This is a genomic window from Microvirga sp. 3-52, from assembly GCF_018383585.1.
Lineage (GTDB): Bacteria > Pseudomonadota > Alphaproteobacteria > Rhizobiales > Beijerinckiaceae > Microvirga.
Genome location: NZ_JAHAMK010000012.1, coordinates 56,355 through 111,414 on the forward strand (window position 1 = coordinate 56,355; position 55,060 = coordinate 111,414).

Here is a 55,060-nt window from a genome sequence, read left to right on the forward strand (position 1 = left end):
ATGGGAGCCCGGCCCGGTTCCGGAGAACTTCCATGCCGTTCGCAATCGCTGGGAAACGGGCCACATGGCGGTGGCGAGCCTCAAGCTCCTCGGCTTCATGGCAACGGCCCTGGCGGTCGCGCCGGCACGCAAGGGGACTTCGTCGTGACCGGACATGTTTCCTGCGAAGATTCTTGCCAGCGGCTTCGATCTGGCGCTAGCTGACCTGCCCACATCACTCATCCCCATGAACGCCCGCACCAAATTCAGTCTCGCCCAGGCCCGACGCATTGCGCTCGCCGCCCAAGGACTTCACGAAAACCGCCCGGCCTCGGCGACCAGGCGCCACGTGAGCCGCGTGCTGCAGCGCTCGCACCTGCTTCAGATCGATTCGGTCAACGTGCTGGTGCGGGCCCATTACATGCCGCTCTTCTCACGAATCGGCTCCTATGACCGGAATCTTCTCGAGAAGACTGCTTATCACCGCAAGAAGCGCGAAACCTTCGAGTACTGGGGCCACGAGGCCTCGCTGATCCGTCTCGACCTGCAGCCCTTCTTCCGCTGGCGCATGGATCGCGCCAAGCGGGGCGAGGGAATCTATGGCGGGCTCGCCCGGTTCGGCGACGAGCAGCGCGCCTTCATCGAGGAGGTTCGCCGCGAGATCGCCGCACGCGGCCCCCTCGGGGCGGGCGACCTGTCCATCGGCGGCAAGGGCCAGGGCTCCTGGTGGGGCTGGAGCGACGGCAAGCGGGCGCTCGAATGGCTGTTCTGGGCAGGCCTGGTCACCACCGCCACGCGGCGGGGATTCGAGCGCATCTACGACCTGCCGGAGCGGGTTCTGCCCGCCGAGATCCTGAACGCCCCGACCCCGGACGAGGACGAAGCGCAGCGCGAACTCCTGCGGCTCTCCATCCGGGCGCTGGGCATCGCCTCCGAGCGGTGCCTGCGTGACTACTTCCGCCTGGAGCCTCAGGACGCGAAGGCCCGCATTCCCGAACTGGTGGACGCGGGCGAACTCGTTCCCGTCACCGTCGAGGGCTGGAACGGGACGGTCTATCTCGATCCGCAGGCCAAAATCCCGCGCCGGGTCGAGGCCAGGGCCCTCGTGTCGCCCTTCGATCCGATCGTCTGGGAGCGCACGCGCACCGAGCGACTGTTCGATTTCCGCTACCGGATCGAGATCTACACGCCGGCCGAGAAGCGGGAGTTCGGCTATTACTGCCTGCCCTTCGTGCTCGGCGAAAGGATCGTGGCCCGCGTGGACCTCAAGGCGGACCGGAGTGCGGGCAATCTCATCGTGCATTCGATCCACCCGGAAGCCGGGATGCCTCCGGAGGAGATCGCGCCCGCTCTCGGGGATGAGCTTCGCCTGATGGCCGAATGGCTCAACCTCGGCAGCATCACGGCACCGAAAGAGTGGCGGACGCGGATGGGGGTGTAAGAGCGCGGTGGTTCCCAGAGATGACTCTCTCCTCGTCACCGGCCTTGTGCCGGTGATCCCGGTCACCCGGGCACGACGCCATTCGAATCAGGATAGCCGGGACAAGCCCGGCCATGACGTGGCGGGTGGCGGTCATGGTCTTGAATGACCTGGCACACCGCACGTTGCATCCTTCGCCTCTCGCCAGATGCCCCGGACTCGCCTATCTCAGGAGGCCATGAATGCGCTTCTCACCCCGGCCACGCGCCTGTGGCTTCGCCTGCGGCTGAATGAGATCGGCCCGCTTTTGTCGTTGTCCGGCTGCGGCTTCTTCGCCTGGGCGTTCATCGCCCTGGCCGACGAGGTGCGCGAGGGCGAGACCCATGCCCTCGACAGCCGGCTCCTGCTGGCCCTGCGCGATCCGCAGAATCCGGCCAACCCCCTCGGGCCCTCCTGGCTCGAGGAATCGGCCAGGGACATCACAGGCCTCGGCGGCTATGCGATCCTGACGCTTCTCACTCTGGCCATATGGGCCTATCTGCTCATGACCCGCAGGCAGGGCGCGGCGCTTCTGGTGCTCGTCGCCGTCGTCGGCGGCATGCTGATCTCCACCGGACTCAAAATGGGGTTCGAACGGCCCCGCCCGGATCTCGTGCCTCATGCGGCGAGGGTTTACACGGCGAGCTTCCCGAGCGGCCATGCCATGCTGTCAGCCATCACCTACCTGACCCTGGGCGCTCTGCTCGCCCGCGTGGAGAAGAGCCGGCGCGTCAGCGCCTTCATCATGGGTCTCGCCATCGTGACGACCCTGCTCATCGGGTTGAGCCGCGTCTATCTCGGCGTACACTGGCCGAGCGACGTGGTCGCCGGCTGGTCGGTCGGCGCCGCCTGGGCGTCCCTGTGCTGGTTCGTGGCGCTCCAATTGCAAAAGCGCGGCCAGATGGAGAAGCCGGGTGAGGCCTCGCCCCCAGCCGATGCCAAGTCCGAATGACGGACGAAACGGAAAAGCCCCTTCGCAAGCCGCCACGCAAGGTGACGCCCGCCTACCTGCAGCGGGCGGCGCTCGCCTATCTCGAGCGCTATGCCTCCTCGGCCGAGAACCTGCGCCGGGTGCTGCGGCGCAAGGTGGACAAGCGCTGCCGCCTGCGCGGCGAGGATCCGGCCGAGTTTCACGAGATGATCGACGAGGTGGTGGCGAAAAGCCTGAGGAGTGGCCTCATCGACGACAGCTGCTATGCCGAGGCGCGCGTCGCCACCCTGCGCCGCCGCGGCGGCTCGGCCCGTGCGATCCAGGCCAAGCTCTCCGCCAAGGGCGTCGACCGCTCGACCATTGCGGCCGCCCTGGAGGGCGAGGACGGCGATGAGGAACAGGCGGCCCGGGCCTTTGCCCGCCGCCGCAAGCTCGGGCCGTTCCGGCCCGGCGAGCGGGCGCCCTATCGCGACAAGGATCTCGCGGCCATGGCGCGGGCCGGTTTCCGGTTCGACGTGGCCCGTGATGTCATCGATTCCGAACGCGACGACGAGCAGGGCGGGTCGTAGTGGATATTTTTACCCGGATTTTATTGACACGATAATTTGACCCGGATAAAACCCTGCCGAAACCGACGAAGACGGCAGGGGACGATCATGTCTGAAGACCACAAGACCTATACGGCTTTCGCGGGAATCCGCCGGATCGCCTCGGGCGATCTCGCGTCGGTGGCGGCGGAAACCAAGGCGGCGCTCGATCAAGGCGAGAGCGCGTCCGTCCTGATCCTCGACGATGAGACCTGCCGGGTCGTCGAGGTCGATTTCCGGGGCACGGTCGAGGACGTGGTGGCACGGCTGAGGGAACCCGCCGACAAGCCGGAACCGCGCGGCCCCGGCCGGCCCAAGCTCGGCGTCGTCGCGCGGGAGGTGACCCTGCTGCCACGGCATTGGGAATGGCTCAATGCCCAGCCGGGCGGCGCTTCCGTGGCGTTGCGCAGGCTGGTCGAGGAGGCACGGCGCAGCAACGAGTCCAAGGACCGGGTGCGGCAGGCCCGGGAAACACTCTACCGGTTCATGTCGATGCTGGCCGGCGATGAAGCGGGATTCGAGGAAGCCTCGCGGGCGCTCTTTGCCGGGGACCGGACGCTGTTCATGGCTTTGATCCGGCTGTGGCCGAAGGATCTTCGCGTGCATGCCGAAAAGCTCGCCGGCGCGGCATTCGCCGACGACCCGTCCGGGGCGTAAGGCGGAACACGCTCTCTTCCTACGATGAGCGCACGAACATGATCGTCGGATTGCCCTTGTAGGTCGTGCGCTGCCATTCCCGATAGCCGCATTTCTCCGCCACCCGGATCGACGGCCCGTTCTCGGGCGCGATGATGCAGGCCGTGCGGACGGGTCCGAAATGCCCGTCACCCCAGGCAACGACGGCGCGCGCAGCCTCCGTCGCATAGCCCTTGCCGTGGCCGTGGGGCGCAATCACCCAGCCGATTTCCGGAACGCCGTCCAGGGATGGTTCGATCACGCGCCTGAAATCGGCAAAGCCGATCTCACCCATGAAGCGGCCGCTCTCCTTCTCGGTCACCACCCAGTAGCCGAAGCCCAGCAGCGCCCAATGTCCGACATAGCGCACCAGCCGGGACCAGACCTCCTCCTGCGTGGAGGGCTTGCCGCCGATGAACCGCGTCACCTCCGGATTGGTCCAGAGCGCGAGGCAATCGCCGAAATCCCCGACGCGATGGCCGCGCAGGACGAGACGATCGGTTTCGAGAACGGGGACCCTTTCGGACGAGACGCGGGAGCTGGACATGGAGAAGCCTGGAGGGGAATCGATCTAGAGCAATCCTGCGCCGACATTCACCGCCAGCGCAAGAATCGTGGTGTTGAAGAGGAAGGACAGGATCGTGTGGGCGAGCGCCAGACGGCGCATGCGTTTGGAGACGATGACCACGTCGGAGGTCTGGGCCGCCGCACCGAGATTGAACGAGAAGTAGAGGAAGTCCCAGTAATCGGGCGTTCCCTCATGCGGAAAGGCAAGGCCGCGCCGTTCGCCGCGGTCGCCGTAATACTCGTGCGCGTAATGGATGGCATAGATCGTGTGCACGAAGAACCACGAGCAGAGAATGGTGAGGCCCGCGATGGTCAGGTGGAAGCCCTGCCGATCGGCCTGGCCGTCGTGGATATTGGTCAGCTCCACCGCGATGGCCGCAAGGCTCGCGACGGATGCCGCAAGCGTCAGCGCGAGAACGACGCCCGCGCTCTCGTCCTCCTGCGCCGCACGCTTCTGCATCTGGGCCGTGGAGGAGCGCAGGGCCATGATCCAGGCGAGGAGAAGATAGCACGCCACGCCGATGTCCCAGGCCACGAGCATCCGCGAATTCACCGGCCAGGGCGACGGGAGAACGGCAAAGACCAGGAACGTGACGACCGCGGAGCCGAGAAGCCGCGGTCGCAGCCGGGCCTGGAGAGGGATCGTCATCGCAAACTCGCAACCCGAAGGAAACATGGCCTCTGGAGGCTGGGATCTCCTGTCCTAGATCACCCCGGGCCTATTCGCAAAAGGAGAGATCAGGATGAACCGCAAGGCAAGAGCCGTTTGGCAGGGCACGGGCAAGGAGGGCACCGGCCAACTCACCTCGGATTCCGGCGTCCTGTCGTCGACGCCCTATTCCTTCAAGACCCGGTTCGAGAACGAGAAGGGCACCAATCCGGAGGAACTGATCGCCGCGGCCCATGCCGGCTGCTTCACCATGGCCCTTGCGTTCCAGCTCCAGGGCGCAGGCTTCACCCCGACGGAGCTTGCCACGGAGGCGGTCGTCTCTCTCGAGCAGGAGGGCAGCGGCTTCACGATCAAGAAATCGGCCCTGACGCTCAATGCCAACGTGCCGGGCATCGACCGCGCCAAGTTCGAGGAGCTTGCCCGCGCGGCGGAGAAGAACTGCCCGGTCTCCAAGGTGCTCAACGCTGAAATCACGATGGATTTCACGCTGGCTTGAGCCTCCGCCCGTCATCACCGGCCTTGTGCCGGTGATGACGGGCGGAAAGCATAGCGCCTCACCGGACCGGGATGGCCGGGACAAGCCCGGCCATGACGTCTGAGAGCAACAATGCCCTACATCGCGGCCTTCTTGTAGCTGTCGATGATGGCCTGCCCGTCGGGGCCGGCCTTCTTCAGCCAATCCTGCGTCAGCTGCTCGCCGACCTTCTGCAGACCTGCCTTGAGCTCGGCGCTCGGCGGCTGAATCTTCATGCCCTTCGCGGTCATTTGGTCGACGTACCACTTGGTCTTTTCCTGGGCCGTCTTCCAGCCGCGCTCCTCCGCCGTCCTGGCGGCTTTCAGCACCGCTTCCTGGGTCGGCTTGTCGAGGGCGTCGAACGCTGCCTTGTTGACGAAGGTCAGGTTCTTCGGGATCCAGGCCTGGGTGTCGTAGAAGTGGGTGAGCGATTCCCACACCTTCGCGTCGTAGCCGGTGGCGCCCGAGGTCATGAAGGTGTTGACCACCCCGGTGGCGAGCGCCTGCGGCAGGTCCGCCGCCTGGACGGTGACCGGCTGCGCGCCGACGAGTTCGGCGATCCGGGCGGTGCCGGGATTGTAGGAGCGCCACTTCACCCCTTTGAGATCCTCGACGGTGTTGATGTCCTTCTTGGCGAAGATGCCCTGCGGCGGCCACGGCACCGCAAAGAGCAGCATCAGGCCCTGACTCGCGAACTTCTTCTCAATGGCCGGCTTCTGCACGTCCCAGAGCTTCTTCGACTGGTCGAAGGAGGTGGCGAGGAAGGGCACCACGTCGAGGCCGTAGACCGGATCCTCGTTCTCGTGCAGGGACATCAGCACCTCGCCGACCTGGGCTTGGCCCGTCTGCACCGCGCGCTTGATCTCCGGAGCCTTGAAGAGCGAGGCATTGGCATGGACCGTGACCTGCAGCTTGCCGCCGGTGGCGTCCGCCACATCCTTGGCGAAGGCGTTCAGGTTCTCGGTGTGGAAGTTGTCCGGCGGATAGGCGGCCGGCAGGTTCCACTTGGTCTGCGCCAGCGCAGGCGCCGCCAGGAGCAACGCCCCTGCGAGGCTCAATCCGAAGCGTGTCATGTGTTTCATCGTTCTTACTCCCTCTGGTTCTTGTGAACGAACTTAATCCGGAAAGGCCATCTGCGGCAGGACCATGACGATCTGCGGGAACACGGTGATGATCGCGACCGCCGCGACGAGCAGGAAGAAGAACGGCAGCGAGGCGAGCGCCACCGTGTTCGAATCCTTGCCCGACATGGTCTGCAGCACGAAGAGGTTGAAGCCGACCGGCGGCGAGACCTCGGCCATCTCCACCACCAGGATCAGGAAGATGCCGAACCAGATCAGGTCGAAGCCCGCGGTCTTCACCATCGGGATCACCACCGCGGTGGTGAGCACGATCATGGAGATGCCGTCGAGCGCCGTGCCGAGCAGGATGTACATGACCGTGAGCGCGGCGATGAGCGCATAAGGCGAGAGGTGCAGGCCCTCGACCCAGGAGGCGAGTGCCTGGGGAATGCCCGTATAGGCCATGGACGTCGACATGAAGGAGGCGCCGGCCAGGATCAGCATGATCATGCAGGTGATGCGCGTCGTGCCCATGACGCTCTTCCAGAACGAGTCCCACGACAGCGACCCCGACCACCAGGCGATGGCGAGCGAGCCGAGCACGCCCCAGGCGGCGCATTCGGTCGCCGTCGCCCAGCCGAGCAGGAGGGTGAGAAACACCAGCGTGATCAGGAGCGCCACGGGAATGAGATTGGTCGATTCCCTCAGCTTCTCGCGAAAGCTCATGGCCGGCTCGGGCGGCGGCGACTTCTTCGGATTGAGCAGCGACCATACGGCGATGTAGCCGGAATAGAGCGCCATCACGAGCAGCCCCGGCAGGAAGCCCGCGAGGAAGATCTGGATGATCGACACGTTGGCGGCGACCGCATAGACCACCATGGTGATCGAGGGCGGGATGAGGATGCCGAGCGTTCCGGCGCCCGCGAGGGAGCCGAGGCTCACCATGTCGTCGTAGCCGCGCTTCTTCAGCTCCGGCAAGGCGATCTTGGCCACCGTCGCGCAGGTGGCGGCGGACGAGCCGGACACGGACCCGAAGATGCCGCAGGCGAGCACGTTCACGTGCATCAGCCGTCCCGGCAGCCAGTTGAGCCAGGGCGCGAGGCCGCGGAACATCTCCTCCGACAGGCGCGTCCGGAACAGGATCTCGCCCATCCAGATGAAGAGCGGAAGCGCCGCCAGCGTCCAGGAGGCGGAATTGCCCCAGATCGTGGTGGCGAGCACCGAGCCCGCCGGAATGCCGCCGCCCACGAACTGCATGCCGACCCAGCCGCAGGCCATGAGCGCGATGGCGATCCACACGCCGCCGGCGAGAAGCACCGCGAGCAGCAGGAGCAGCAGGCCCGAAATCTCGATGAGTTCCATCGGCCCTACACTCCGCTCTGGATCGCGCGCTCCACCACCTCTTCGGCCGTGGTGGCGGGCGGCTTCTCGTAGCGCGGATCGCCGCCGCGCAGCACATGGACGAACTCGTCGACGAAGGCGATGAACAGGATCACGAGGCCGCTTGCATAGCCGATCTGCGGAATCCAGAGCGGAATCGCCAGCACGCCCTGGGCCATGTCGTTGAAGCGCCAGCTGTCATAGGTGAGCACAACCGCATGCCAGGCGAAAAAGCCCACGAAACATAAGCCGATCACGAGGGAGAACATCTCCAGGCACCACCGGGTCCGCCCCCGCACCCGGTCCGTGAGCAGGCCGACCCGGATCATCTCGCCGGAGCGGAAGGTGTGGGCGAGGCCCAGGAACGCCATCGCGGCCATGGACCAGGAGGCGAGATCGTCGCCGGCCGGAATGTTGATGCCGATGCCCCGTCCGAGGGACAGGCCCATCATCAACAGGAAGATCACCAGGAGGAACAGGCCTGCGAGATAGCCTGCAAGGAGATAGAGGCCGTCGAGAATGGTGCGGATCATGCAGTCCGTTTCGGGCGTTCGGCGAGAGAGCTTGGCCAAGTCTAGGGGCATTCACGACGGGCGCAAGCGCTTCCTCCACCCTGACTGCACAGCCCTTGGGCATATCGTCATGGCAATGCCCAGCTTCGTGACAGAACCGTCGCCCTGGCGTCGCCGTTGAGATGTCAGACGTGACGGTGCGTCGCGATTGCAGGAGGAATCCATGATCTCCAAGCACTTGTTCGTAGCTCTGGCCAGCACGGCTTTGATCGCCATGCCGGCCATGGCCCAAACCAACCAGCCCGCAGGCTCGATGCCGAGACCGTCGGCAGGAGACCCTGGCTTCGGCGCGAACGAACCAGCGCGCATGGGCCCCGGCAGCTGGCTGACGCAGGAGCAGCCCGGGCAGTGGCGGGCCTCCAAGCTCGAAGGCCTGGACGTCTACAACCAGGAGAACGAGAAGATCGGCGATGTCAGCGAGCTGCTCGTGGACAGCAGCGGCAGGATCCAGGCCGTGGTCGTGAGCGTCGGCGGCTTCCTGGGCATCGGCGAGCGCGATGTGGCCATTCCCATGGACCAGATCAAATTCGTGAACGAGCCGCGCGCCGTGGCGACCAATTCCACCACGGATGGCACGGCCGCCACCACGCCGAATGCCCCGGCCACTCCGCAAGGATCTGCCACCGCAACGGCTCCCGGGACCAATCCGACTGCGCCGACCGCCACAGGCACGGTCGCTCCAGGTCAACCCGCTGACGCTGCCCGCTCGGGTCCCGATCATGCGGTGCTGGCAGGGAACATCACCAAGGATCAACTGAAGTCGGCGCCGGAGTTCAAGTTCGCGCGCTAGAGCGATTCGCCTGAAAGGACGGGGGCTCGCGCTGGTCCCTCCCCGATGCGGCCAGTGATCTAGGGCGCGACGTGAGCGTGCCTGATCACCACTGCGGGCACCGCCCCGGCTCGGGGCCCGACGGATTCTGGGCCGAGAGGGCGGGATGCGACCTCCCGCCCTCTCCTCTTCCCTCGCCACGGCCCCATCTTCATGCTAGAACAAAAAGAGAACAATTCTGCGGAAGACCCATGGACGAAAAGCTTTCCAAGAAGCTGCGCATCCTGGCGGACGCGGCGAAATACGACGCCTCCTGCTCCTCCTCCGGGGCACCTAGGCGCAAGGCGGACGTGGGCGGCCTGGGCTCGACGGAAGGCAGCGGCATCTGCCACGCCTATACGCCGGACGGGCGCTGCGTCTCGCTCTTGAAGATCCTGCTCACCAATTACTGCCTGTTCGATTGCGCCTATTGCGTGAACCGGCGCTCGTCCAACGTGAAGCGGGCGAAATTCTCCGTCGACGAGGTGGTGACGCTCACGATCGAGTTCTACAAGCGGAACTACATCGAGGGTCTGTTCCTGTCGTCGGGCATCATCCGGTCGCCGGACTACACCATGGAGCAGATGCTGCTGGTGGCCAAGAAGCTGCGGCGCGACCACGGCTTTCGCGGCTACATCCACCTGAAGACCATCCCGGAGGCGAGCCCCTGGCTCATCGAGGAGGCGGGCCTGTGGGCCGACCGCCTGTCGATCAACCTGGAACTGCCGACGGAAAAGAGCCTGGAGCGCCTTGCGCCCGAGAAGGACGGCGCTTCCATCGAGACCGCCATGGCGCAGATGTTCGAGCGCATCGAGGAGGCCCGCGAGGAGCGCCGCCACTTCTCGCCGGCCGGCCAGACCACGCAGATGATCGTCGGCGCGGATGAAACCACGGACGCCGATGTGCTGCGCACCTCGGCCAAGCTCTACGGCCATTACGACATGAAGCGGGTCTATTACTCCGCCTTCAGCCCAATCCCGGATTCGAGCGCCATCCTGCCCCTGAAACCGCCGCCCCTGATGCGCGAGAGCAGGCTTTATCAGGCCGATTGGCTGCTGCGCTATTATGGCTTCGACGTGGACGAGATCGCCTCCGGCGGAGAGAAGGGCATGCTCGACCTCGACGTCGATCCCAAGCTCGCCTGGGCGCTGAAGAACCGCCACCGCTTCCCCGTCGACGTGAACCGGGCCGAGCGCGAGATGCTGCTGCGCGTGCCGGGCCTCGGGGCGCGTGCGGTCGACAAGATCGTGGTGGCGCGCAGGCACACGACGCTTCGCCTGGAAGACGTCGCGCGCCTCACCTCGGGGCTCAAGCGCGCCAGGCCGTTCCTCATCACGGCCGACCATCATCCGAAAGCCAAGCTCGACACGCTCGACCTGCGCGAGCGGCTGATCGAGAAACCGGAACAGCTGAGCTTGTTCGGATGAGCCGACTTGTGACCTTCCCCTGCCGGATAGACACCCGATGTCATGGCCGGGCTTGTCCCGGCCATCCCGATCCGGTGGAACGTGGCGCCTCTCGGATCGGGATTACCGGCACAAGGCCGGTGATGACGGCAAGGGGAACATTCCATCCTGCACACGATCCCGGATCGGCTGACACCGTCCGGAATGACCAATGAGAACACCCATGAGCCTCCACCGCATCACCCTCAAAACCGGCGCCGATCTCGACGGATACCGCCGGGCCGTGCGGCGGCTGATCGCCGAGGAGCTGGCGCCGCAGCACGTGGTCTTCGCCATCGACGATGCACCCGGCCTCTTCGGCCGGGAGACGGCCGGCGATGCGCCGGCGGTGTCGATCCCGAAAGGCGTGGCGCGGCTCATCGAGCACGTGGTCTGCCATCATGATCCTGAGCGCTATGCACTGCTCTATCAGCTCGTCTGGCGCGTGCAGAACGGCGAGCGCGACCTGCTCGAGATTGCGAGCGACCCTCTCGTGCATCGCATCGACCTGATGGCGCGTTCCGTCCGGCGCGACCTGCACAAGATGCACGCCTTCGTGCGCTTCCGCCGGATGCCGGGTGAGCATCTCGAGAGGTTCGCCGCCTGGTTCGAACCCGAGCATTTCATCCTGGAGGCGGCCGCGCCCTTCTTCATCGACCGGTTCCGCTCCATGGACTGGACGATCCTCACGCCCATCGGATCCCTGCGCTGGAACCGTGAGAAGCTGGCCTTCGGGCCGCCGGCGCAGCGGGAGGATGCCCCCGCCGAGGACAGCTTCGAGGAGGGCTGGCGCGGCTATTACGAGAGCGTGTTCAACCCGGCCCGGGTGAACCCGACCGCGATGCGCGCCGAGATGCCGAAGAAGTACTGGCGCAACATGCCCGAAACCGCCGCGATCCCCGGGCTGATCCAAACCGCCTCCCAGCGCGTTGAACGGATGATCGAACAGGAGGCGACGATGCCCACCAAACGCACCCCGGAGCGCGCTCTCGAAGCCATGTGGGATCAGGAGCCGAAGAGCCTCAAGGAGCTCAACGCCGTCATCGCGAAGGCAGGACCGCTCGTGCCGGGGGCGACCCAGGCCGTGTTCGGCGAGGGCCCGGCGCATGCGGAGATCGTCTTCGTCGGCGAGCAGCCGGGCGATCAGGAGGATCTGCAGGGAAGGCCCTTCGTGGGACCTGCCGGCAAGCTCTTCACCAAGGCGATGACGGAGGCCGGAATCGACCGCAAGGATGTCTATCTCACCAATGCGGTCAAGCACTTCAAATTCGAGCAGCGCGGCCACCGGCGCATCCATTCCAAGCCCACGGCCGGAGAGGTGAAGCATTACCGGCCCTGGCTCATGAAGGAGCTGGAACTGGTGAAGCCGAAGCTCGTCGTGGCGCTCGGCGGCACGGCCCTTCTGGCGCTCACCGGCAAGTCCACACCGATCACCCGCTCGCGCGGACGCGCCCGGTTCGGGTCTTACGAAGGCTATGTCACCGTGCACCCCTCCTATCTGCTGCGCCTGCCCGACGAGGCGACGAAGCGGGAGGCCTACGAGGCGTTCCTCAACGACCTGCGCCGCGTTCACGATCTCGCGCAGGCCGATCTGGAAACGGGCGAGCTGCCGCTGGCGGCGGAATAGGCGATCGCCGCGGCCGGGCCTCGTCTAAGCTCTCGCCGCTTTCCGCTCGACGAGCTTCCGGCGCAGATCGAGCCGCCGCATCGTGGGCGTGACGGTGATGCCATGGAGCACGATGGAGACCAGGATGATGAATCCCGTCGTGCTCCAGAGAAGAGGCACATTGCCGAATGTCCCATGTTGCAGGGCATAGGCGAGATAGTAGATCGAGCCGATGCCGCGGATGCCGAAAAAGCTGATCGCCGCCTTCTCGCCCGGGGGAGGATCGGTTCCGATCAGGCCGATCCAGCCGGCGAGCGGTCGCACCACGAACAGCGCCAGAAGGCCGAAGGCGGCGGCCTGCCATGTGAGCGCGGCGAGGAGCCCTCCCCCCGTCATGGCGCCGCCGAGCAGGACGAGCAGCACCATCATCATGAGCCGCTCGAGTTCCTCCGCGAAATCGTGCAGCTTCTGGTGATAGTCATGCCCCGGCTCCGTGGCGCGCAGGGCCAGAGCCGCGACGAAGACCGCAAGAAAGCCGTAGCCCCTCACCATCTCGGTCAGACCATAGGCCACGCAGGTGATGCCGAGCGCCACGAAGCCGGCGCCGGTGCGCGACAGCTTGGCGCGATTCGGCAGGTGGAAGGTGAGCCAGCCGAGCGCCCGACCGACCAGGTAGCCCATGCCGATGCCGGCAACGATCTTCCACACGATCGCATAGGCAATCCACGCCGCGACGCTGGTCTCGCTCGTCTCGTCTGCGATGGCAATGGCCAGCAGCACGAAGGGAAAGGCTAGGCCGTCGTTGAGACCCGCTTCCGACGTGAGGGTGAAGCGGACCTCGTCCTCCTCCCGGTCCATCGGCGGTCCGACCTGCACGTCGCTCGCCAGCACCGGGTCGGTGGGCGCCAGCGCCCCCGCCAACAGAACGGCGGCCGCGAGGCTCAGGCCCAACAGGTTCTCGCCCAGCCAGACGAGGCCGAGGATCGTCAGGGGCATGGCAATGCCCAGAAGCCGCCAGGTCAGCCGCCAGCGCTTCCAGCCGAAGGGCCGGTCGATCTTCAGGCCCGCGCCCATGAGCGAAATGATCACGACGAACTCGCTCAAGTGCTCGACGACGGCGAGTTCCTCGTTGGGATGCGGCATGATGCCCGGAAGGTCGGGAAAGGCGAAGATCAGCGCGCCCAGGGCTACGCAGAAGATCGGCAGGGACAGGGGCAATTGCCTGAGAACCATCGGAAGCCAGGCGGTCAGCAGCACCACCACCCCGAATCCCGCCAGAACGACCACATATGCGCTCATCAGGCAGCGAACGCCGCTCAAGACTCCGCAGTTCCGGCAGGCGGCGGGTTAATCGGTGTTAACTGCCCCTTAAACCGCCACAATTAGGGTGCTCCAGAGCATGAAAGGCCGGACGATATACCGGCCATGTCGATGCGGGGTTTTAGAGGTGGCGAACGGACGTGACCGGCGAGAGCCGGTCTTCGATGCGCCCGCTGGGGAAGCGGGGGAGCTGGACTTTCGCCTCTCGCCCGAGGACCGGGCTGGGGGGACCATGGCGCGCAGGCGAGCTTCTTCGAACGGCGGCGGGCCGCGCCGCGCCGCCAAGCCCAGGAAGCCCAAGCGCAAGGGTGGCCGGTCTCTCCTCAGCAAGCTCGTCTATGCAGGCCTCGTGCTCTGCCTCTGGGGCGTCATCGGCGTCGGCGGCGTCGTCGCCTATTACGCCTCGCAGCTGCCGCCGATCGACCAGCTCACGGTGCCCAAGCGCCCGCCGAACATCGCCATCATGGCGAGCGACGGTTCGCTTCTCGCCAATCGCGGCGAGACCGGCGGACGGACCGTCACGCTCAAGGAGCTTCCGCCCTACCTGCCCAAGGCCTTCGTGGCCATCGAGGACCGGCGCTTCTACGACCATTTCGGCATCGATCCCGTCGGCATCAGCCGCGCGGTCTACCGCAATCTCGCGCATCGCGGCGGCCTGCAGGGCGGCTCGACCCTCACGCAGCAGCTCGCCAAGAACCTCTTCCTGACCCAGGAGCGCACCGCCTCGCGCAAGATCCAGGAGGCGATCCTGGCGCTCTGGCTCGAGCGCAACTACTCGAAGGATCAGATTCTCGAGCTCTACCTCAACCGGGTCTATTTCGGCGCCGGCGCCTATGGCGTCGAGGCCGCGGCCCAGCGCTATTACGGCAAGTCCGCCCGCAACGTGTCGCTTGCGGAAGCGGCCGTGCTGGCGGGCCTCGTGCAATCGCCCTCGCGCCTTGCCCCCAACCGCAATCCCGACCGTGCGCAGGCCCGTGCGGAACTGGTGATCGCGGCCATGAACGAGCTCGGCTTCATCACGCCGGGCATGACCAAGACGGCGCTCGGCACCCCGGCCGAGTCCGTGCGCCCGAACGGCGCGGGATCCGCCAATTACGCCGCCGACTACGTGATGGACGTGCTCGACGATTTCGTCGGCAACGTCGAATCCGACATCGTGGTCTCCACCACCATCGAACCCTCCATGCAGGCGGCGGCCGAGCGCGTTCTCGTGGACGAGCTCGACGCCAAGGGCCAGAAGTTCAACGTGAGCCAGGGCGCATTCGTGGCCATGCAGCCGGACGGCGCCGTCAAGGCCCTGGTGGGCGGCCGCAATTACGAGACGAGCCAGTTCAACCGCGCCACCGCGGCGCGGCGCCAGCCGGGCTCGTCCTTCAAGCCCTTCGTCTATCTCGCCGCCGTGGAGCGCGGCTACACGCCCGACATGGTTCTGGAGGACGGCCCGGTCAATTACGGCGGCTGGGCGCCGAAAAACTACGACCGCAAGTATCGCGGGCCCATCGCCATGCGCGACGCCCTGGCGCTCTCGCTCAACACCATCGCGGTGAAGCTCAACATGGAGGTCGGGCCGAAGGCCGTGGTGCAGGCGGCGCAGCGGCTCGGCATCTCCTCGCCGCTGCAGGCCAACGGCTCGCTCGCGCTCGGAACGTCGGAGGTGACGCCGCTCGAGCTGGTGAGCGCCTATGCGGCCTTCGCCAACGGCGGCACCGGGGTCGTTCCCTACGTGATCACCCAGGTGAAGACCACGGACGGCAAGCTGGTCTACAAGCGCCCGGGCTCGGGCGGCCTCGGCCGCGTCATCGACCGCAGTGTCGTCGCGATGATGAACGAGATGATGCACAACACCTTCGTGGTCGGCACCGCACGGAAGGCGCAGATCCCCGGCTGGTCGCTCGCCGGCAAGACCGGAACGACCGACGATTACAAGGATGCCTGGTTCGTGGGCTTTTCCGGCAGCCTCGTGGCCGGCGTCTGGCTCGGCAACGACGACGGCGCGCTCACCAAGCGCGTCACCGGCGGCAACCTGCCGACGGAGGTCTGGCACAACTTCATGAAGATCGCCCTCAAGGACCAGCAGCCTGTGGCGCTTCCGGGCAGCGAGCGCTTCCGGGACGATGTGCCCGTGGCCGGTGCCGGACAGGATCCCCGCTACGCCAATGCGGGCAACGGCGACAATGCCTGGATCCCGCCTCAGCCCGCTCCCCAGCGGCGCGCCAGCCGCGAGAAGAATTTCTTCGAGAAGCTGTTCGGGCTTTAAACGTCTGGGTTCCGGTTCCCACACTGTCGTTTCGGGCTCCGCTGACACGGCCCGGAATGACCGTGGGTTGCGCTCGGAAAACGTTCAAATCATTACCTGTCACGTAATCGCCAACGCTCGCTCGCGGGGGCATGCTCGCTTCATCACTCAAGAAGGAGCACGCCATGCCTGCCTATGCGATCGGTCACCTGCACGATGTGAATGTCGGTCCGGACGTCGTCGAGTACCTCAAGCGCATCGATGAAACCCTCGCGCCGTTCGGTGGGCGGTTCATCATTCACGGAGGACCTGTGTCGGTGGTGGAGGGCTCCTGGTCGGGCGATCTGATCGTGATCGAGTTCCCGGACAAGGAACGCATCCGCGCCTGGTACGACTCGCCGGCCTATCGGCGGATCCTGCCCCTGCGCACGAAGAACTCCCGGGGCGCCATCTTCTTCATGGACGGCGTTTCGGAGGATCACAAGGCCACCGATGTCCTGGCCGGGATCCCGATGATGGATCAGCCCCTGGGCTGATGTCCCCGCGCCCGTCCCGTCGCCAGGAACAGGGCGAGCGCCAGAACGCCCGTGGTGGCGATGGTGGCGGGCAAGGGGATCGCGGAGGCGTCGAGATTGCGCCCCAGAAGAATGCCCACGATGGCCGCGAAGGTCATCTGGCAGATCCCGAGCAGGGACGAGGCCGCGCCGGCGCGATCGGGAAACGGCATCAGGGCCGAGGCCATGGATTGCGGCATGGTGAGGCCGACGCCGACGCCATAGATCGCCATGGGGGCGCTGATGCTCAAGGACGACGGGACGCCCGCTAGCACCAGAGCCAGCATGGTGATGCCGCCGAGCGCCAGGCACGTCACCCCGAGCCTGATGGTGCCGTCGAGGCCGTAGCGCCCGACGAGATGCTGCGCGGCCGTGGTGCCGGTCATGAAGCCCGCCACCACGAAGGTGAACGAAAAGGCGAAGGACAATTCGTCCAGGTGATAGATCTTCTGCAGCACGAAGGACGAGCCTGAGATGAAGGCGAACAGGCCTCCATAGGTGAGCATGGAGAGACCCACATAGGTCCGGTAGCCGGCGTGCCCCAGCAGAAGCCTGAATCCGCGCAGGATTCCCGGAAACGAAATCGGCACATCCGATTTCCGGCGGATGCTTTCCGGCATGCGCAGCACGATGACGGCCGCCAGGCTCAAGCCGAACAGGATCATCACCCCGAAGGTCACGCGCCAGCCGGTGAAGCGCTCGATCACGCCGCCGAGGATCGGAGCGGCCGCCGGTACCACGCCCATGATCGTGCCCATGCGCGACAGCTCGCGACCGGCGCGCGGGCCCTCGTAGAAATCGCGCACGATGGCGCGCCCGAGCACGATGGGGCCGGAGGCGCCGAGGGCCTGCAGGAAGCGGGCGCCGATCAGCGTTTCGATGTTGGGCGAGAGCGCGCAAATCAGGCTCGCGAGCGTGAAGAGCAGAAGCCCGAAGAGCAGCACGGGCTTGCGCCCGATCCGGTCGGAGATCGGCCCGTAGAAGAACTGCCCTGCGGCAAAGCCGAGAAGGAAGGCCGAGAGAGTGAGCTGCGTCTGTCCCGTGGTCGCCTCAAGTCCCGCCGCGATCGCAGGCAGCGAAGGCAGATACATATCCGTCGAGAGGGGCCCGAGCGCGGTGAGAAGCGCCAGGACGACGGTGAGGGCCAGCGTATCGGGTTTGAGCATGAAATGGGTTCAACAATGACAGGCACGCCGGGTTAGGCCGAAACGGCGTGCCTGTCATCTGTTTTAGCGGGCCTTGAGCGCATCGGATGGATCCCAAAAGTGCCTTCCGCTTTTGGGTCCGACGCTCAAGCGGCGCGGACGGTCGCCAGGAAGTTGTTGACCTGGTTGCGCAGATGCTCCGCCTGGCCCACGAGCGCCGAGGACGATGTCAGCACCTGATGGGCGGCCGTCTCCGTCTGCTCGGCCACCTGGGCCACCCTGTTGATGTTGGCCGTCACTTCGCCCGTGCCCGCGGAGGCCTGGTTGACGGAGGAGACGATCTCCTGCGTGGCGGCGCCCTGCTGGTCCACCGCCATGGCGATGCTGCTCGACACGTCGCTCATCGCCTGGATGCGCTGGGTGATGCCGTTGATCGCCTCTACGGCCTGCGAGGTCGAGGTCTGGATCGCGGCAATCTGGCTCGAGATGTCGGCCGTGGCCTTCGAGGTCTGGTCGGCGAGCGACTTCACTTCGGTCGCCACCACGGCGAAGCCGCGGCCGGCCTCCCCGGCGCGGGCGGCCTCGATGGTGGCGTTCAGCGCCAGGAGGTTCGTCTGGCCGGCGATGGCCGAGATCATGTCGATGACCGCACCGACCCGGTCGGCGGCGGCGCTCAGCTGCGAGACGATCTCGGTCGTCAGGGTCGCGGCCTGCACGGCCTCGCGGGACATGACGGCGGATTGCTCGACTTGGCGGCTGATCTCGCTCACGGAGGCGCCGAGCTCTTCGGTGGCGCTCGACATGGCGAGCACGTTGGCCGAGGTCTGTTCGGCTGCCGCCGCAACGGCCGTGGAGCGCGAAGACGTGGCCTGGGCGGAATTCGTCAGCTGCTCCGCCGTCGATTGCATGCGGCCGGCTGCCGTCGACACCGACTGGATGATCTCGCCGATGGCGCTGTCGAAGGTCTCGGCCAGCTCGGTCATCATCCGCTTGCGCTGGACCTCGGAGGCCTCGCGGGCCTGAACCGCCTCGAGTTCCAGCGCCCTGTTGCGGACCATGCGATCCTTGAAGACCTGCACGGTCTCGATCATCAGGCCGATGTCGCGGCTGCGGTTGCCGGCCGGCAGGTCGACCGCGAGATCGCCGTCCGCCAGGCGGCGCATGGCCGAGGTCAGGGTGCGCAGGGGCGACACGATGCTGAACTTCGTCATCAGGAGGCTGATCAGCACGCCGAGGACCAGGCCGATGGCCGCAACGCCGATCTGGAGCTGGATCGCGACATTCGCGCCTTGTTCAGCGGCGGAGCGCATGTCGGCGAGCTTCTTCGCCGTGTAGGTGCTGTAGGCCTTGACCGTGTCGGTGACGGTACGCTGAGAGGCGAGGCCCTTCTCGACCTCGGCGTTCATGGCCGCCTGGTCGGCGCCCTTGTCGGATGCCGCTACCTTGATCATGGAGCGGATGACGTCGAAATAGACGTTCAGGGCCGCCCGCATCTCGCCGAGCAGGGTCTTCTCCTGCGAATCCGCGACGGCTTCGAGCGTCTTGAACCGGTCGAGCATTTCCTTGGTGCGGCGGTCGGCTTCGGTGCTGAAATCGGAAGCCTTGTTCGGCTGCTGCGCGACCTGATAGGTCATCCGGCTGATGGCGATGATGTCGACGCGCAGGTCCATGGCCTCGCGCGCGGCCTCCTCGCGCAGGCCCACGATCTCCATCGCGTCCTTGAGCTTGGACGTCTCGCGCCAGCCCACCACGGCGATCATGGCGGCGACCAGCCCCATGAGCGAAACGACCGCAATCACCTTCTGCGGAATCGAGAAGTTCTTCAGTGTCATTGAAATCATGCCCCTGCAGACCGACGGCACGTCCAGCTCTGGGAGAGCGGCTGGATCGACACGCGTCAGGTCTATTGCCCTAACGGCATGTCTGCGGGGCGCCGGTTAAAAAACCGATAAATTGTCCAATGGAAACAATGGGAGTGGGAACGGATGTCATTCCAGACGCTCTCAGGCGATCCGGGAATCGTGGGCCATGGTGTCGTTCCCGGCCGAAGCGGAGGGAGGGAATCCATGATGTCGAGTGGGGCGCGTTCGCCGTCCCGGCCTGCGGCTGCCGGGGATGATCCCCCTGTCATGCCGGACTGGTTCCAGCCATCCCGATCCTGTGGAACGCGGCGCCTTTCCAATCGGGATCACCGGCACAAGGCCGGTGATGACGTGGCAGGTCGGATCAAAGGCTTCCCGATTGCCGCACGTCGTGCGCCGGGGATGACACTCTCCCCGTCATGACCGGGCTCGTCCCGGCCATCCCGATCGGAAGAACGCGGCGCATCGATCCGTTGGGATCACCGGCACAGGGCCGGTGATGACCGGGCGAGGCCACCTGCGGCCCTTTCCCGGCAGACCGCCGGTAAGACGACATGGCGCAACAGCCCCTCACCCGATGCGGTGCAGGGCGCTGCCGTAGGCCTTGAGCCAGGCCTCCGCCTCGTCCGTGCGCGGGCAGAGCTGATACGTGAGCTTCCAGAACCGGTTGGAATGGTTGAGTTCGCGCAGGTGAGCCACCTCGTGAGCGGCGAGATAGTCCAGCACGAAGGGCGGGGCCATGATCAGCCGCCAGGAGAAGCTGAGTGCCCCATTGGCCGAGCAGGAGCCCCAGCGGCTCTTGGTGTCGCGCACGGTGATGCGCTTGGCCGGCTGCCCAAGCTGAGCCGTATGGCGCTTCACGGCGGCCGCGAAGTCGCGCTTGGCTTCCGCCTCGAGGAAATCACGGACGCGGCGGGCCACGTGGGCCGCCTCGCCGGCGACCGCGATGATCGGCTCGCCCGCGCTGCCCCGGGTCGCCTGGGTCACGCCCCGGACGGTGGACCAGTGGACGATCCGGTGCGGAACACCGCGAAAGGGCACGAGGGCGCCCGGCTCGAAGGGCACCCGCTCCGGCACCTTGGCGAGCCGGGTGGCGATCCATTGGCTGTGGCTGTCGGCGAATTTCTGGGCGAGGCCCACATCCGTGCGCTCGGGGATGCTGAGCACGACCTCGCCGGTCGCGTTGGAGACGCGCAGCGTGATCCGTTTGGCGGTCGGACGGCGTTTGAGGGCCACCTTGAAGGATTGGCCCTCATGGAAAACCTTGAGATGAGGCGGGTCCGCAGGGACGCGGCGGAACAGGGCGGATTTCATGTCCGCAATCTGCCCTGTCACGCTGATTCTGTCAGCGCAGCCGTTTGCCGCTCCTAGGAACGTATCAAGAACGGACTCAAGCCCTTGACGACTTCTTCCGGGCTGGTTCTCGATTGTGATTCTCAATGAATTCAACGATTCGAGGAGCGATCTGAGCCCTGAAACGAGAACCGTTGAAGACGCCATAGTGACCGACCCCGGCCTGCAGGTGATAGAGCTTCTTGTCGGACGGGAGGTTGGGGGTCAAGTCGAGGGCAGCCAGGGTCTGGCCGACGCCCGAGATGTCGTCCCGCTCGCCCTCGACCGCCATGATGGCGCAACGCCGGATGTCCATCAGGTCCACGGGCTGATCCCGGTGCATCATCTCGCCCTTGGGCAGGTCGTGGTTCACGAACACCGTCTCGACCGTCTGGAGGTAGAACTCGGCGGTCAGGTCCATGACGGCAAGGTACTCGTCGTAGAAGTCCCGGTGCTTCTCGGCCGAATCGCCGTCGCCCTCCACGAGGTGGTTGAACATCTCGTAATGGGCCGTGAGGTGCCGGTCGATGTTCATGGCCATGAAGCCGGAGAGCTGCTGGAACCCGGGATAGACGTCGCGCCAGAAGCCGGGATGGGACGGGGGCACCTTGGTGATGCAATGCTGTCGGAACCAGTCGATGCCGCGCTCCTCCGCCAGCCGGTTCACGGCGGTGGGCGAGCGGCGGGTGTCGATGGGACCGCCCATGAGGATCATGGAGCGCGGGATGAAGGGGTCGTTCTCGGCCTCGAGGCGGGCCACCGCGGCGATCACCGGAACCGCCGGCTGGCATACGGCCATCACGCTCAGGTCCGGCCCGAGATCCCGGAACATGGCCTTGAGGTAGTCGATGTAATCGTCAAGGTCGAACGGGCCCTCCGCCAGGGGGACCATGCGGGCGTCGATCCAGTCGGTGATCATCACCTGATGGGACGGCAGGAAGGTCTCGACCGTGCCGCGCAGGAGCGTGGCGTAATGGCCCGACATCGGGGCGACGATCAGGAGCTTCGGCTGGTCCTTGGCGCTCGCGTGATCCCGTTCGAAGGAGATGACCCGGCAGAAGGGACGCTCCCAGACGATTTTCTCGGTGACCGCCACCTCGTCGTTGCCGATCACGGTGGTCGGCAGGTTGAACGCGGGCTTGCCGTAGCGCCGCGTGGTGCGCTCGAACAATTCGCACGCCGCCGAGACGGTCCGGCCGTAAGGGGTGTTCGTGAGGGGATTGTCGGGATTGTCGAAGAAGTGCTTCGTGAAATCGGAGGCGGCGCGGGCCGGGCTCAAAAGCCAGTGCGCGGTATCGTACCAAACATAAGAAAAATTCATCTGTATCCCCAAAGGCCGGGCGCCCGGTTCTCGCGCATCGCGGTAGGCTTTATCCTCAACCGTAATTTTAAGATTAAAGTTCCTTGAGATTATTGCAACAGCCTAGCTCTTCCCCTGCAAAAGCGAACTACATACTTTGGTTTCAGAGCATCGCCCAAGTCGATGATAGGAAAATAGGCCGGCAGCAAATGCTTGGCGAACACAGGAGCGGCCCTATTCTGTTCGGTGATGTCCAAAATCGACCAGAAGAGCCTGACCCACCACGCCCGGCATCTGCGCCTCGACACCCTCGTTCGCCTGCGCTGGCTCGCCATCGCAGGCCAGACGGCGGCGGTCGCCGGGGTGCGCTTCGGCCTCGGCTTTCCGCTCCCCTTCGGCCTGTGCTTCCTGGCCATCGGCGCCTCGATCTGGGTCAACCTGCTCCTGCGCATCCAGTATCCGGCAAGCCACAGGCTCAGCGACAACATCGCCACGGCGCTTCTGGCCTTCGACATCCTGCAGCTGGCAGGGCTGCTCTACCTGACCGGCGGGTTGGAAAATCCCTTTGCCATGCTGTTCCTGGCGCCCGTGCTCATCTCCGCCACGGCCCTGACCCCGGAGCGGACCCTGGGGCTCGGCCTCCTGGCCATCGGCTGCGCGACTCTCCTGGTGCTCACCCACAAGCCGCTGCCATGGTATCCCGGACAGAGCTTCACCCTTCCCTTCCTCTACGTAACCGGAATCTGGGCCGCGATCGTGCTCGGCACGGCCTTTACCGGCATCTATGCCTGGCGGGTGGCGGAAGAGGCCCGGCAGCTCGCTCAGGCGCTCGCCGCCACGGAACTGGTGCTCGCCCGCGAGCAGCACCTGTCCCAGCTCGACGGCCTGGCCGCGGCGGCAGCCCACGAGCTCGGCACGCCGCTTGCCACCATCGCCCTGGTGACGAAGGAACTGAGCCATTCCATGCCCAAGGACGGCCCGGTGGGGGAGGACCTGAAGCTCCTGCAGGAGCAGGTCGAGCGCTGCCGCACCATTCTGACCAAGCTCACCTCCATGGGCCAGGAGGAGGAATCGGAGTTCCTGGAGACGATCTCCCTGAGCCACCTCGTGGAGGAGATCGTGGAGCCGCAGCGCGCCGTAGGCTTCGACGTCACGGTCGAGACGAGCGGCGAAGGGCCCGAGCCCATGGGACGCCGCAATCCGGGCGTCGTCTACGGCCTGTCCAACATTCTCGACAACGCGACGGACTTCGCCGAAAGCCGGGTCACCATCGAGGCCTGCTGGTCGCCTCACGAGGTTTTCATCGAGATCCGGGATGACGGTCCTGGTTATGCTCCCGATATTCTGCTCAGGGTCGGCGAGCCCTACGTGACCACCCGCAGCGCCGCCGAGCGGACAGAGGACAGCGAGGAGGGCGGAGGATTGGGATTGGGCCTGTTCATCGCCAAGACCCTGATCGAGCGCTCGGGAGCCGAACTGACCCTGACGAATGCCGCCCCGCCCGGCTCGGGCGCCATCGCGCGGATCGTTTGGCCCCGTCATGCGTTTGAACGAGGTGCGGCAATTTCGCCGCAGGGAGACACCAAGCTGTCTCTCAAAGGTTAGAGGATGAATTCCCATATGAGAGAGGAGCCGGAAGGCTCGCCTCACGAAGGAGTTTCAGCCTTAAAATGCAAGGAGATGTTCTGATGGCCGATGCGCCTGCCGCGTTCGAAGATCGCGCCGACAAGAGCCTCTTGATCGTCGACGACGACCGGCCGTTCTCGACCCGTCTGGCCCGCGCCATGGAAGGCCGCGGCTATCAGGTTCGCGTGGCCGAAAGCGTGACGGACGGAATCGCCGCAATCGAAACGGAGCCGCCGGCCTTCGCGGTGATCGACATGCGTCTCGGCGACGGCAACGGGCTCGACGTGATCGAGCGCCTGAAAAGCCGCCGCCCGGATGCCCGCGGCGTCATCCTCACCGGCTACGGCAACATTGCCACCGCCGTCACGGCGGTGAAGATGGGGGCCTTCGATTATCTGGCCAAACCCGCAGATGCGGACGAGATCCATGCCGCCCTGATGGCCCAGCCCGGCGAACGCGCCCTGCCGCCGGAGAACCCCATGTCGGCGGACCGGGTGCGCTGGGAGCACATCCAGCGGGTCTACGAATTGTGCGGTCGCAACGTCTCGGAGACGGCCCGCCGCCTCAACATGCACCGCCGGACCCTTCAGCGGATCCTCGCCAAGCGCGCGCCGCGCTGATCGTTCGAACGCTCTTCCGACCATTCCGCACCGGACACAGGGATCGCGGGTCAGCGAGGAAAAGCCGGCGCCTGTACGCCGATCTCCTTGGGCGTTTCCGCCTGGCGCCGCATCCACAGCAGAGCCAGCCCGAAAACCGGCAGCAGGATATCCGTGTAGAAGATCACGCCTGCATTGCCGGGAGCGTAGTTGTGCGCCTCCACCATCTGCACCACGTGACCGGCTGCGGCACCCCAGAGGAAGCAGGCCGGGCCGACGAGGGCGGCCAGACGCATGCCAGCGCCGCCTTTGAACGCCATGAATCCCACGACGGAGAATCCGAGGCTCGCGAAGCCGACTTCCTTCTGGAACGGGCTGGTCTGCCAGCCGATGAACGCGGCCGCCATCTCGGAGAAGAAGACGTGCATGACGAAATTGTAGAGGAAGCTCACTCCGAGCGAGAAGAACAGGAACCAGGACAGCAAAGCCTCGATGATTGTGGCGCGGCTCCAGGGGCGCGGGTGTCGCAGCAATGCGACGAGCGAAGCCACGAGCCCGACGCAGAAAAGGGTCAGCGTGAAATTGCTGAGCAGAAACCTGATGGCCTGTTCCATGATCGCCCCACCATCCTCCCGGCCTGAGAGGCTGCGGGAAGAGTGAAACCCGTCCTCCTGTCATGCAACCGGTCCGGGAGCGGGCATGCACAGGATTTACGCTATGACGGCGGAGATGTCAGAGACGCCCGTCCGCCACCCGGTCCGGATCGGCCAGGGCATGGAGCAGCGATGCGGCCGAATGGGCGAAGCGCAGGGTCACGGCCTTGCGGCGCGCGCCGGCGAGCGGATGGTGCGCGGCCTCCCGCAGGATCGCCGCCCCGAAGCTGTCGGCGATGATCAGGCCCCGATCCTCCGGCAGGATGTCGAAGGGCACGGTTTCCGGCACGGCGAAGTAGAACCGGTCGCAAAAATCCTCGTAATCGGGCCATTTCCGATCAGCCCGGAAATCCGCCACGCTCGACTTGATCTCGATGATCGTGAGCGCGCCGTCGGGCGCAAGGGCGATGAGATCGGCGCGCCGGCCGCTGGCGAGGGTGAATTCCGGCAGGGTCACGTGGCCGAGCTGCGCGAACAGGCGGCGCACGCCGCGCTGGATACCGGCGGCAACGGTGGATTGCCGGCCGTCGGCGGGCAGGACGATGGGACGGGACAGGATGGCAGGCGAATCGGACATGACGCTTAAGGTACCCCCTCGCGGCCGGCCCGCAATGGCTCCGTTGTCGCGCGTGCCGGGTCTCAACCTCCGCTCCATTCTTCGATAGACTGGACGCGGCAGACCCTCTCGCGAGGGCTTGCGACGAGGCCGGACATGACCCGCGAAAACCCGGATGATCTGACGATCCGCGCCATGACGCGCCAGGACCTCGATCTGGCGATCGACTGGGCGGCCGCCGAGGGCTGGAATCCCGGGCTCAACGACGCCGAATGCTTCCGGGCGGCCGATCCGGCGGGATTCCTGATGGGCTCTCGCGGCGACGAGCCGGTCGCTTCGATTGCGGTGGTCCGCTACTCCGATGCGTTCAGCTTCCTCGGCCTCTACATCGTCCGGCCGGACCGGCGCGGCCGCGGTTTCGGCCATCGCCTCTGGCAGGCCGGCATGGCTTCTCTCGCGGATCGCACCGTGGGCCTCGACGGCGTCGTGGCCCAGCAGGAGAACTACCGGAAATCCGGCTTCGTCCTGGCGCACCGCAACGTGCGCTTCGGCGGCACCCCGCAGGTCGCATGGCCCCGGGACGAGCGCCTGCAGCGGGTGAGTCCTGAAATCATGGACGCCGTTCTCGCCTACGACCGGCCGTTCTTTCCCGCCCCGCGCGAGCCCTTTCTGCGCTGCTGGCTCAAGCCCGACGCACGCGATGCCGTCGCGTTCGTGGACGACGGGGTCGTCAAGGGCTACGGCGTCATCCGGGCCTGCCGGAGCGGCTCCAAGATCGGGCCGCTCTTCGCCGACGGCGAGCGCGAGGCCGATCTCCTGTTCCGGGCGCTCGCCTCCGGGGCCAGCGGGGATGCAGTCTTCCTGGATCTGCCCGAGCCGAATCAGGCCGCCATCCGGCTGGCCGCGCGCCATGGCCTGTCACCCGTGTTCGAGACGGCCCGGATGTATCGCGGCCCGGAGCCGGACCTGCCGCTGCCCCGAACCTACGGGATCTCGACCTTCGAGCTGGGGTGAAGGATCGCGTCCGGAGAAGAACGGACCGATTCCAACTTCCTCCGTCATCACCGGCCTTGTACCGGTGATCTCGATTGGAAAAGCACCGCGCTTCACCTCACCGTCATGGCCGGCACAAGGCCGGCCATGACGGTGAGAGATTGCTGTCTTCACCGAGGCATCGTGCGGCCGATCAGCTCCGCACGAGGCGCTAATGCAGCATCAGATGATGCGGCGACAGGTTTTCCAGCATGTCGCGCAGATCGTCCATGTGCGGGTTGATGGACAAGGCGATCTGAAATGCCGCGCGGGCCTCGTTGAGATGCCCGTTGCGCAGGCAGATGTTGCCGAAGCCGGCGATGGCGCCGAAATGGCGCGGCTCGAGCCGCAGGGTCTGGGCGATGTCCAGCAGGCTGTCCGCGTCGCGGTTTTCGATGGAGGCGAGCGTCGCCCGCTTGTTCCAGGCCTCCGCCCAACCGGGGTGCCTGGCGACCAGATGATCGAGCAAGGGCCTGGCGGTCTTGAGGGATCCCGAGCCCATGGCCTCCACGGCGGCCATCATGGTCTCCTCGGCAAGGCGGTCCTCGTGGGATCCCCACAGGGCCCAGATCTGATCCTCGATGTCCTCGACCGGACGGGCCGGATCCGGCAAAGCCAGCTCCTTGAAGAGCCTCGTCAGACGGCGCGGCAGGTCAGGACTCGGCGTGCGGGTCGGGACCTCGAGGACGAGCTGGAAAACCGGGTCGAGCGGCAGAGGGGATGTCATGGACAGGCTCACCGATCCTCCGTGAAAGGCAGCAAGGGGGGTGACATAGCGTTGAGGCGTGGCGCGGCGAGGGGCGCCGAGCGCATCGTGCGAAAAAGAGGATCCGGTTTTCGCTGCCCCGGACCTCCAGTCCCTCGCCCGGCGATGCGCCGCTGAAGGGATTGAGCCTCGGACCAGCCTGTTTTGTGCCGGAACGCACATTTTAACGGCGAAGCTGATCCCATTCGTCGAAAAATGCTCTAGGCTTTACCAACGTCACTGGACCTGATCGATCGTTGGAGTTGTCCTTGGGAGTTGTCGTAGAACGCGACCCGCTGCGCCTGGCATGGAAAGCATCTCCTGTTCGCCACCTCGTCGGATTTAGCCTCCTGGCCCTGGCCGGCCTGCTGATCCTCGTCGGCTTCGACCTGGTGCGCATCGTCGTCGACCGGGCAACCGGGGGAGCGGACGGCTGGAATGCGCCGGCCTCCTTCCTGCGGGTCGCCCTCTCGCCGCCGGCCGGTCTCTGGCCGGAGCCCGTCGTCCTGTTCCCGGGCGTTCCGCTGGGCCCGGAGGCTTTCGCCCTGGCCACGGTCGTCGGCATCCTGCTCATTCCCGTGCTGCTCGGCCTGATCCTGATCGGATTCGAATGGCTCGTGGTCGGCATCGGCTTGCGGATGCTCACGAAAACCCAGTCGGCGGCCCTCGACGTGATCCTGAAGGTCCCCTCCGCCTCCCATGACGAGATCGCCGTGGTGACGGCGCTGACCGCCCGGGGCCTCTCCCGCGAGAGCGGCGTGCTGGGCTCCAGCCTTCTCATGCCGGTGAAGCTTGGCGGGATGATCGGGCTCGCCTGCGCCTATGTCTTCGTCATGGACTGGCACCTCGGAGCCGCCCTGGCGCTGGTCCTGGCTCTCGGCGCCATCGTGAGCGCCCGCCGCTCCCTGCTCCGGTTCGACGCCACCGCCGCCCGCCACCGGGAAGGCGACGAGGCCGAGGGCGTGTTCGCGGAACTGGAGCACCGCATCCCGGCCCTGCGCGCCCACGGCACCGCCCCCTACGAGCGGGACCGGGTGCGTGAGGCCCTGGTGCTGAGCCATCGGCCGGTGATGAAGCGGGAATACCGCCTAGCCCTCGCCGAGGCGGCTTCCGCAGCGGTGCTCATGATCGCACCCCTGTCGGTGCTGGCCCTGGGCGCCTGGTTCTCGCAAACCCGTCCGGTGACGGCCGGGACGGTCGCGGCCTGCGTGCTCGCGGCGGCGCTGGCCGCCTATGGCACCCGGGAGGTGGTCCAGTGGCACCGACTCGCCTTGAGGGCGCGGGCGCTGCTCATCGATCTCGGCCGGGGACTGGGTCCCTTGAAGCTGCGCGCCGCCCTAAAGGGAAAGGCCACCCTGCCCGAGAGCGGCGCCCTCGTCGCACAGGGGGTCTCGGCCTACGACCCTGCCAGCGGCGCGCGGGTCTCCTCGGTCAATCTGAACCTCGCCTTCCCGTCCCATGTGGCCCTGGTCGGCGACGGGGATGCCGGGCCGCGGCTTCTCGCGGCGCTCATGAGCGGTCAGATTCCGCCGTCGCTGGGCCGTCTGACCTTTGGCGGCATCGATCTCTCCGCCGCCGATCCGGTGGAACGAAGCCGGCGTATCGCCTTTGCCGGGAACACGGTCCTGATCGAAGGCAGCCTGAAGGACAATCTTCTCTACGGCGCCTCCGCGTCCGCGAGCGAGCTCGCCCACCGTCTCTCCGAGGCGGTCGCCGTCGCCGGTCTCGACCGTCTGACCCATGCCCGAGGCCTGTCCGGAACCATCGATCCGGAGCGGGAGCCGAAGTTCGCCGCCGCCATCGTGGAGGCGCGCCGCGCCGTGCAGGCGGCCCTGGCGGCCGAGCAGCTCGACCGCTTCGTCGATCCCTTCAGCGCGACGCGCTACAACCGCTATGCGACCATCGGCGAGAACCTGCTGTTCGGGAAGCCGATCGGGGACTCGTTCCAGGAGGATCGCCTGTCGAGCCATCCCTTCGTGCGCGCGATCCTGGAAGCCAACGAGCTGACCAAGCCGCTCGCCCGGATAGGGCTTTCGATCGCCACGAGCATGATCGAGATCTTCTCCGACATCCCGGATGGATCCCCGCTCTTCGAGCGCTTCTCGTTCTTTTCCGCGGCGGACCGCCCCTATTTCCAGGATCTCGTCGACCGGAAGAACGAGCAGCGGCGCAGCAACCAGACCTCGCGGGACCGGGAGCGCCTGATCGGTCTCGCCCTGCGCTACAACGAGAGCCGGCATCGCTTGGGCTTGCTCGAAGCCGGCATGGAGGAACAGATCCTCGTCGCCCGCGCCGATTTCGCCCGCATGCTGCCGGTGAGCCTGAAGCCCTCGATCGAGTTCTACGACGAAGGGCGCTTCTGTGCGGCGGCGAGCATCCAGGACAACCTGCTCTTCGGGCGCATCGCGGCCGATCAGGCCGGCGCTCTCGAGTCGGTGCAGGAGGTGACGCGCCGCGTCCTGACGCAAAGGGGCCTCGACGGCGAGGTCTCGCGCATCGGACTCGACACGCCCATCGATCCGCAGGGCGACGATCTCACCCTGAGCGAGGTCGCCGCCGTCGACCTGGTGCGCGGCCTTGTGCGCCGGCCGAGCATCCTGGTGGTGCAGAGAGCGCTCGACGGGCTGCCGGGTCCTGCCGCCGACAGGCTCGTCGCCCATCTGCGCCGCGCCCTCGTCGGCCGCGGGCTGATCCTCGTGACGCCGTCGATTTCACCGGCCATGGATCAACCGCCCTTCGACGCTGTTATCCACTTTGAGCGGGGCGAGCCGGTGATGGATCGCCGCACCAGAACCCGGGAGGCGCTGAGTGCGTGATATTATTTACCTTGACCTGCCATCCCGCTCGGGGGCAGCTTATCGATGTGCGCTAGCGCACATAAGCAGGGTTTTCGATTGGCCATGATCCTGAAATGATAAGGCGTGTTGCATCCTCTGACGCGTTGCAGGTCCGGTTCTGGGGCATACGCGGCTCCACCTGCGCATCCGGTCCTCAATTCGTCGAGTTCGGCTCGCACACACCGTGCATCGAGGTCCGCTGCGGCGAACGCCTTTTCATCCTCGATGCGGGAACCGGTCTTTCCGCCTTCGGCAGCGAACTCGGCCCTGCCGCCCCCGACAAGATCGACATTCTCCTGAGCCATCTTCATCTCGACCACATCAGCGGCCTTCCCTTCTTCAAACCCGCCCTTCTCGCCAGGGAGCGGGTGATCCGCACCTATTGCGGCCATCTGGACGGGGAAAGCGCCATGGAACCCTTGAGCCGCCTCTTCTCGCCGCCGCTCTTTCCCGTGCGTCTCGGCCAGCTTCCCGCCCGCTTCGAGCATCATGGCTTCAAGGCCGGCGAGCCGCTCATTCTCGACGACGGAACGCGGATCGAAACCCATCTTCTGAACCATCCCGGCGGAGCCACGGGGTTTCGCATCAGCCATCGGGGCCGCAGCGTCTGCTACATCAGCGACGTGGAGCACAGCGACCCCTGGCCCGACCCGGGCCTCGCGGATTTCGTCCGAGACGCCGACCTGATGATCTTCGACGGCATGTTCTCCGACGCCGAATATTCCTATTGCCGCGGGTGGGGGCATTCCACCTGGCAGAAGGGCGTCGAGCTTGCGCAGAGCGCCGGCGTGAAGATGCTGGCAGTCTTCCACCTCTATCCCGGCCATGACGACGCGTTCCTGAAAGCCGCGGAGGCCGAGATGCAGGCCGTCATGCCCACCGCTTTCATGGCCCGCGAGCGCCAGTCGCTCGCCTTCGAGCCGGTGGAAGAAGAGATGGTTGCAGATCGGGCCCAGCCCGCTAAGGTGCCCGCCACCTTGTAAGGCGGTTCTTCCATGTCCTCTCCCATCCTCGTCACCGGTGCAGCAGGCTTCATCGGCTATCACGTGGTGCAGCGGCTTCTGGCCGACGGCCATCATGTGGTCGGCGTCGACAGCTTCACGCCCTATTACGACGTGAGCCTGAAGGAGGCGCGGTTCGGGAACCTGTCCCCGCACAACACCTTTCTGGGCGAGCGCCTCGATCTTGCCGACGCGCAGGCGACCCGCGACCTGTTTCAGCACCACCGTTTCGAGAAGGTGATCCACCTCGCGGCCCAGCCGGGGGTGCGCTTCGTCGACCCGCAGCCCTACGCCGCCTCGAACCTGATGGGCTTCATGAACATGCTGGAAGCCTGCCGGCACGGAGAGGTCCGGCACCTCGTCTATGCCTCGTCGAGTTCGGTCTACGGCGCCAACCGCAAGCTGCCCTTCTCCGAGCACGACGGCACCGACCACCCGATCAGCCTCTATGCCGCCACCAAGAAGGCGAACGAGATGATGGCGCATTCCTACGCCTCTCTGTTCGGCCTCCCCGCCACGGGCCTGCGCTTCTTCACCGTCTACGGCCCCTGGGGCCGCCCCGACATGGCGGTCTACAAGTTCACCCATGCCATTGCCGAGGGCCGCGAGATCCAAGTGGCCAATGCGGGCCGGGTCTGGCGCGACTTCACCTACGTGGACGACATCGTGGAGGGCATCGTGAGGCTGGTCGAGCGGGTGCCCGTGCCCGATCCCGCCTGGAACGCGGAGCATCCCGATCCTGCCATCAGCCCGGCGCCGCACCGGGTCTACAACATCGGCAACGACAGCCCGGAAGAAGTGAACGACCTGATCGCCCTGATCGAAGACGCGCTCGGCAGGAGGGCGAGGCGCGTGGACGTGCCGCTGCCGCCCGGCGACGTTTTGGAGACCCGCGCCGACGTGACGGACCTGCGCCGCGACGTCGGCTTCGCGCCGTCGACGTCGCTGAACGAGGGCATCCGCCGGTTCGTCGAGTGGTACCGTGGGTATCACAGGGCCTGACCCTTGGAAATCATCATCCTCGCTATGTTCCTTGTCCTTGTTGCCGTTCTAATTGGAACGGCTCTTCTTTCCGCCTTTCTCATTGCCGTCCTCAAACCGGTTCTCGTGCGCTATGCTCTGGCCCGACCCAATGCGCGTTCGAGCCATAAGGTGCCGACGCCACAGGGAGGTGGAATCGCCGTTGTTGGCGCGGTATTGACGGCCATGGCTGTGGGTTTCGCCCTAATAGGTGTCCCGGATAAATTCCTTCAGAGTATTCTCGCCGCAGCGTGCGCTTCGCTGGTTTTGGCCATTGTCGGTGCAATTGACGATATTCGTCCCCTGCCAGCAGGTCTTCGCCTTGTTCTGCAGATTGCCGCTGTTGCGGCTGTCGTGCTGACGACCGGGATCCGGGTCTTGCCTGAGTGGGTGCCGCCGGTCGTAGAGCAGGTTGTCCTTATTCTCGGTGGTGTCTGGTTCGTAAACCTCGTGAATTTCATGGACGGTCTTGACTGGATTACCGTTGCGGAAATGGTGCCAGTTGTCGGCGCCATCGCTATTTTAGGGTTCGGGGCACGAATGCCGCTCCCGGTCATCTTTGTCGCCTCTGCCCTCTGCGGCGCCCTTCTCGGCTTTGCTCCCTTCAACAAGCCGGTCGCGCGGCTCTTCCTCGGCGATGTGGGTTCGCTTCCCATCGGCCTCCTCGTCGGCTGGATGCTGCTGCACCTTGCCGGAACCGGTGCCGTCGCGGCCGCGATCCTGCTGCCGCTCTATTACCTGATGGACGCCACGATCACCCTGCTGCGCCGCCTCGCGCGCCGCGAGAAGGTCTGGGAGGCGCATCGCAGCCATTTCTACCAGCAGGCCACGAATAACGGCTTCTCCGTGATGTCCGTGAGCGCTCATGTGTTCGGCCTCAACCTTGTCCTGGCCGGCCTCGCCGCTATGACCCTTGTCTGGCCCTCGGGCGCGGTGCAGATCGCGGCGCTTGCCCTCGGGACCGTTCTCGTCGGCCTGGTTCTCAGGCGCTTTTCTCAGCCTGGACTGGAGGTTTCCCGATGAGCGCACCCCTGATTGCCCTGACCGGCGCCACGGGTTTCATCGGGCAGCACCTCCTGAACGAGCTGCCCAAGCGCGGCTACCGGATCCGGGTGCTGCTGCGCCGCCCGTCCGAGGTGCCGGCCGGCGCGTCGAGCGCGGTGATCGGCGACATCGCCTCCCCGCACAACATGGCGGCGGCGCTTCGCGACGTGGACATGGTGATCCACTCGGCGGGCCTCGCGCACGCCATGTCGGGGCGGCCGGAGGACGATTACCGGACCATCAACACGGAGGCGACCGTCAGGCTCGCGCAGGCCGCCGAGCGGGCGGGCGTGAAGCGCTTCGTGTTCCTGTCCTCGATCCGGGCCCAGACCGGACCGACAGCCGAGGGCGTCGTGACCGAAGCCCGGGACCCGCAGCCGACGGATCCTTACGGCCGCTCCAAGCTCGAAGCCGAGCGGGGCCTGAGCGAACTCGGGCTCGACTGGACGGCGCTTCGTCCCGTCCTCGTCTACGGTCCCGGCGTGAAGGGCAACATGGCGGCGCTCCTGGCCCTGGCGCAATCGCCCTGGCCCCTGCCGCTCGGCGGGCTGTCGGCCAAGCGCTCGCTTCTCTCCCTCGACAATCTGGCCGCCGCCGTGGACACGGTGCTGAAGGCGCCCGGCCCCCTGCGGCGTCCCTTCATCGTGGCCGATCCGGAGCCGGTGACGATTCCCGACATGGTCACGGCTATGCGCCAGGGTCTCGGGCGCGCGCCGGGGCTGATCCCTGTGCCGGCCTTCGTCCTGAAGGGGGCGGCCGCCCTGGCCGGCCGGGGCGAGGCCTATGAGCGGCTGGCGGGCTCGCTGGTCGCGAGCCCCGAGGCATTGAGGAATCTGGGCTGGCAGCCGGTCAGTTCGACGCGAGACGCGCTTGCGGAACTGGCTCGGCGGGCTGGGGCGCGGGCGTCCGGCGCTTGAACTCCGGAATCGCCTCCTCGAACACCTGCTCCGCCAGGGCCCGGTCGCCATTGGCGATGGCGCGGTTGAGCACCTGCAGCCACTGATCGACCCGGTCGCGGTCGGCGAAGATGGGCTTGGCCGCCATCACGCCGTCGATGCCGATCTCCGTGCGCGGCTCCTCGCGGGCGAACAGGATCTCGTGCAGCCGCTCGCCGGGGCGCGTGCCGGTGACGGCGATCTCGATATCCTCGCCCGGCTCGTAGCCGGCAAGCCGGATCATGCGCTCGGCGAGCTCATAGATCCGCACCGGCTGGCCCATCTTGAGCACATAGACCGAGGCGCGCTCGTCCCCGTTGGTGCGCTCCGTCACGGCGCGGCTTTCCTCCGCATGGGACGCGGAGGTGAGCACCAGATCCGCCGCCTCGCGGGTGGTCATGAAGTAGCGCACCATGTCGGGATGGGTGACGGTGATCGGCCCGCCGCGGGCGATCTGCGCCTTGAACTTCGGCACCACGGAGCCGACCGAACCCAGCACGTTGCCGAAGCGCACGGCGATGATGCGCGTGGCGCCGTTGCGGCCCATGAACTCGGCATCCAGCGCCTGCCCGTACATCTCGGCCAGGCGCTTGGTGGCCCCGAGCATCGAGACCGGATCGATGGCCTTGTCGGTGGAGATCATCACGATGGTGTCGGCACCGGCTTCCACCGCCGCGTCGGACACGTTGACCGAGCCGAAGACGTTGGTCTTGATCCCTTCCGTCCAGTTCTTCTCGAGATAGGGAACGTGCTTGAGGGCCGCCGCGTGGAACACCACCTCGGGCCTGAACTCGGTCATCACCTCGCGCACCCGCTCCCGGTCGCGCACGTCGGCGATGACGCCGTCCACGTTGGTGTCGCTCGACAGGAGCGTCGGGTTCTCCAGGATGTGGTGCAGGGACGGCTCGGAGCTCTCGAGGATCAGGAGGTCGCTGGCGCCGAAGGCGACAACGCGGGTGCAGATCTCGGATCCGATGGAGCCGCCGCCGCCGGTGACGAGCACGCGCTTGCCGCGAATGAATGTTTCGAGCCGCTTCCGGTCGATCTGCACCGTGGGACGCAGGAGCAGGTCCTCGATCTCCAGCGGCGCGAGCTCGGCATCGCGCATGCCCTCGCCGAGACTCGTGACCCGCACCAGCGGCAGGCCGAGACGGCGGGCGCGGGCGAGCAGCATGTCCGGGTTCGCCTCCGGCATCAGGGCGCTCGGCGTCGCCAGAAGGCGGCGGATGGGCGTGCCGCGCTCCTGGAAATCCTGGATCACCTGATCGAGATCGGCAAAGTTGCCGAGCACCGGGACGCCGCGCATGGATTGCCCGAGATCGTCGGTGCGCCAGGACAGGATGCCCTTGGGCTGCGTCTTCTTGACCGTGCCGGCCTCGATGGCCCGCAGGATCACCTCGATGTCGCTGCCGCGCCCGAGCAGCAGGGTCGGGGTGCTGGCATCGCGCTGCAGGGTATGGCGGGAGCGGGCATATTTCATATAGCGGAAGGCCAGCCGCGGGCCTCCCAGCAGGAACATCTGGATCAGCCAGTAGAGGGCGATCGTGATCTTGCCGAAGAAGAAGGTGCCCCGGAATTGCGGCGAGACGAGAACGTAGTCGACCACCAGCAGGGTGACCGCCAGAATGGTCGCGGCCCGGAAGATGTTGAAGAGATCCGGCAGGGACGCGAAGCGCCACTTGGATCTGTAGAGCTGGGAAAACCAGTAGATCACGCCGGCAAAGGCGATGAAGGGCGGCAGAAAGAGCGGCAGATGGGCGAGGCGCTCGTCCAGGAGCGGGCCTTCGAAGCGCACGTAGAAGGTCGCGAGGACGGCCGCACCCGTCATCACGAGATCATGCGCAATGATAAGCGCCTTCTTGAGACCCTGTCGCTTCATAGTCCCGCCATACCCCAGAGCATCGGACCCAATAGTGGACATGCACTTTTGGGATCCACCCGCTGCTCGAATTCTTGAGCAGCGCATCGTTTGGCGCGACCCGGAGGGCCGCGTCAGCGAAAAACCGGATCCACGTTTCCGCACGATACGCCAGCCTCGGGGTATCGGCTGGGCTCACCTCTTTGTCAATGTAAGACCGTCACGGGCGGCATGCGCGCAAATGGCGTTACCCGGCGTCCGGAATTGGGCTTTCCGCCACCACCACCAGGCTGCCGGCCTGCCTCAGAACCCGCGCCCGGATGCCGAAGATCGCCCCGAGCCGTGCCTCGGTCAGCACCGCTTCCGGCGGACCGAAGGCTTCGATTTTCCCCTGATTCAGCAGCACGATCATATCGGCGAAGCGGGCGGCTAGGCTCAGGTCGTGCATGATGGCGACCACCGTTGCACCGGCCCGGGCACGCTGTTTCAGGACATCGAGCACGACGAGCTGATGGTGCGGATCGAGGGCGGCGACGGGCTCGTCGACCAGCAGCACCGGCGCCTGCGTCGCGAGGGCGCGGGCCAGAAGCACCCGGGCGCGTTCGCCGCCGGAAAGGGCCGTGGCGGGCCTTTGCGCGAAGCCCTGCAGCCCGACCGATTGGAGCGCGGCCGCAACCGCTTCCCGGCCGGCATCCGACAGGCGATCCGGCTTCTCCCCATGGGGCAGGCGTCCAAGCGCCACGACGCCTGCCACCGGCAGAGGCCAGGCCACGCCGCCGCCCTGGGGCAGATAGGCGATGGCGCGCGCCCGTGCGGAGGCGCGCATCCCGGCGAGGGACGCACCATTCAGGATGACGTCGCCCTGGGCAGGCTCGGCGAGCCCGGCCAGGCTTCGCAGCAGGGTCGTCTTGCCGGCGCCGTTGGGGCCGACGATCACCGTGAGGCGGCCCGGCTCCAGGGACAGGTCGATCCGGTCGAGAGCCCGGCGGGCACCGAGATCCACCGACAGGGAGCGGGCTTCGAGACGCATCATGCGGGGCTCTCCACCAGCTCCGCCTTGCGCCGGGCGATCACCCGGAGGAAGAACGGGACGCCGAGCAGGGCGGTGAGCACGCCGATCTTGACCTCCGTCTCGGAGGGAATGAGGCGCACGGCGCAGTCGGCGGCGAGCAGAAGGGCTGCACCGGCGAGGCCGGCGGGAACGAGGGTGCGGGCCGGATCGTAGCCGACCAGGGGGCGCACCAGGTGGGGCACCACGAGGCCGACGAAGCCGATGGAGCCGGCGACCGCCACCGAGGCTCCCGTGCCGATGGCGGCGCCTGCGACGATCAGGCCCCGCAGGAGCGACACGTCGATTCCGAGGCTCTGCGCCGTATCCTCGCCGAGCGCGAGCGCCCGCAGGCCCGACGCCGCCCACAGGATCAAAGCGGAGGCCAGGAGGATGAAGGGCGCGGCGAGCCACACATGGACGACGGACCGATCCTCGAAGGAGCCGAGGAGCCAGAACACGATCTCTGTCACGGCGAAGGGATTGGGCGAGAGGCTGATGGCCAGCGACGTTCCGGCCCCTGCCAGGGACCCGACGGCGAGCCCCGCGAGAACGAGCACCACGATGGTGGCCCCTCGTCCCGCGACCGCCACGACCAGGGCGATGGACAGGAGCGCTCCCGCGATCGCCGCGAAGGGCAGGGCCCAGGACAGGGTGCCGATGAGGCCCGAATAGATCACGAGCACGGCCCCGAAAGCCGCCGCCTGCGGCGCGCCGAACACCGCCGTGTCGGCGAGCGGATTGCGCAGCAGGCCCTGCAGTCCCGCCCCTGAGAGACCGAAGATCCAGCCGATCAGCACGGCGAGAACCGTGCGCGGCAGGCGGATCTCCCGCACCACGGTGCTGGCGGCTCCCTGATCGGACACGAGCGCCTTCAGGGCCAACGGTACCGTGATCGGCGCCGGGCCGATCGCCAAAGAGGCGAGACTCAGGATTCCGATGAGGGCGATCAGCCCGGGGAGGAGGGCAGGCCGGACGAGGGACATGCGACGGACATGCAAGGGACTGGTTGACGGCTTCGTTGCGTCCTCCGGATAGAGCACGAAATGCCCGGATGACAAACTTGCCTCATGGGGTCGTTCCGGAGCTGAGGAGCAAAATTCAGATCCCCTGATGCGTGTCATGCATTCTCCCTCTCCCGTGTGGAGAAGGAAACCGGCACAGGCGGCATCCTCAGGCGAGCGGGGCACGTGCGGGCTGTCACCGGTGGGGCAGGTTCCCTCCCCCTGCGCTGGGTGTGCTCAGGGGCATGACGCTGTCCTGGGTCATACTGTCCTGGGTCATACTCTCCCGGTCCCGCACCTGCCCTTGTCCGGCACCCGCCTTGTCACACCCGCCCCCGTCATGGCCGGGCTTGACCCGGCCATCCCGATGCTGTGAGGCGCGGCGCTTTTCAGATCGGGATCACCGGCACGAGGCCGGTGATGACGTGGGGGAGGTGATGACGTGGAGGGGGTGATCAGGCGAGATGTTATGTTCTCACTTTGTTCATGACACTGTGTTGCACCTGGGCTAGACCCGTGCTCATCCCGGCCCGACGGGGAGCGCGCTCGCGAGGCGTCGCAGATGTGGGGCGGGGAGCGGTCCCGCCGCAGGCCTCGCACGCCTGTGATCGCGGGAGGCCGACCCTGGGCTGACAGCGCAGGAGGTCCGCCTGAAAAGTACCGCGTGCGAAGCGCCGTCCGGCTCTTCCATCTCACCCATAGTCATCGAACCGGGCGGCCCGTCGCACCTCGCTCGATCAACCTGTAGGCCCAGGGCTCCCAAGCCCTGGGCCTACAGGTGCTGGCTCTTTTTGAAAGGATTGCCGGTTCGATCTTCGCCCGCTCCATGGTACGAAGCACCTCGACACCACGACAATCCATCGATGAGAGAACCGCATGAATCGATTGTTCGCCAACCTGCCCACCACCGTCTTCGAGGTCATGTCGAGCCTCGCNGAGAGAACCGCATGAATCGATTGTTCGCCAACCTGCCCACCACCGTCTTCGAGGTCATGTCGAGCCTCGCCCGCGAGACCGGCGCGATCAATCTCGGCCAGGGCTTCCCGGACGATCCCGGCCCCGAGGATGTGCGGCGGGCGGCGGCGGACGCGGTGCTCAACGGCTACAACCAGTATCCGTCGATGATGGGCATCCCGGAGCTGCGCTCCGCGATCGCGGCCCATTACCAGCATTGGCAGGGCGTCGATCTCGATGCGAACACCGAGGTGATGGTGACATCCGGCGCCACGGAAGCGCTCGCGGGCGCGATCCTCGGCATCGTGGAGCCGGGCGACGAGGTGGTGCTGTTCGAGCCCATGTACGACGCCTATCTCCCCCTCGTGCGGCTCGCCGGCGGCGTGCCGAAATTCGTCACCCTGCAGCCGCCGCATTTCCGATTGACGGAGGAGGCTCTCTCGAAAGCCTTCTCGCCCAAGACCAAGGCGGTGGTGTTCAACAATCCGCTCAACCCGACCGCGACCGTGTTCTCCGACGAGGATCTGGCACTGCTGAGCCGGTTCTGCCGGAAGTTCGACGCCATCGCGATCTCGGACGAGGTCTGGGAGCACCTGGTCTTCGACGGCCGTCGGCACCGGACGGTGCTGGGGCTCGAGGGCATGCGCGAGCGCTCGGTGAAGATCGGCTCGGCGGGCAAGATCTTCAGCCTCACCGGCTGGAAGGTGGGTTTCGTCTGCGCCGCGCCGCCCATCATGAAGGTGCTGGCGAAATCGCACCAGTTCCTCGCCTTCACCACGGCGCCGAACCTGCAGTCCGCGGTGGCCTACGGACTGGCCAAGGACGATGCGTATTTCGACGGCATGCGGACGAACTTCGCGCGCAGCCGCGACCGCTTCACGGCAGGGCTGAACACCCTCGGCTTCCAGGTCATCCCGAGCCAGGGCACCTACTTCCTCAACATCGACATCGCGCCCTTAGGGGAAACCGACGACATCGCCTTCTGCCACCGCCTCGTCATGGAGCACGGTGTGGCGGCCATCCCGGTCTCGGCCTTCTATGCCGAAGGCGCGGTGAAGAACGTGGTGCGCTTCTGCTTCGCCAAGAAGGATTCCACCCTCGATGCAGGCCTCGAGCGCCTGGCGAAGGCGATCAGAAAGGCAGCCTGAGCCCCGGCAGCGCTGGCGACAACTCGGACATTGTTTCTTTGCCGAGAATTTCCTAGCCTGCCCCCGTTGCCACTCTCAATCCCAGGAGTCCCACCCTGATGTTCCGTCTTCTCGCTTCGGTTGCCCTGACCTTGAGCCTCGTCACCGCCGCCACCGCCCAGGAACGCGTGGTCAACGTCTATAACTGGTCCGACTACGTGGATCCCAAGGCGCTGGACGAGTTCACGAAGCAGACCGGGATCAAGGTGGTCTACGACACCTACGACAACAACGAGATCGTCGAGACCAAGCTTCTCGCCGGCAAGTCCGGCTACGACATCGTCGTGCCCTCGGGCCCCTTCGTGCAGCGTCTGATCGGCGCCAAGGTGTTCCAGAGGCTCGACAAGGCGAAGCTGCCGAACCTCGCCAACCAATGGCCGGAGGTGACGCAGCGTCTGGCCGTGTTCGACCCGGGCAACCAATATGCCGTCAACTACATGTGGGGCACCACCGGGATCGGCATCAACGTCAAGAAGGTCAAGGAGATTCTCGGCGACGTGCCGCTCAACACCTGGGACCTGGTGATGAAGCCGGAGATGTCCTCCAAGCTGAAGGCCTGCGGCATCTACATGCTCGACTCACCCGAGGATCTCTTCCCCGGCGTGATGGCCTATCTCGGGCTCAACCCGGATTCGAAGCGCATCGAGGATCTGAACAAGGCGGGCGACGCCCTGTTCCGCATCCGCGGCAACATCCAGAAGTTCCATTCCTCCGAATACATCAACGCGCTCGCCAACGGGGACATCTGCGTGGCGGTGGGCTATTCGGGCGACATGATCCAGGCCAAGAACCGGGCCGAAGAGGCCAAGAACGGCGTCGAGGTCGGCTATGTCATTCCGCGCGAAGGGGCGCTGATGTGGTTCGACAGCTTCGCGATCCCGGCGGACGCCAAGAACGCCGCCGAGGCGCATGAATTCATCAACTTCATGCTGCGTCCTGAGATTGCCGCCATGAACACCAACTTCGTGTCCTATGCGTCCGGCAACCTCGCGGCCAAGCAGCACATCGACAAGGCGATCCTCGACAATCCCGGCATCTATCCGGACGAGGCCACCATGAAGCGCCTCTTCACCAACACGGCCTATGACGAGCGTTCGCAGCGCACCGTCACCCGGCTCTGGACCAGAGTGAAGACCGGCCGTTAATCCGCCGCTCAGGTTCGTTCGGGCATCGTCGCGAGGCCCTAAAGCTCCGCCTTGGCGCATCGTGCGGAAACGTGGATCCGGTTTTCCGCGAAGAAAGATGCGCCAGTGTAAAATGAGCATCGAATGGCTCCCAAAAGTGGTGTCCACTCTGGGGGCCCATTCGATGCTTCGGTGGGGCTTTTTATTGTGAAGAAGGACGTTTCCCCATGCGCCTTGCCGTTGCCGCCGCTCTTGCAGCCTTGAGTCTCGCCTCCCCGGCGCTCGCCCAGGCTCCCACGCCGCGCCAGCCGACGATCAGCGTGATGGGATCGGGCGAGGCCGAGCTGAAGCCGGACTTCGCCCGCATCCATGTGACCGTGGCGACGCAGGCCGACACCGTGGCGCAGGCGACCGCCGCCAACAACACGGCCACGGAGCGGGTTCTCGCCCGCATCCAGGGCCTGGGCATCAAGCGGGAGGACATTCGGACCGCCAACTTCCAGGTCTTCCAGACGCCGCAGCAGGTCGGCCCGGACGGCAAGGAAACGAAGACCCCGAAGTTCTCGGCCAACCACCAGCTCCGGATCACCACCCGCGACCTCGACGGCGTCGGGCGCCTGGCGGGCGAGATCCTGGCGAGCGGCGACATGACCTTCCAGTCGGTCACCTTCGGCCTCGACAAGCAGGAAGAGGGCGGCGACAGGGCCCGCGAGGCGGCCGTGCGCGACGCCCGCCGACAAGCGGAGATCTATGCCGCGGCGGCCGGCGTCTCCCTGGGCCGTCTTCTCGAGATCCGGGACGGCTCGGCCCAACCCTTCGAGCCGCAGCCGGACATGCGCATGTCCATGGCGATGGCCAAGGGGGCCGAGTCGGTTCCGATCGTGCCGCCGGCCACGATCCGCTACACGGCCAACGTCCAGCTCGTCTGGGAGATGGCCGGGACGCCCTGAGGCTCCCTGGCCGATTCAACTCCTAAGCCGCCCTGACGCTGGCGAGGAACTGACCGATCTCGGCGCCGAGGCGCTGGGCCTGCTGCTCCAGCGCGACCGAGAGATCCGCCACGTTCCGGGCAGCATCGAGAGACTCGGAGGCGACGCCCTGCGTCGTCTCGATGGCGGAGGTGCCGGCCCGGGCTTCCGTGGACACCTGAGCCACGGAACGGGCGATCTCGGACACGGCTGCCGTCTGCTGGCCGACGGTTCCCGCCACCGTGGACACGACCCCGGCCAGATCCTCGACGGAGGCCTGCACGGTGCCGAGCGCCACCAGCGTCTCGCGCGAGGCCGCCTGCACGGCCTCGATCTGCCGGGCGATCTCTTCGGTCGCCTTGGCGGTCTGGCCGGCGAGGTCCTTCACTTCGCTCGCCACCACGGCAAAGCCCTTGCCCGCCTCGCCGGCCCGCGCGGCCTCGATGGTGGCGTTGAGCGCCAGCAGGTTGGTCTGGGCGGCGATGGAGCGGATGAGGTTTGCCACCTCGCCGATCTGCGAGGTCGCCGTCGAGAGCGTCGACATGCTGCCGGAGGCCCCCCGTGCTTCCGCCACCGCACGCTCGGAGGCCTGTGCCGAGGCGTTGGTCTGGGCGGCCACTTCGGCCAGGGAGGCGTCGAGTTCCTCCGCGGCGCTCGCCACCGCCGACATGTTGTGCGCCGTGCGGGTGGACGCGGCACCCGCGATCTCCGCCTGGCGGGTGACGTGATTGGCCGATCCCTCCAGCTGCCCGGAGGCCTTGGCGAGATCGCCCGTGACCTGCCGGACTTCCGCAAGAATCTGCTCGACTGAGGCGTCGAAGGCCATGATCGCATTGGAAATCGCGTGGGCCCGCTCGGCGTCGACGGCCGCCATGCCCTCGCGCTCCTGCGTCAGCCGCTCGCGCTCGCGGGCGTTGTCGCGGAAGACCAGGACCGTACGGGCCATGGCGCCGATCTCGTCGGTGGCACCGGTGAAGGGGATCTCGCTCGCCGCATCGCCGTCGGCAAGCCGCCGCATGGCCTGCTGGAGGCGGGTCAGCGGCAGGGAGATCGAGCGTCCGACGATGAAATTGAGGATCAGGCCGAACAGCAGTGTGGCGCCCATCGTCCACAGGATCAGCGTGAAGGTACGATGCTGGGACGCAATGAGCTGCTCTTCAGTCTTGTGGGCCTCGGCGCGCACCTTGGCCAGGAGCTGGTCGAGAACGGGCACGAGCAGATCGAACTGTCCCATCAGCTTCTCGCCCTGGCCGGAGACCTGCTGCTCCAGCTCGCCCCAGGCATGAAAGGCCTCCTGGAACGAAACGCTCGCCGATTCGATCACCGCCTTGTCCTTCGGGTCGCCGGAGAGCTGGGCCAGAGCGCGTGCGAAGCGGCCCTGCTCGACCTCGAAGGCCCCCAGAATGCTCTCCTCGAGCAGGATGCGGGCGCGGGCCTCCTGATTGAACATGCCGAGCATGGCCGCCCAGAGGCGCCAGGCGATGGCCTCGCCGCTGCCGGTCAGGGGGCGCACGAGCTTTTCAAGATTGGCTTCTGCCCTGAGGAGGCGTCCCTGCGCGCCTTCGTCGGGCTTGCTGCCGATGGCGGCATAGAGTTTGTTGAGGGCGTTGCCCTGGCCGATCAGGGCGGCCGCGTGCTGCCTCAGAGCCGTGATCTCGGGCTCGATCAGGCCGGCACCGGTGGCTGTGCTCATGTCGTCGAGCTGCGTGGCGAGGGCCTTCTGCTGATCGATGAAGGCCTGGCCGTGATGGCTGAGGCGGCTCGCCGTCCATTCCCCGGCCTTGACCTTCAGAGCATCGGCCCGTCCGCGGAACTGATTGGCCTTCTCGGCCAGGGCGGAATAGGTCTGCTGCGCCGACAGCGCCTGGTCGACCTCATTGCGGCCCGTCTGAAACACCGCACCGATGACCGCAAAGCCGAGCACCATGACGCCACTCAAAGTAGCGACACGCACCCGCACCGACGGCCGCCTCACACGAGCAAGAGACGACATTCCCCCGAATCCCCCTTTAGGACTTTGCGGCAAGATTGGGGCGGACGTGTTAAAGAGAGATTTACGTTAGGTTAGAAATCCGCTTACCGCAGTGCGGTTTAAGCCGCCTTTGGCAGTTCGGTCATGATGGCATAGAGCGCTGTGGCGTCCCGTGTGGCGCGCACCCTTTCGATCAATCCGGGCTCTCGCAGGACGCGCGCGACCCGCGCCAGGGCCTTCAGGTGATCGGCTCCGGCCCCTTCGGGAGCGAGAAGCAGGAAGAGCACATCGACCGGCTGAGCGTCGAGGGCCTCGAAATCCACCGGTTTGTCGAGCCTTGCGATCAGGCCGAAGATGCGGGTCAGGCCCGGCAGCTTGCCGTGGGGAATGGCAATGCCCTCGCCAATTCCGGTCGAGCCGAGGCGCTCGCGCTGCAGGAGAGCCTCATAGATGGCTCCGTCGGGAAGACCCGTGAGCCGGGCCGCCTGGGAGGCCAGTTCCTGAAGGGCCTGCTTTTTGCCGTTGACGCGCAAGGCGGGCAAGACGGCCCGAGGGTCTAGAAAATCCAGCAAAGGCATCGATCACGCCACATTATGATGTGAAGCCTGGAAGGCCTCTCACCGTTCCACGCAAGAACCGGGCCAAGAAGAGGTAGCTCCCCGTCAAGGCTATGCGAGCGGCGGATCGACCCAACCGATCGCTCCGTCGCCGCGGCGGTATACGACGTTCATGCGGCCGGTGCTAGCATGGATGAACACGAGAGCGGCCGCTCCGGTGAGATCGAGCTGCATCACAGCGTCGCTGACGGAGAGCTTGTGGAGAGGCTTGGTGGTCTCGGCGATCACCATCGGATGATAGGCCTCCTCCTCGACCGCCTCGTCGCTGGGGGCCTCCAGGACGGAATAGGCCATTTCGAGGCTGTTGCCTGCGCGACCGGAGGCCGGTCCGGACCGGCCCTTCAGCCTCTGCTTGTAGCGGCGCAGGCGATTCTCGATTCGGCCGGCCGTCTGGTCGAAGCTCGCATAGGCGTCCTGGGCGGCCCCGGAGGCCTCCAGGGTCATGCCCGAAGTCAGGTGAAGCACGCAATCCGTTCGATAGCCGGTGCCATCGCGGGTGACGGTCACATGACCTGAATAGCCACCGTCGAAATACTTCGAGAGCGCACCGGCCACCCGATCCTGGACCTGAGACCTAAGGGCCTCGCCTATATCGAGATTCTTCCCCGACACCCTCAATGTCATCGTGTTCTCCTCCTCTTGCGCCGTCGCTTCGCTGCGATCCTTCAGGGTGGCGCTTGGACACGATGATGATCCGAATGGGGACCAATGCAAGCCTTGAAATGGCGTCGATCGGACAGGTCAGGCCTTCAGCCTGTGCCTTCGGCGCCGATCCGCCGAGGACGGGATACGCAGAGCCTCCCGGTATTTCGCGACCGTGCGCCGGGCGACCTGGATCCCGTCCGCTTTCAATTTCTGGGCAATTGCCTCATCCGAGAGCACATCGGTCGGGCTCTCGGAATCGATCACCTGCCTGATTCGGTGACGAACGGCCTTGGCCGAATGCTCGCCCTCCCCGGTGGCCGCGCTGAAGAAGAATTTCATCGGATGGGTGCCGTGCCCGGTCCCGATCGCCTTGTTCGCCGCCACCCGGGAGATGGTGGATTCGTGCATGCCGATGGCTTCGGCCACGCTCCTGAGGGTCATGGGGCGCAGAGAGGCGACCCCTTCCTTGAAAAACTGCTCCTGCTGGCGGACGATCTCGGCGGCGACCCTCAGAATTGTCTTGGCGCGCTGGTCCAGGCTGCGGGTCAGCCAGCTTGCGGTCTGCAGGCAGTCGGAGAGAAAGCTCTTGTCCTCGTTCTTGCGCACCACCTTCGCGACCTCGGCATAATAGGTCCGGTTCAGCAGGATTCGGGGAAGGGTTTCCGGATTGAGCTCAACGTTAAGGCTGCCGTCGGAGGCGCTCCGCACCAGCACGTCGGGCACGAGCACGTCGATGGCAGCCGGCGTGAAGGCCAGGCCAGGCTTGGGTTCCAGGCGGCGGAGCTCGGCCAGCATGTCGGCGAGATCCTCCTGGTCGACGCCACAGACCTTTCGCAGGCCGGCGAAATCCTGCCGGGCGACGAGATGGAGATGGGCGAGGAAGGTCTGCATCGCCGGATCGAGCCGGTCGCGTTCGCGCAGCTGAATGCCCAGACATTCGGCCAGGTCCCGTGCGCCGACGCCGGACGGCTCGAAACTCTGGATCAGCCGCAGGGCAGCCTCGGCCTCCTCGGGGGCAACCCGAAGCCGGGCCGAGAATTCCACCAGATCCTCGGTGAAATACCCGGCCTCATCGAGATTGTGAATCAGGTGCTCGCCGATCATGCGAAGCTTCGGATCGACGGTGGCGAGTTCGAGCTGCGCCTCCAGATGCTCGCTCAGGCTCGTTGCCCGGGCGAGCACATCCCCCATCTCGGGCTTGAGCTCGCTGTGGCCTGCGGTTGCGGCTTGTCCCGATGACGCCGGCACGGCAGCCCCCCGCGATGGCGGCGGGCCAGGGACGATCCTCGGCCCCGCGGCTTCGGCCTTCTGCTTGGCGCGCAGGAAATCGGCGAGGCTCGGCACGGATGCATCGGCCGGTGCCTCGCCCTCCTGCAGGAGGGGATTGCGCTCGAGCTCGGCTTCCACATAGGCGGCGAGCTCCGCATGGGAGAGCTGCAGCAGTTTGATGGATTGAACAAGCTGAGGAGTCATCGTCAGGGACTGGCCCTGACGCAGCTCCAGCCGCTGCATCGCGCTCATGAACGCACCCGGAAGCGTTTAGGCATGCTTCTTGCGTGCCGCCGCAGTTTTACTGCGTGCGCTCTTCCGGGTCAAAAGGGAAAGGTTCTAAAGGCGGAAGTCCTCGCCCAGATACAGGCGGCGCACCTCTTCGTTCGACACGATGGCATCCGGCGCACCCTCGGTCAGAACGCGACCGGAATGGATGATATAGGCACGGTCGATGAGGCCGAGCGTCTCGCGAACGTTGTGGTCGGTGATGAGCACGCCGATGCCGCGCCGGGTCAGGTGCCGCACGAGGTTCTGGATGTCGCCCACCGCGATGGGATCGATGCCGGCGAAGGGCTCGTCGAGGAGCATGAAGGTCGGCTCGCCCGCGAGCGCCCGGGCGATCTCGCAGCGGCGGCGCTCGCCGCCCGAGAGCGCGATGGACGGCGATTTGCGCAGACGCGTGATGTTGAACTCGTCGAGCAAGGCATCGAGCTTGCGCTCGCGCTCCTTGCGGCTCGGCTCGACGATCTCGAGCACGGCGCGGATGTTGTCTTCCACGTTGAGGCCGCGGAAGATCGAGGCTTCCTGCGGGAGATAGCCGATGCCGAGACGGGCGCGGCGATACATGGGCAGGCCCGTCACGTCGTGCCCGTCCAGGCTGATGACGCCCCGATCGGCGCCGACGAGGCCCGTGATCATGTAGAAGATGGTGGTCTTGCCCGCGCCGTTGGGTCCGAGCAGGCCGACGGCCTCGCCCGCGCGCACGTTCAGTCCTGCGTCCTGCACCACGGTTCGGCCGCGATAGCTCTTCTGCAGGCCCTTGACCGCCAGGATCCCGGGACCGCCGAACACGGCTTCGCTCCCGGCACGATGAAAGGCATGCGGGCCCGACCCGGCGGGATGGGGTTCCAGGAGGCTCACGTCGGAGGGACCGGTTTGAGAACGGTTGAAAAGCGGTTTCACAGGCTCATCGTCGATCATGAAAAGGGAAAAGCGGGAGACAGCCCCCCGCTCTAGTTCGTGGCCGGCCTCTGCTGAGGCTTCGGCTTGGCCGCACCTGCGGCCGGCGTTCCGCCGGCGCCGGTCTGGGCAGGCCCGCCCTGACCGGGCACGAACAGCGCCCTCACGCGGCCGCCGGGCGTGGTTTCGATATTCGCCACGCCGGTATTGATGTCGTAGAGCACCCGCTCACCTTTGGTGACGTTCGGACCGTCGCTCAAGGTCGCGTTGCCGGTCAGCATGATCTTGTTGGAGCCCCGGTCGAAGGTCGCGTTCTCGCCCGTCGCGACCTGGGTGCGCGACACGATGGTGACAGGCCCCTTGCAGTCGATCTTCTTGATCGCGCTGTCGTCGGCGGCCTGCGCAGCCGGCGCGGCCTGCCCGCCGTTCTGGTCCCGCTGCTCGTAGAACACGGTCATGACCGTGCATTTCATGGTGCTCTCACCCTGAACCGCCACCACATCGCCGGTGAAGACCGCGCGGCCTTCCTTGTCGAAGACGTCGAGTTTGTTGGCATCGATCTTGATCGGCTCCTTGCTGGAGCCGAAATTGCCGAAGCCGACGGCGCGCTCCTTGCTGGCCTGGGCCCAGGCGGCCTGCATCGGAACCGGGGAGAGAAGCGCGATGGCCAGGGCGGCGCGTGTAAGACTCATCATGGACGGATACTTGTCTGTTGGGGTGCAGGAGCCTGGGAAGGAGCCGTGGAGCCCGTGCCGGCAGCGTCCGGAGAGGAGGAGGGAGTGGAATCCGACGAGGGCTGAATGACCGTGCGGACACGGCCCTTGAAGCTCATGATCTTGCCGTTGTCCGTGACATCGAGCCCCTCCGCCTCGATGGTGCCGTTCCCGAAGGAAACAGTGACCGGATCCTTGGAGACCACCGAACCGGCCTTGAATCTTACGAAGGCCGTACGGAGCTTGACCTCATGGCCGGCATCCGTGGTGACCACGATGTTCTGGCGCAGCCTCATCTGCTCCCTCTTGGTGTCGAGGACACCGGAATCGGCCTGGAGCCTTGCGACGCTGCCGCGTTCGTCGGTCACGATGCGCGCCTTGAGATCCTTGAGCTGCACGAGGTCGGGCTTGCGCACGTCCTGCGTGGCGGCGCTGGCGGTCACCTCGTAGGGACGGTTGTCGTTCTTGAAGCCGGTCAGCTTCGGGCTTTCCATGGTGACGTTGGTGCCGCTCACCCCGATGGAGTCGAAGCTCAGGTTCTCGATCTGCTGAAACGGGTTGTAATAGGCCAGGACGCCGACGCCGGCCATGCCCACCAGGGCGCCGAGGGGGATGGCGATCTTGGCAAAGCGGACCCAGCGGGAATGGCGACGAGCCTTGTTGAAGGCGCGCGACCGCACGGCCGACCTCGAGGTCGGGCCATCACGCATCGTGGTGCCCTGGATTTCCGCCAATTTCGTCCAACCCCTTCCGTCTCGTCCATCGCCGTCTGACCATCGGCACGGCGCCATGCCGGAGGGACATGGCGATGTTATGACGGATATGGGTTTTATGCGGGAAAGTTTAAGTGTGCGTCAAGAATGGGCGAAAATATCCGTATCCGGCCAGCCGAGAAGGTCGAGCTGGGCGCGGGTCGGCAGGAAGCTGAAACATTGATGGGCGATGCCGAGCCTGTTCTCCCGCTCCAGCAGACGGTCGAGCTTGTCCTTCAGGGCATGAAGATGCAGCACATCGGAAGCGGCGTAATCGAGCTGGGCCGTCGTCAGGGTCTCGGCGCCCCAATCGGAGGATTGCTGCTGTTTCGACAGTTCCACCCCGAGCTGCTCGCGCGCCAGCTCCTTCAGCCCATGGCGATCGGTATAGGTGCGCACGAGCCGCGAGGCGACCTTGGTGCAGTAGATCGGGCGCGGCATGACGCCGAAGGTGTGAAAGATGACCGCGAGATCGAAGCGGGCATAGTGGAAGATCTTGAGCACGCTCTCGTCGGAGAGCACGCGGATCAGGTTCTCCGGCAAAGGCCCGTCCTTGAGGATCTGCACCACGTCCGCCGTGCCGTCCCCGGTCGAGACCTGCACCACGCACAGCCGATCCCGATGCGGATTGAGACCGAGGGTCTCGGTGTCGATGGCGATCGCGGGACCGGGCTTGTAACTAGCGGGCAGGTCGCCGCGATGGAAGCGTACTGTCATGACAAATCCAAAAATGCGCTGAACATGCCTCTAACCTGTCTCGGCGACGTCTTCAACGGACGAGAAAAGCCCCGCTATGGGCGGGGCTCTCCGGATTCTCGCCATTGAGGCAGGTTCAATAGCAGGTCCGGATCCGGCGTACGACCACGCGGCCGTAGGGATTGACGACGCGGCGGCGCTCGAAGACGCATCTCGGAGGAGCGTAATAGGCCGGCCTGTAATAACCTGGACCGTAATAGGGATTGGCCGCCGCGCTCGCGATCGCACCCAGGGCAAGGCCGCCGATCACGCCGGCCGCGATGGCGCCGCCGTAATTGGGACGCCGGTAATAGCCGTAAGGATAGCCATAACCGTAAAAGCGGCGGGGTCCATAGCCGTAGGAGCGGCGGGGTCCGTAATAAACCGATCGACCGCCTCCGTAGTAGCGCGGAGCATAGTAGCGTTGTCGCAATCCGTGTGGAGCGTAGCCATCGCCCTGATACCGACCCCACAGGGGCTGGGCTTCGGCCGGAGCAGGTTGGACCGCTACGGCACCAGTAAGAATAAGGCCCGCAGCCATCAGAGTTTTGAAGGAAACGCCCATGGCACCCTCCAGAGAGGAACTTCGATGACAACGGGATGCCAAGCCTCGATGTTCCGCATTTGTCTTTCGCGTCATGCCTGTGAGCCGATGCGGGAACGGCATCGCCTCAAGGCTTTACGGACAGTTCTGGGTTCAGGACGATGCCCTCCTTTTCGGGTCGGGCAAGGCCGCCGAGAACGCCCAGGAGGGTTTCGCGGCTGACGGGCTTTTCGAGCCAGGGCACGTTCTGCAATTCCGGCGGGCAATCCGCTTTCGATGGCAGGCCGGAATAGACGGCGAAGGGCACGCCCCGGCATTTCAGCGCACGGGCAATCTCCACGGAGGTGCCGTCTCTGATCATGATATCCAAAATGGCGACATCCGGCGCATCATCCTCGAGCCATTTCAAGGCTTGGACATTGCTCATGAAGATGCCTGCCACTTCGAAGCCGGCCTCCTCCAGGAACGCTTCCAGGGACATGCCGATCAGCGCCTGGTCCTCTACGATCATGCAGCGAGTTTGAGCCATGATGTCCATTATCCGGTGACTTGGTTCACAGCGGGCAGGTTCCGATGTGGGATCCGATTGGCGGGCGCCGTCATGAGAGACGTCTAGATCAGCCGAATGCCTGTTTCATTCATGCATGTAAGTCTTGGCTGTAAAATCAGGCGACGACTGGTCGTATCCTTGAAAAACATGGCTGTAAGAGGGATGGCCTCGCCTGCTTCTCCAGGATTCCAACGTCTTTTGCAGGATTGAACGCCGAATAGCGCCAGGCTTCGCATAGGTTAATGCGGCAAGTGTCCGGGGAGGCTCTTCTTACGGGTCCGAATCTGAGGAGTTGGAAGAGTGTCAGTCGAAAACTCCCTGAAGCAGCAGATGCTCAATGCCATCCCGCATCTGCGGGCGTTCGCCATCTCCCTCTCCGGCAGCGTCGACAAGGCGGACGATCTCGTCCAGAGCACGTTGCTCAAGGGTCTGAGCAATCTCGATAAGTTCCAGCCCGGCACCAGCATGCAGGCCTGGCTCTTCACGATCCTGCGCAACGATTTCCTCACCCAGACCCGTCGGAGGAAGCGTGAGGTCGAGGATCCGGAAGGATCGTGGGCCGAAAAGGTGGCGGTGATGCCCGAGCAGGGCGCGCGGCTCGATTTCACCGATATGCTCAAGGCCTTGAGCAAACTCCCGGTCGATCAGCGCGAGGCGCTTCTGCTCGTCGGTGCGGAAGGTTTATCCTATGAGGACGCTGCGCGGATCTGCGGCACCAATATCGGGACCATCAAGAGCCGGATCAATCGCGCCCGCAACCGCCTGTCGGAAATGCTGAACTTCCACGCCGACGACGATCTCGGCCCCGACAATCTGGTCAAAGCCGCCCTGTTCATGCATGCCTCGCCTTGAGCGCATCAAAACACCCGGACATCGATGCCTATGCGGGCGCCGCCCGGCTGTCCGGGCGCCCGCACCCGTTATTAGTGCTTGGTTTCCTCGCCGCCGCGGTTGATGGTGATGCGCCTCGCCTCCGGACGACTCTCAGCCGACTTGGGCAGGGTCAGGGTGAGAACGCCGCTCCTGAAGCTGGCATCGATCTTGTCTTCCTCGACCTCCCAAGCCAGCGGGATGCGGCGCTCGAAGCGACCGTAAGTGCGCTCGCTGAAGGCGCGCTCCTTATCCTCGATCTCGGATTTCTTCTCGCCGCGAATGGTGAGCACGCCGTCGCCCATCAGAATTTCGACATCCTTGTCCTCGAGGCCCGGCAACTCGGCCGAGATCCGAACATCCTTGTCGTTCTCGACGACTTCCATATGCGGCCAGCCGGCCATTCGGCTCATGCCGCCAAAGGGAACCATATCGAAACCGCGGAAAACATCGTCGAAGAGCCGGTTCATCTCGCGATGGAGGGTCAGGAAGGGATCGCCCTCATCGCGGTAGCGGCTCGGGGTCGTCTGCTGATTGCGACCCCAGGGAATGAGATCGCGCATGTTCATGGTGTCGTCCTCCTTTCACTCAGGCGTTCAGGCGCAGCGCCGGCGCAACACCGGCGCTGCCAAAAAGGCGGCTGATCCTAAGCAGCCTTGCCGTGCTCGATCTGCTGCGGATGCCGGCCCAAAGGCGTCGCCGCGGCGCCGGCATTGATCTCGATCCGGCGCGGTTTGAGCGCTTCGGGCACCTCGCGCTTGAGCTCGACGGTCAGCAGACCGTTCTCGAGGCCCGCAGCCACGACCTTCACATGATCGGCAAGATTGAAGGTCTGCCTGAAGGCGCGGGTGGCAATGCCGCGATGCAGATATTGCTTACCCTCTTCGGAGCCTTTCTTCTGGCCGACCACGAGGAGCTGGCTCTCTTTCTGCGTGAGCTCGATCTCATCGGGAGAGAAGCCCGCAATGGCCATCGTGATGACGTACTGGTCTTCGCCGACCTTCTCGATGTTGTAGGGCGGCCAGTTGGTCATGGGCTCGACCTGGGCGGACTGGTCGAGCATGTCGAACAGCCGGTCGAAGCCGACCGTCGAGCGGTACAAGGGAGAGAAGTCGAAAGCTGATCTCATTACCATATCCTCCATTGAGCAACATGGACGTGAGAGCGCCGGACACCCGCCGGCGCCCGCAATGCCAAGCCATTGAAAGGCCTCGGCAATATTGATTTTAGTAACGCCTTTTCCGGATTTCAAGAGGGTGATCCACACCTGATCGACATCGACAGCGATGCACGCGACCAAGCCCGGCATCCGGCTCGCTTCCCCTGGCGCGTCGTGCGGGCCCGAAGGGCCGCGTCAGCGCAAGATGGATCCGGTTTTCCCAGTCGAACGATGCCGTCAGCCAAGAAGGGAGGTCATATGAATGCCAAAAGTGGATGCCAAACTTGGTTTCCCCTTTCGGGTTCGATGCTCTGGCATCGAGACGCTTCGACCAAGGAAAGACAGTCCATGCTTCGCATCTTCTCCCTTGTCGTACTGACAGCCTTCGCCGTTCCGTCCCATGCGACGGAGATCTCTCGCGACGATCCGCTCATTGCCCAGCAGCAACAGGCTCCGCAGCAGACCCCGAAGCGTGATTGCGAAAGGAAACGGGACGAAGGCGTGAGCTCCTAAGGCTGCGATACGGACAGCTGCTCACTGTCGGCAGATTCGGGAAAGACCTTGCGGGCATCGTCGCCGGACCGGATCTGACGGCGCAGGGCAGCGTTGAGCTCAGCCCCGAAGATGAAGATTGCGGCTGAGATCTGGAGGAAGATCAGGGCCGTCAGGATGCCTGCGAGACCCGCATAGGTCGATTTCAGGTGGGTCATGTTGGCGAGGAACTCGCCATAGAGGCTCGCTCCGGCGAGCCAGAGGACTAGGGTCGCCGCGATGCCGGGCGCCACATCCCACGAGCGCGGGCGGGTATCGGGCAGCCAGAGATGGGTGGCGGACAGGCCTACCACCAGAACGATGGACGCTAGGCCGTAACGAACCACGTCATAGGTCGGGCCGAGGCCCTTGAGATCCGGCATGTAGGACAAGGCCCAGCGCCAGATCGACGGCCACAGGACGACCAGGACCGAGGAGGCGACGAGCGCCCCCGCGCCGATCAGGATAAATCCCACACCGATGAGCCTTGCCTGCCACCAGGGCCGGAACCGCTCGACACCGTAAGCCCGGCACAGGGCGACCCGGAGGCTCTCGACGCCGTTGGTGGCGACGAGCAGCGTCAGGACGATGCTGACCGTCAGCACGTTCCGCCGTGGGATCAGGACCTTGTCGGCCTCCCGCGCCAGGGGACCGGCGACCCCTTCGGGCCAGAAATCGAAGAGCAGGTGGACGATATGGGTCGAGATACGCCCGGCCCCGAGAAAGGCCGCGAGAGCGGCGACGCAGATCAGGAACGGAAACAGGGCAATGACGAGCGAGAGGGCCACATGGCTTGCCATGGCCAGGCCGTCGTTGCGCGCAAAGCTTGATCCCGCGTCGGCCATGGCGACGAAGATCGATCGGGCGCGGGGCGGGAGAGAGATTAGTCGCATGGTGGGCTTGGCAAGCGTGGATCCGCAGACCGTGCGAACGGCGTTGCGCGATCCGTTCTCTTGATGCGGTCAAGAGCGATGCATGGCAAGGCCCATGGTGTCCCGCCCATGGTGGGGTCCGGCCATCCCCTACGAGATCCGGCTCCGGGCCTCGTTCGCCAGGCGGATGAGCATCGGGCGCACCTCGTGCGGTCCCGTCAGGGTCTTCGGGAAGGATAGGCGCAGGATTTCGTCGCTCAGGGCCATCTGGACGCCTTCGGGATCGATCCCGATCAGATGCCATGCACCCTCGCGGGCACCACAGAGCTGGGTGGCATAGAGCGCGACCGCGTCGCTGTGCTCCACGTTCATGTGATCGACGGCCTCGGCTTCGAAGTCGTAGAAATCGAAAAATCCGGACATGTCGGTGAGGAGGTCCTCCGCGGTCATGCGAT

Annotated in this window: 54 protein-coding genes (2 of these 54 only partly in view); 24 read left to right on the plus strand and 30 right to left on the minus strand. The window is 65.7% G+C overall.

From position 1 onward, the window contains the following. From KHP60_RS11650 to KHP60_RS11670, 5 genes are all read left to right on the plus strand, one after another. Nucleotides 1-148, plus strand: partial view of a DUF1772 domain-containing protein gene (locus KHP60_RS11650; RefSeq protein WP_409366278.1) — the final stretch only. It extends 341 nt beyond the left edge of the window; the window shows 148 of its 489 coding nt (coding positions 342-489); the start codon falls outside the window, past its left edge; the stop codon is at nucleotides 146-148. Nucleotides 149-226: 78 nt separating this feature from the next. Then, the gene (locus tag KHP60_RS11655) at nucleotides 227-1,420 is read left to right on the plus strand and encodes a winged helix-turn-helix domain-containing protein (protein WP_213564355.1); all 1,194 of its coding nucleotides are present in this window, start codon (nucleotides 227-229) and stop codon (nucleotides 1,418-1,420) included. A gap of 217 nt (nucleotides 1,421-1,637) precedes the next feature. Next, nucleotides 1,638-2,390, plus strand: coding sequence for a phosphatase PAP2 family protein (locus tag KHP60_RS11660; RefSeq protein WP_213564153.1), 753 nt, complete (start codon nucleotides 1,638-1,640; stop codon nucleotides 2,388-2,390). Next, nucleotides 2,387-2,938: a regulatory protein RecX gene (locus tag KHP60_RS11665; protein WP_213564155.1), complete on the plus strand. Its 552-nt coding sequence runs from the start codon at nucleotides 2,387-2,389 to the stop codon at nucleotides 2,936-2,938. Before KHP60_RS11660 ends, KHP60_RS11665 begins: the two co-directional genes overlap by 4 nt. Nucleotides 2,939-3,025: 87 nt before the next feature. Further along, complete coding sequence (locus KHP60_RS11670; RefSeq protein ID WP_213564157.1) at nucleotides 3,026-3,613, plus strand: DUF2239 family protein; 588 nt, start codon at nucleotides 3,026-3,028, stop codon at nucleotides 3,611-3,613. 19 nt (nucleotides 3,614-3,632) lie between these two features. On the opposite strand, the gene KHP60_RS11675 is transcribed toward KHP60_RS11670, so the two are convergent. Continuing rightward, nucleotides 3,633-4,178, minus strand: coding sequence for a GNAT family N-acetyltransferase (locus tag KHP60_RS11675; RefSeq protein ID WP_213564159.1), 546 nt, complete (start codon nucleotides 4,176-4,178; stop codon nucleotides 3,633-3,635). Between the two features lie 24 nt (nucleotides 4,179-4,202). Further along, on the minus strand, nucleotides 4,203-4,847 hold the full coding sequence (locus KHP60_RS11680) for a DUF1345 domain-containing protein (protein WP_213564161.1): 645 nt from the start codon (nucleotides 4,845-4,847) through the stop codon (nucleotides 4,203-4,205). 94 nt (nucleotides 4,848-4,941) lie between these two features. Between KHP60_RS11680 and KHP60_RS11685 the strand changes: the two genes are divergently transcribed. Beyond that, complete coding sequence (locus KHP60_RS11685; protein ID WP_213564162.1) at nucleotides 4,942-5,364, plus strand: OsmC family protein; 423 nt, start codon at nucleotides 4,942-4,944, stop codon at nucleotides 5,362-5,364. A 116-nt stretch (nucleotides 5,365-5,480) separates the two neighbouring features. Here KHP60_RS11685 and KHP60_RS11690 read toward each other — a convergent pair whose 3' ends face one another. From KHP60_RS11690 to KHP60_RS11700, 3 genes are read right to left on the minus strand one after another with little or no spacing between them, the layout of a single operon-like run. Beyond that, nucleotides 5,481-6,464 (minus strand): TRAP transporter substrate-binding protein, encoded by a 984-nt coding sequence (locus KHP60_RS11690; RefSeq protein WP_213564164.1) that lies wholly within the window; start codon nucleotides 6,462-6,464, stop codon nucleotides 5,481-5,483. A gap of 33 nt (nucleotides 6,465-6,497) precedes the next feature. Beyond that, nucleotides 6,498-7,805: a TRAP transporter large permease gene (locus KHP60_RS11695; protein ID WP_213564166.1), complete on the minus strand. Its 1,308-nt coding sequence runs from the start codon at nucleotides 7,803-7,805 to the stop codon at nucleotides 6,498-6,500. Nucleotides 7,806-7,810: 5 nt separating this feature from the next. Beyond that, on the minus strand, nucleotides 7,811-8,356 hold the full coding sequence (locus KHP60_RS11700; protein ID WP_213564168.1) for a TRAP transporter small permease: 546 nt from the start codon (nucleotides 8,354-8,356) through the stop codon (nucleotides 7,811-7,813). A 202-nt stretch (nucleotides 8,357-8,558) separates the two neighbouring features. Here KHP60_RS11700 and KHP60_RS11705 point away from each other — a divergent pair, with 202 nt between their 5' ends. The 3 genes from KHP60_RS11705 to KHP60_RS11715 all read left to right on the plus strand — a co-directional run bounded on the left by KHP60_RS11705 (nucleotide 8,559) and on the right by KHP60_RS11715 (nucleotide 12,275). Further along, a complete protein-coding gene (locus tag KHP60_RS11705) occupies nucleotides 8,559-9,185 on the plus strand; it encodes a PRC-barrel domain-containing protein (protein ID WP_213564172.1) in 627 nt (208 codons plus the stop codon). A gap of 230 nt (nucleotides 9,186-9,415) precedes the next feature. Beyond that, the gene (locus KHP60_RS11710; RefSeq protein WP_213564174.1) at nucleotides 9,416-10,630 is read left to right on the plus strand and encodes a putative DNA modification/repair radical SAM protein; all 1,215 of its coding nucleotides are present in this window, start codon (nucleotides 9,416-9,418) and stop codon (nucleotides 10,628-10,630) included. Between the two features lie 202 nt (nucleotides 10,631-10,832). Next, entirely contained in the window at nucleotides 10,833-12,275 is a 1,443-nt protein-coding gene (locus KHP60_RS11715; protein WP_213564176.1) for a UdgX family uracil-DNA binding protein, read from the plus strand. 24 nt (nucleotides 12,276-12,299) lie between these two features. Here KHP60_RS11715 and KHP60_RS11720 read toward each other — a convergent pair whose 3' ends face one another. Next, nucleotides 12,300-13,553: a sodium:proton antiporter gene (locus KHP60_RS11720; protein ID WP_213564188.1), complete on the minus strand. Its 1,254-nt coding sequence runs from the start codon at nucleotides 13,551-13,553 to the stop codon at nucleotides 12,300-12,302. A gap of 148 nt (nucleotides 13,554-13,701) precedes the next feature. Between KHP60_RS11720 and KHP60_RS11725 the strand changes: the two genes are divergently transcribed. After that, the gene (locus KHP60_RS11725; protein WP_213564191.1) at nucleotides 13,702-15,831 is read left to right on the plus strand and encodes a transglycosylase domain-containing protein; all 2,130 of its coding nucleotides are present in this window, start codon (nucleotides 13,702-13,704) and stop codon (nucleotides 15,829-15,831) included. Between the two features lie 164 nt (nucleotides 15,832-15,995). After that, nucleotides 15,996-16,346 carry a DUF1330 domain-containing protein gene (locus tag KHP60_RS11730; RefSeq protein ID WP_213564193.1) on the plus strand — a complete coding sequence of 117 codons (351 nt, stop codon included), beginning with the start codon at nucleotides 15,996-15,998 and terminating at the stop codon, nucleotides 16,344-16,346. Here the strand turns inward: KHP60_RS11730 and KHP60_RS11735 are convergent. The 4 genes from KHP60_RS11735 to KHP60_RS11750 form a co-directional block, all read right to left on the minus strand. Further along, nucleotides 16,331-17,530, minus strand: coding sequence for a multidrug effflux MFS transporter (locus tag KHP60_RS11735; protein ID WP_213564196.1), 1,200 nt, complete (start codon nucleotides 17,528-17,530; stop codon nucleotides 16,331-16,333). The genes KHP60_RS11730 and KHP60_RS11735 overlap by 16 nt on opposite strands. A 125-nt stretch (nucleotides 17,531-17,655) precedes the next feature. Then, nucleotides 17,656-19,341, minus strand: coding sequence for a methyl-accepting chemotaxis protein (locus tag KHP60_RS11740; protein ID WP_213564198.1), 1,686 nt, complete (start codon nucleotides 19,339-19,341; stop codon nucleotides 17,656-17,658). 600 nt (nucleotides 19,342-19,941) lie between these two features. Then, nucleotides 19,942-20,685 carry a M48 family metallopeptidase gene (locus KHP60_RS11745; protein ID WP_213564200.1) on the minus strand — a complete coding sequence of 248 codons (744 nt, stop codon included), beginning with the start codon at nucleotides 20,683-20,685 and terminating at the stop codon, nucleotides 19,942-19,944. A gap of 76 nt (nucleotides 20,686-20,761) precedes the next feature. Then, a complete protein-coding gene (locus KHP60_RS11750) occupies nucleotides 20,762-22,024 on the minus strand; it encodes a polyhydroxyalkanoate depolymerase (RefSeq protein WP_213564203.1) in 1,263 nt (420 codons plus the stop codon). A 228-nt stretch (nucleotides 22,025-22,252) separates the two neighbouring features. Between KHP60_RS11750 and KHP60_RS11755 the strand changes: the two genes are divergently transcribed. Both KHP60_RS11755 and KHP60_RS11760 read left to right on the plus strand, forming a co-directional pair. After that, complete coding sequence (locus KHP60_RS11755; protein WP_213564206.1) at nucleotides 22,253-23,608, plus strand: ActS/PrrB/RegB family redox-sensitive histidine kinase; 1,356 nt, start codon at nucleotides 22,253-22,255, stop codon at nucleotides 23,606-23,608. An 83-nt stretch (nucleotides 23,609-23,691) separates the two neighbouring features. Continuing rightward, entirely contained in the window at nucleotides 23,692-24,249 is a 558-nt protein-coding gene (locus KHP60_RS11760; protein ID WP_213564210.1) for an ActR/PrrA/RegA family redox response regulator transcription factor, read from the plus strand. Between the two features lie 50 nt (nucleotides 24,250-24,299). Here the strand turns inward: KHP60_RS11760 and KHP60_RS11765 are convergent, their stop codons facing one another. Both KHP60_RS11765 and KHP60_RS11770 read right to left on the minus strand, forming a co-directional pair. Continuing rightward, nucleotides 24,300-24,842 (minus strand): DUF6790 family protein, encoded by a 543-nt coding sequence (locus KHP60_RS11765; protein WP_213564212.1) that lies wholly within the window; start codon nucleotides 24,840-24,842, stop codon nucleotides 24,300-24,302. A gap of 118 nt (nucleotides 24,843-24,960) precedes the next feature. Next, the gene (locus KHP60_RS11770; RefSeq protein ID WP_213564215.1) at nucleotides 24,961-25,458 is read right to left on the minus strand and encodes an MmcB family DNA repair protein; all 498 of its coding nucleotides are present in this window, start codon (nucleotides 25,456-25,458) and stop codon (nucleotides 24,961-24,963) included. A 135-nt stretch (nucleotides 25,459-25,593) separates the two neighbouring features. Between KHP60_RS11770 and KHP60_RS11775 the strand changes: the two genes are divergently transcribed. Continuing rightward, entirely contained in the window at nucleotides 25,594-26,451 is an 858-nt protein-coding gene (locus tag KHP60_RS11775; protein ID WP_213564218.1) for a GNAT family N-acetyltransferase, read from the plus strand. Nucleotides 26,452-26,641: 190 nt separating this feature from the next. Here the strand turns inward: KHP60_RS11775 and KHP60_RS11780 are convergent, their stop codons facing one another. Then, the gene (locus tag KHP60_RS11780; protein WP_213564220.1) at nucleotides 26,642-27,196 is read right to left on the minus strand and encodes a hypothetical protein; all 555 of its coding nucleotides are present in this window, start codon (nucleotides 27,194-27,196) and stop codon (nucleotides 26,642-26,644) included. Nucleotides 27,197-27,483: 287 nt separating this feature from the next. Between KHP60_RS11780 and KHP60_RS11785 the strand changes: the two genes are divergently transcribed. The 5 genes from KHP60_RS11785 (at nucleotide 27,484) to KHP60_RS11805 (ending at nucleotide 34,033) form a co-directional block, all read left to right on the plus strand. Beyond that, nucleotides 27,484-30,030 (plus strand): ABC transporter ATP-binding protein, encoded by a 2,547-nt coding sequence (locus tag KHP60_RS11785; RefSeq protein ID WP_213564222.1) that lies wholly within the window; start codon nucleotides 27,484-27,486, stop codon nucleotides 30,028-30,030. Nucleotides 30,031-30,125: 95 nt separating this feature from the next. Beyond that, nucleotides 30,126-31,034 (plus strand): MBL fold metallo-hydrolase, encoded by a 909-nt coding sequence (locus KHP60_RS11790; RefSeq protein WP_213564224.1) that lies wholly within the window; start codon nucleotides 30,126-30,128, stop codon nucleotides 31,032-31,034. Between the two features lie 12 nt (nucleotides 31,035-31,046). Then, nucleotides 31,047-32,054 carry an NAD-dependent epimerase/dehydratase family protein gene (locus tag KHP60_RS11795; protein WP_213564231.1) on the plus strand — a complete coding sequence of 336 codons (1,008 nt, stop codon included), beginning with the start codon at nucleotides 31,047-31,049 and terminating at the stop codon, nucleotides 32,052-32,054. Between the two features lie 24 nt (nucleotides 32,055-32,078). Further along, complete coding sequence (locus KHP60_RS11800) at nucleotides 32,079-33,095, plus strand: glycosyltransferase family 4 protein (protein WP_213564234.1); 1,017 nt, start codon at nucleotides 32,079-32,081, stop codon at nucleotides 33,093-33,095. Further along, nucleotides 33,092-34,033 (plus strand): NAD-dependent epimerase/dehydratase family protein, encoded by a 942-nt coding sequence (locus KHP60_RS11805; RefSeq protein ID WP_213564236.1) that lies wholly within the window; start codon nucleotides 33,092-33,094, stop codon nucleotides 34,031-34,033. The genes KHP60_RS11800 and KHP60_RS11805 overlap by 4 nt, the downstream gene beginning before the upstream one ends. Here KHP60_RS11805 and KHP60_RS11810 read toward each other — a convergent pair. The 3 genes from KHP60_RS11810 to KHP60_RS11820 all read right to left on the minus strand — a co-directional run bounded on the left by KHP60_RS11810 (nucleotide 33,966) and on the right by KHP60_RS11820 (nucleotide 37,943). Beyond that, nucleotides 33,966-35,930: a nucleoside-diphosphate sugar epimerase/dehydratase gene (locus KHP60_RS11810; protein WP_213564357.1), complete on the minus strand. Its 1,965-nt coding sequence runs from the start codon at nucleotides 35,928-35,930 to the stop codon at nucleotides 33,966-33,968. The genes KHP60_RS11805 and KHP60_RS11810 overlap by 68 nt on opposite strands. Before the next feature lie 226 nt (nucleotides 35,931-36,156). Beyond that, nucleotides 36,157-36,942, minus strand: coding sequence for an ABC transporter ATP-binding protein (locus KHP60_RS11815; protein ID WP_213564239.1), 786 nt, complete (start codon nucleotides 36,940-36,942; stop codon nucleotides 36,157-36,159). Further along, nucleotides 36,939-37,943, minus strand: coding sequence for an iron ABC transporter permease (locus KHP60_RS11820; protein ID WP_213564242.1), 1,005 nt, complete (start codon nucleotides 37,941-37,943; stop codon nucleotides 36,939-36,941). The genes KHP60_RS11815 and KHP60_RS11820 overlap by 4 nt, the downstream gene beginning before the upstream one ends. 965 nt (nucleotides 37,944-38,908) lie before the next feature. Here KHP60_RS11820 and KHP60_RS11825 point away from each other — a divergent pair. The 3 genes from KHP60_RS11825 to KHP60_RS11835 all read left to right on the plus strand — a co-directional run bounded on the left by KHP60_RS11825 (nucleotide 38,909) and on the right by KHP60_RS11835 (nucleotide 42,176). Beyond that, complete coding sequence (locus KHP60_RS11825) at nucleotides 38,909-40,063, plus strand: aminotransferase (RefSeq protein ID WP_213564245.1); 1,155 nt, start codon at nucleotides 38,909-38,911, stop codon at nucleotides 40,061-40,063. A 98-nt stretch (nucleotides 40,064-40,161) separates the two neighbouring features. Then, nucleotides 40,162-41,247 carry a polyamine ABC transporter substrate-binding protein gene (locus KHP60_RS11830; RefSeq protein WP_213564247.1) on the plus strand — a complete coding sequence of 362 codons (1,086 nt, stop codon included), beginning with the start codon at nucleotides 40,162-40,164 and terminating at the stop codon, nucleotides 41,245-41,247. 206 nt (nucleotides 41,248-41,453) lie between these two features. Beyond that, on the plus strand, nucleotides 41,454-42,176 hold the full coding sequence (locus KHP60_RS11835; protein WP_213564258.1) for an SIMPL domain-containing protein: 723 nt from the start codon (nucleotides 41,454-41,456) through the stop codon (nucleotides 42,174-42,176). A 22-nt stretch (nucleotides 42,177-42,198) separates the two neighbouring features. Here the strand turns inward: KHP60_RS11835 and KHP60_RS11840 are convergent, their stop codons facing one another. The 10 genes from KHP60_RS11840 to KHP60_RS11885 all read right to left on the minus strand — a co-directional run bounded on the left by KHP60_RS11840 (nucleotide 42,199) and on the right by KHP60_RS11885 (nucleotide 51,152). Then, nucleotides 42,199-44,187, minus strand: a complete 1,989-nt coding sequence (locus KHP60_RS11840; protein ID WP_213564260.1) for a methyl-accepting chemotaxis protein — start codon at nucleotides 44,185-44,187, stop codon at nucleotides 42,199-42,201. Between the two features lie 98 nt (nucleotides 44,188-44,285). After that, nucleotides 44,286-44,744 carry a PTS IIA-like nitrogen regulatory protein PtsN gene (ptsN, locus tag KHP60_RS11845; RefSeq protein WP_213564262.1) on the minus strand — a complete coding sequence of 153 codons (459 nt, stop codon included), beginning with the start codon at nucleotides 44,742-44,744 and terminating at the stop codon, nucleotides 44,286-44,288. Between the two features lie 90 nt (nucleotides 44,745-44,834). Next, a complete protein-coding gene (hpf, locus tag KHP60_RS11850; RefSeq protein ID WP_213564265.1) occupies nucleotides 44,835-45,407 on the minus strand; it encodes a ribosome hibernation-promoting factor, HPF/YfiA family in 573 nt (190 codons plus the stop codon). A gap of 117 nt (nucleotides 45,408-45,524) precedes the next feature. Beyond that, a complete protein-coding gene (gene rpoN, locus KHP60_RS11855) occupies nucleotides 45,525-46,949 on the minus strand; it encodes an RNA polymerase factor sigma-54 (protein WP_213564267.1) in 1,425 nt (474 codons plus the stop codon). A gap of 87 nt (nucleotides 46,950-47,036) precedes the next feature. Continuing rightward, on the minus strand, nucleotides 47,037-47,900 hold the full coding sequence (gene lptB / locus KHP60_RS11860; RefSeq protein ID WP_213564268.1) for an LPS export ABC transporter ATP-binding protein: 864 nt from the start codon (nucleotides 47,898-47,900) through the stop codon (nucleotides 47,037-47,039). 32 nt (nucleotides 47,901-47,932) lie between these two features. Further along, nucleotides 47,933-48,574, minus strand: a complete 642-nt coding sequence (locus KHP60_RS11865) for an LptA/OstA family protein (RefSeq protein ID WP_213564269.1) — start codon at nucleotides 48,572-48,574, stop codon at nucleotides 47,933-47,935. Beyond that, a complete protein-coding gene (gene lptC / locus KHP60_RS11870) occupies nucleotides 48,571-49,272 on the minus strand; it encodes an LPS export ABC transporter periplasmic protein LptC (RefSeq protein WP_213564270.1) in 702 nt (233 codons plus the stop codon). Before lptC ends, KHP60_RS11865 begins: the two co-directional genes overlap by 4 nt. A 174-nt stretch (nucleotides 49,273-49,446) precedes the next feature. Continuing rightward, complete coding sequence (locus tag KHP60_RS11875) at nucleotides 49,447-50,061, minus strand: ribonuclease D (protein WP_213564272.1); 615 nt, start codon at nucleotides 50,059-50,061, stop codon at nucleotides 49,447-49,449. 115 nt (nucleotides 50,062-50,176) lie between these two features. Then, nucleotides 50,177-50,644 (minus strand): hypothetical protein, encoded by a 468-nt coding sequence (locus tag KHP60_RS25475; RefSeq protein WP_213564274.1) that lies wholly within the window; start codon nucleotides 50,642-50,644, stop codon nucleotides 50,177-50,179. Nucleotides 50,645-50,750: 106 nt separating this feature from the next. After that, entirely contained in the window at nucleotides 50,751-51,152 is a 402-nt protein-coding gene (locus KHP60_RS11885; protein ID WP_213564284.1) for a response regulator, read from the minus strand. A 321-nt stretch (nucleotides 51,153-51,473) separates the two neighbouring features. Between KHP60_RS11885 and KHP60_RS11890 the strand changes: the two genes are divergently transcribed. After that, a complete protein-coding gene (locus tag KHP60_RS11890) occupies nucleotides 51,474-52,025 on the plus strand; it encodes a sigma-70 family RNA polymerase sigma factor (protein ID WP_213564287.1) in 552 nt (183 codons plus the stop codon). 71 nt (nucleotides 52,026-52,096) lie between these two features. Here the strand turns inward: KHP60_RS11890 and KHP60_RS11895 are convergent, their stop codons facing one another. Together KHP60_RS11895 and KHP60_RS11900 are read right to left on the minus strand one after the other, a co-directional pair. Next, a complete protein-coding gene (locus tag KHP60_RS11895) occupies nucleotides 52,097-52,612 on the minus strand; it encodes an Hsp20/alpha crystallin family protein (RefSeq protein ID WP_213564290.1) in 516 nt (171 codons plus the stop codon). A 77-nt stretch (nucleotides 52,613-52,689) separates the two neighbouring features. Continuing rightward, the gene (locus KHP60_RS11900; RefSeq protein WP_213564293.1) at nucleotides 52,690-53,172 is read right to left on the minus strand and encodes an Hsp20 family protein; all 483 of its coding nucleotides are present in this window, start codon (nucleotides 53,170-53,172) and stop codon (nucleotides 52,690-52,692) included. Between the two features lie 378 nt (nucleotides 53,173-53,550). Between KHP60_RS11900 and KHP60_RS11905 the strand changes: the two genes are divergently transcribed. Further along, nucleotides 53,551-53,715, plus strand: coding sequence for a hypothetical protein (locus KHP60_RS11905; protein WP_213564296.1), 165 nt, complete (start codon nucleotides 53,551-53,553; stop codon nucleotides 53,713-53,715). Here the strand turns inward: KHP60_RS11905 and KHP60_RS11910 are convergent. Both KHP60_RS11910 and KHP60_RS11915 read right to left on the minus strand, forming a co-directional pair. After that, a complete protein-coding gene (locus tag KHP60_RS11910; RefSeq protein WP_213564298.1) occupies nucleotides 53,712-54,626 on the minus strand; it encodes a YihY/virulence factor BrkB family protein in 915 nt (304 codons plus the stop codon). The genes KHP60_RS11905 and KHP60_RS11910 overlap by 4 nt on opposite strands. A gap of 129 nt (nucleotides 54,627-54,755) precedes the next feature. After that, nucleotides 54,756-55,060, minus strand: the final stretch of a protein-coding gene (locus KHP60_RS11915) for a HugZ family protein (RefSeq protein WP_213564300.1). Its footprint extends 451 nt past the window's final position; the window shows 305 of its 756 coding nt (coding positions 452-756); the start codon falls outside the window, past its right edge; it ends in the stop codon at nucleotides 54,756-54,758.

Excerpts from the sequence above, each read along its gene's own strand:
- KHP60_RS11790 (WP_213564224.1), top strand. The coding sequence starts at position 30,126 with ATGATAAGGCGTGTTGCATCCTCTGACGCGTTGCAGGTCCGGTTCTGG.
- KHP60_RS11670 (WP_213564157.1), top strand. The coding sequence starts at position 3,026 with ATGTCTGAAGACCACAAGACCTATACGGCTTTCGCGGGAATCCGCCGG.
- KHP60_RS11745 (WP_213564200.1), bottom strand. The coding sequence starts at position 20,685 with ATGAAATCCGCCCTGTTCCGCCGCGTCCCTGCGGACCCGCCTCATCTC.
- KHP60_RS11895 (WP_213564290.1), bottom strand. The coding sequence starts at position 52,612 with ATGAACATGCGCGATCTCATTCCCTGGGGTCGCAATCAGCAGACGACC.
- KHP60_RS11710 (WP_213564174.1), top strand. The coding sequence starts at position 9,416 with ATGGACGAAAAGCTTTCCAAGAAGCTGCGCATCCTGGCGGACGCGGCG.
- KHP60_RS11685 (WP_213564162.1), top strand. The coding sequence starts at position 4,942 with ATGAACCGCAAGGCAAGAGCCGTTTGGCAGGGCACGGGCAAGGAGGGC.
- KHP60_RS11660 (WP_213564153.1), top strand. The coding sequence starts at position 1,638 with ATGAATGCGCTTCTCACCCCGGCCACGCGCCTGTGGCTTCGCCTGCGG.
- KHP60_RS25475 (WP_213564274.1), bottom strand. The coding sequence starts at position 50,644 with ATGGGCGTTTCCTTCAAAACTCTGATGGCTGCGGGCCTTATTCTTACT.
- ptsN (WP_213564262.1), bottom strand. The coding sequence starts at position 44,744 with ATGCCTTTGCTGGATTTTCTAGACCCTCGGGCCGTCTTGCCCGCCTTG.
- KHP60_RS11730 (WP_213564193.1), top strand. The coding sequence starts at position 15,996 with ATGCCTGCCTATGCGATCGGTCACCTGCACGATGTGAATGTCGGTCCG.
- KHP60_RS11865 (WP_213564269.1), bottom strand. The coding sequence starts at position 48,574 with ATGATGAGTCTTACACGCGCCGCCCTGGCCATCGCGCTTCTCTCCCCG.
- rpoN (WP_213564267.1), bottom strand. The coding sequence starts at position 46,949 with ATGAGCGCGATGCAGCGGCTGGAGCTGCGTCAGGGCCAGTCCCTGACG.
- KHP60_RS11680 (WP_213564161.1), bottom strand. The coding sequence starts at position 4,847 with ATGACGATCCCTCTCCAGGCCCGGCTGCGACCGCGGCTTCTCGGCTCC.
- KHP60_RS11750 (WP_213564203.1), bottom strand. The coding sequence starts at position 22,024 with ATGAATTTTTCTTATGTTTGGTACGATACCGCGCACTGGCTTTTGAGC.
- lptB (WP_213564268.1), bottom strand. The coding sequence starts at position 47,900 with ATGATCGACGATGAGCCTGTGAAACCGCTTTTCAACCGTTCTCAAACC.
- hpf (WP_213564265.1), bottom strand. The coding sequence starts at position 45,407 with ATGACATTGAGGGTGTCGGGGAAGAATCTCGATATAGGCGAGGCCCTT.
- KHP60_RS11740 (WP_213564198.1), bottom strand. The coding sequence starts at position 19,341 with ATGACACTGAAGAACTTCTCGATTCCGCAGAAGGTGATTGCGGTCGTT.
- KHP60_RS11840 (WP_213564260.1), bottom strand. The coding sequence starts at position 44,187 with ATGTCGTCTCTTGCTCGTGTGAGGCGGCCGTCGGTGCGGGTGCGTGTC.
- KHP60_RS11805 (WP_213564236.1), top strand. The coding sequence starts at position 33,092 with ATGAGCGCACCCCTGATTGCCCTGACCGGCGCCACGGGTTTCATCGGG.
- KHP60_RS11715 (WP_213564176.1), top strand. The coding sequence starts at position 10,833 with ATGAGCCTCCACCGCATCACCCTCAAAACCGGCGCCGATCTCGACGGA.
- KHP60_RS11780 (WP_213564220.1), bottom strand. The coding sequence starts at position 27,196 with ATGACATCCCCTCTGCCGCTCGACCCGGTTTTCCAGCTCGTCCTCGAG.
- KHP60_RS11755 (WP_213564206.1), top strand. The coding sequence starts at position 22,253 with ATGTCCAAAATCGACCAGAAGAGCCTGACCCACCACGCCCGGCATCTG.
- KHP60_RS11815 (WP_213564239.1), bottom strand. The coding sequence starts at position 36,942 with ATGATGCGTCTCGAAGCCCGCTCCCTGTCGGTGGATCTCGGTGCCCGC.
- KHP60_RS11825 (WP_213564245.1), top strand. The coding sequence starts at position 38,909 with ATGAATCGATTGTTCGCCAACCTGCCCACCACCGTCTTCGAGGTCATG.
- KHP60_RS11700 (WP_213564168.1), bottom strand. The coding sequence starts at position 8,356 with ATGATCCGCACCATTCTCGACGGCCTCTATCTCCTTGCAGGCTATCTC.
- KHP60_RS11905 (WP_213564296.1), top strand. The coding sequence starts at position 53,551 with ATGCTTCGCATCTTCTCCCTTGTCGTACTGACAGCCTTCGCCGTTCCG.
- KHP60_RS11675 (WP_213564159.1), bottom strand. The coding sequence starts at position 4,178 with ATGTCCAGCTCCCGCGTCTCGTCCGAAAGGGTCCCCGTTCTCGAAACC.
- KHP60_RS11720 (WP_213564188.1), bottom strand. The coding sequence starts at position 13,553 with ATGAGCGCATATGTGGTCGTTCTGGCGGGATTCGGGGTGGTGGTGCTG.
- KHP60_RS11875 (WP_213564272.1), bottom strand. The coding sequence starts at position 50,061 with ATGACAGTACGCTTCCATCGCGGCGACCTGCCCGCTAGTTACAAGCCC.
- KHP60_RS11690 (WP_213564164.1), bottom strand. The coding sequence starts at position 6,464 with ATGAAACACATGACACGCTTCGGATTGAGCCTCGCAGGGGCGTTGCTC.
- KHP60_RS11770 (WP_213564215.1), bottom strand. The coding sequence starts at position 25,458 with ATGTCCGATTCGCCTGCCATCCTGTCCCGTCCCATCGTCCTGCCCGCC.
- KHP60_RS11735 (WP_213564196.1), bottom strand. The coding sequence starts at position 17,530 with ATGCTCAAACCCGATACGCTGGCCCTCACCGTCGTCCTGGCGCTTCTC.
- KHP60_RS11775 (WP_213564218.1), top strand. The coding sequence starts at position 25,594 with ATGACCCGCGAAAACCCGGATGATCTGACGATCCGCGCCATGACGCGC.
- KHP60_RS11900 (WP_213564293.1), bottom strand. The coding sequence starts at position 53,172 with ATGAGATCAGCTTTCGACTTCTCTCCCTTGTACCGCTCGACGGTCGGC.
- KHP60_RS11910 (WP_213564298.1), bottom strand. The coding sequence starts at position 54,626 with ATGCGACTAATCTCTCTCCCGCCCCGCGCCCGATCGATCTTCGTCGCC.
- KHP60_RS11765 (WP_213564212.1), bottom strand. The coding sequence starts at position 24,842 with ATGGAACAGGCCATCAGGTTTCTGCTCAGCAATTTCACGCTGACCCTT.
- KHP60_RS11820 (WP_213564242.1), bottom strand. The coding sequence starts at position 37,943 with ATGTCCCTCGTCCGGCCTGCCCTCCTCCCCGGGCTGATCGCCCTCATC.
- KHP60_RS11695 (WP_213564166.1), bottom strand. The coding sequence starts at position 7,805 with ATGGAACTCATCGAGATTTCGGGCCTGCTGCTCCTGCTGCTCGCGGTG.
- KHP60_RS11830 (WP_213564247.1), top strand. The coding sequence starts at position 40,162 with ATGTTCCGTCTTCTCGCTTCGGTTGCCCTGACCTTGAGCCTCGTCACC.
- KHP60_RS11835 (WP_213564258.1), top strand. The coding sequence starts at position 41,454 with ATGCGCCTTGCCGTTGCCGCCGCTCTTGCAGCCTTGAGTCTCGCCTCC.
- KHP60_RS11795 (WP_213564231.1), top strand. The coding sequence starts at position 31,047 with ATGTCCTCTCCCATCCTCGTCACCGGTGCAGCAGGCTTCATCGGCTAT.
- KHP60_RS11705 (WP_213564172.1), top strand. The coding sequence starts at position 8,559 with ATGATCTCCAAGCACTTGTTCGTAGCTCTGGCCAGCACGGCTTTGATC.
- KHP60_RS11665 (WP_213564155.1), top strand. The coding sequence starts at position 2,387 with ATGACGGACGAAACGGAAAAGCCCCTTCGCAAGCCGCCACGCAAGGTG.
- KHP60_RS11655 (WP_213564355.1), top strand. The coding sequence starts at position 227 with ATGAACGCCCGCACCAAATTCAGTCTCGCCCAGGCCCGACGCATTGCG.
- KHP60_RS11885 (WP_213564284.1), bottom strand. The coding sequence starts at position 51,152 with ATGGCTCAAACTCGCTGCATGATCGTAGAGGACCAGGCGCTGATCGGC.
- KHP60_RS11760 (WP_213564210.1), top strand. The coding sequence starts at position 23,692 with ATGGCCGATGCGCCTGCCGCGTTCGAAGATCGCGCCGACAAGAGCCTC.
- KHP60_RS11800 (WP_213564234.1), top strand. The coding sequence starts at position 32,079 with ATGTTCCTTGTCCTTGTTGCCGTTCTAATTGGAACGGCTCTTCTTTCC.
- KHP60_RS11810 (WP_213564357.1), bottom strand. The coding sequence starts at position 35,930 with ATGAAGCGACAGGGTCTCAAGAAGGCGCTTATCATTGCGCATGATCTC.